50 protein-coding genes and 1 tRNA gene (1 of these 51 running past the window's edge) are annotated in these 57,671 nt (G+C 57.9%); 25 read left to right on the plus strand and 26 right to left on the minus strand.

Going from position 1 to position 57,671, the window contains the following annotated elements:
• From ACR0BT_RS14785 to ACR0BT_RS14820, 8 genes are all read left to right on the plus strand, one after another.
• A partial coding sequence (locus tag ACR0BT_RS14785) for a hypothetical protein (RefSeq protein WP_480763493.1) occupies window positions 1-203 on the plus strand: 203 nt, incomplete at its 5' end.
• 592 nt (window positions 204-795) lie between these two features.
• Complete coding sequence (gene pcaF / locus ACR0BT_RS14790; protein WP_170511547.1) at window positions 796-1,998, plus strand: 3-oxoadipyl-CoA thiolase; 1,203 nt, start codon at window positions 796-798, stop codon at window positions 1,996-1,998.
• 15 nt (window positions 1,999-2,013) lie between these two features.
• Window positions 2,014-3,006 carry a 1,2-phenylacetyl-CoA epoxidase subunit PaaA gene (gene paaA, locus ACR0BT_RS14795; protein ID WP_170404695.1) on the plus strand — a complete coding sequence of 331 codons (993 nt, stop codon included), beginning with the start codon at window positions 2,014-2,016 and terminating at the stop codon, window positions 3,004-3,006.
• Window positions 3,007-3,029: 23 nt separating this feature from the next.
• Complete coding sequence (paaB, locus tag ACR0BT_RS14800) at window positions 3,030-3,314, plus strand: 1,2-phenylacetyl-CoA epoxidase subunit PaaB (protein WP_170404692.1); 285 nt, start codon at window positions 3,030-3,032, stop codon at window positions 3,312-3,314.
• Window positions 3,314-4,081, plus strand: a complete 768-nt coding sequence (gene paaC / locus ACR0BT_RS14805) for a 1,2-phenylacetyl-CoA epoxidase subunit PaaC (RefSeq protein WP_480763494.1) — start codon at window positions 3,314-3,316, stop codon at window positions 4,079-4,081. The genes paaB and paaC overlap by 1 nt, the downstream gene beginning before the upstream one ends.
• Before the next feature lie 6 nt (window positions 4,082-4,087).
• On the plus strand, window positions 4,088-4,546 hold the full coding sequence (paaD, locus tag ACR0BT_RS14810; protein ID WP_170511230.1) for a 1,2-phenylacetyl-CoA epoxidase subunit PaaD: 459 nt from the start codon (window positions 4,088-4,090) through the stop codon (window positions 4,544-4,546).
• Between the two features lie 14 nt (window positions 4,547-4,560).
• Window positions 4,561-5,634 (plus strand): 2Fe-2S iron-sulfur cluster-binding protein, encoded by a 1,074-nt coding sequence (locus ACR0BT_RS14815; protein WP_170397725.1) that lies wholly within the window; start codon window positions 4,561-4,563, stop codon window positions 5,632-5,634.
• Window positions 5,635-5,646: 12 nt separating this feature from the next.
• Window positions 5,647-6,405: a Phenylacetic acid catabolic protein gene (locus ACR0BT_RS14820; protein WP_480763495.1), complete on the plus strand. Its 759-nt coding sequence runs from the start codon at window positions 5,647-5,649 to the stop codon at window positions 6,403-6,405.
• A gap of 3 nt (window positions 6,406-6,408) precedes the next feature.
• On the opposite strand, the gene ACR0BT_RS14825 is transcribed toward ACR0BT_RS14820, so the two are convergent.
• From ACR0BT_RS14825 to paaG, 5 genes are all read right to left on the minus strand, one after another.
• Window positions 6,409-6,624 (minus strand): hypothetical protein, encoded by a 216-nt coding sequence (locus tag ACR0BT_RS14825; RefSeq protein WP_170511540.1) that lies wholly within the window; start codon window positions 6,622-6,624, stop codon window positions 6,409-6,411.
• A 69-nt stretch (window positions 6,625-6,693) separates the two neighbouring features.
• The gene (locus ACR0BT_RS14830; RefSeq protein ID WP_170397716.1) at window positions 6,694-7,290 is read right to left on the minus strand and encodes a TetR/AcrR family transcriptional regulator; all 597 of its coding nucleotides are present in this window, start codon (window positions 7,288-7,290) and stop codon (window positions 6,694-6,696) included.
• A 22-nt stretch (window positions 7,291-7,312) separates the two neighbouring features.
• A complete protein-coding gene (paaK, locus tag ACR0BT_RS14835; RefSeq protein ID WP_170397713.1) occupies window positions 7,313-8,620 on the minus strand; it encodes a phenylacetate--CoA ligase PaaK in 1,308 nt (435 codons plus the stop codon).
• A 15-nt stretch (window positions 8,621-8,635) separates the two neighbouring features.
• Window positions 8,636-9,064: a hydroxyphenylacetyl-CoA thioesterase PaaI gene (paaI, locus tag ACR0BT_RS14840; protein ID WP_170397710.1), complete on the minus strand. Its 429-nt coding sequence runs from the start codon at window positions 9,062-9,064 to the stop codon at window positions 8,636-8,638.
• Between the two features lies 1 nt (window position 9,065).
• Window positions 9,066-9,851: a 2-(1,2-epoxy-1,2-dihydrophenyl)acetyl-CoA isomerase PaaG gene (gene paaG, locus ACR0BT_RS14845; protein ID WP_480763496.1), complete on the minus strand. Its 786-nt coding sequence runs from the start codon at window positions 9,849-9,851 to the stop codon at window positions 9,066-9,068.
• A 200-nt stretch (window positions 9,852-10,051) separates the two neighbouring features.
• On the opposite strand from paaG, the gene ACR0BT_RS14850 reads away from it, so the two are divergent.
• From ACR0BT_RS14850 to ACR0BT_RS14885, 8 genes are all read left to right on the plus strand, one after another.
• Complete coding sequence (locus ACR0BT_RS14850) at window positions 10,052-11,071, plus strand: TRAP transporter substrate-binding protein (protein ID WP_170397704.1); 1,020 nt, start codon at window positions 10,052-10,054, stop codon at window positions 11,069-11,071.
• A 54-nt stretch (window positions 11,072-11,125) separates the two neighbouring features.
• Window positions 11,126-11,629 (plus strand): TRAP transporter small permease, encoded by a 504-nt coding sequence (locus ACR0BT_RS14855; protein WP_223117615.1) that lies wholly within the window; start codon window positions 11,126-11,128, stop codon window positions 11,627-11,629.
• The gene (locus ACR0BT_RS14860; RefSeq protein ID WP_170397698.1) at window positions 11,629-12,981 is read left to right on the plus strand and encodes a TRAP transporter large permease; all 1,353 of its coding nucleotides are present in this window, start codon (window positions 11,629-11,631) and stop codon (window positions 12,979-12,981) included. The genes ACR0BT_RS14855 and ACR0BT_RS14860 overlap by 1 nt, the downstream gene beginning before the upstream one ends.
• A 27-nt stretch (window positions 12,982-13,008) precedes the next feature.
• Window positions 13,009-15,033, plus strand: coding sequence for a phenylacetic acid degradation bifunctional protein PaaZ (gene paaZ / locus ACR0BT_RS14865; RefSeq protein ID WP_480763497.1), 2,025 nt, complete (start codon window positions 13,009-13,011; stop codon window positions 15,031-15,033).
• 52 nt (window positions 15,034-15,085) lie between these two features.
• Window positions 15,086-15,889, plus strand: coding sequence for a PaaX family transcriptional regulator C-terminal domain-containing protein (locus ACR0BT_RS14870; protein ID WP_480763498.1), 804 nt, complete (start codon window positions 15,086-15,088; stop codon window positions 15,887-15,889).
• Between the two features lie 202 nt (window positions 15,890-16,091).
• On the plus strand, window positions 16,092-17,063 hold the full coding sequence (locus ACR0BT_RS14875; RefSeq protein ID WP_480763499.1) for an alpha/beta fold hydrolase: 972 nt from the start codon (window positions 16,092-16,094) through the stop codon (window positions 17,061-17,063).
• 82 nt (window positions 17,064-17,145) lie between these two features.
• Window positions 17,146-17,222: transfer RNA gene (locus ACR0BT_RS14880), tRNA-Met, on the plus strand.
• A gap of 332 nt (window positions 17,223-17,554) precedes the next feature.
• Window positions 17,555-19,648: a 3-hydroxyacyl-CoA dehydrogenase NAD-binding domain-containing protein gene (locus tag ACR0BT_RS14885; RefSeq protein WP_480763500.1), complete on the plus strand. Its 2,094-nt coding sequence runs from the start codon at window positions 17,555-17,557 to the stop codon at window positions 19,646-19,648.
• A 153-nt stretch (window positions 19,649-19,801) separates the two neighbouring features.
• Here the strand turns inward: ACR0BT_RS14885 and rpe are convergent, their stop codons facing one another.
• From rpe to ACR0BT_RS14925, 8 genes are all read right to left on the minus strand, one after another.
• The gene (gene rpe / locus ACR0BT_RS14890) at window positions 19,802-20,491 is read right to left on the minus strand and encodes a ribulose-phosphate 3-epimerase (protein ID WP_480763501.1); all 690 of its coding nucleotides are present in this window, start codon (window positions 20,489-20,491) and stop codon (window positions 19,802-19,804) included.
• A 125-nt stretch (window positions 20,492-20,616) separates the two neighbouring features.
• On the minus strand, window positions 20,617-21,093 hold the full coding sequence (locus ACR0BT_RS14895; protein ID WP_170397683.1) for a class I SAM-dependent methyltransferase: 477 nt from the start codon (window positions 21,091-21,093) through the stop codon (window positions 20,617-20,619).
• 19 nt (window positions 21,094-21,112) lie between these two features.
• A complete protein-coding gene (locus tag ACR0BT_RS14900; protein WP_480763502.1) occupies window positions 21,113-21,865 on the minus strand; it encodes a polysaccharide deacetylase family protein in 753 nt (250 codons plus the stop codon).
• Complete coding sequence (locus ACR0BT_RS14905) at window positions 21,862-23,004, minus strand: glycosyltransferase family protein (RefSeq protein WP_480763503.1); 1,143 nt, start codon at window positions 23,002-23,004, stop codon at window positions 21,862-21,864. The genes ACR0BT_RS14900 and ACR0BT_RS14905 overlap by 4 nt, the downstream gene beginning before the upstream one ends.
• 2 nt (window positions 23,005-23,006) lie before the next feature.
• Window positions 23,007-23,585, minus strand: a complete 579-nt coding sequence (locus tag ACR0BT_RS14910; protein ID WP_480763504.1) for a histidine phosphatase family protein — start codon at window positions 23,583-23,585, stop codon at window positions 23,007-23,009.
• Window positions 23,585-24,658, minus strand: coding sequence for a glycosyltransferase family 4 protein (locus ACR0BT_RS14915; protein ID WP_480763505.1), 1,074 nt, complete (start codon window positions 24,656-24,658; stop codon window positions 23,585-23,587). Before ACR0BT_RS14915 ends, ACR0BT_RS14910 begins: the two co-directional genes overlap by 1 nt.
• The gene (locus ACR0BT_RS14920) at window positions 24,658-25,905 is read right to left on the minus strand and encodes a glycosyltransferase (protein ID WP_480763506.1); all 1,248 of its coding nucleotides are present in this window, start codon (window positions 25,903-25,905) and stop codon (window positions 24,658-24,660) included. The genes ACR0BT_RS14915 and ACR0BT_RS14920 overlap by 1 nt, the downstream gene beginning before the upstream one ends.
• Window positions 25,902-27,116, minus strand: a complete 1,215-nt coding sequence (locus tag ACR0BT_RS14925) for a glycosyltransferase family protein (protein ID WP_480763507.1) — start codon at window positions 27,114-27,116, stop codon at window positions 25,902-25,904. The genes ACR0BT_RS14920 and ACR0BT_RS14925 overlap by 4 nt, the downstream gene beginning before the upstream one ends.
• A gap of 382 nt (window positions 27,117-27,498) precedes the next feature.
• Between ACR0BT_RS14925 and ACR0BT_RS14930 the strand changes: the two genes are divergently transcribed.
• Window positions 27,499-29,895: a mechanosensitive ion channel family protein gene (locus tag ACR0BT_RS14930; protein ID WP_170564493.1), complete on the plus strand. Its 2,397-nt coding sequence runs from the start codon at window positions 27,499-27,501 to the stop codon at window positions 29,893-29,895.
• An 87-nt stretch (window positions 29,896-29,982) separates the two neighbouring features.
• Here the strand turns inward: ACR0BT_RS14930 and ACR0BT_RS14935 are convergent, their stop codons facing one another.
• From ACR0BT_RS14935 to ACR0BT_RS14955, 5 genes are read right to left on the minus strand one after another with little or no spacing between them, the layout of a single operon-like run.
• Window positions 29,983-31,338, minus strand: coding sequence for a CoA transferase (locus ACR0BT_RS14935; protein ID WP_480763508.1), 1,356 nt, complete (start codon window positions 31,336-31,338; stop codon window positions 29,983-29,985).
• Window positions 31,335-32,489 carry an ABC transporter permease gene (locus ACR0BT_RS14940; protein ID WP_480763509.1) on the minus strand — a complete coding sequence of 385 codons (1,155 nt, stop codon included), beginning with the start codon at window positions 32,487-32,489 and terminating at the stop codon, window positions 31,335-31,337. Before ACR0BT_RS14940 ends, ACR0BT_RS14935 begins: the two co-directional genes overlap by 4 nt.
• Complete coding sequence (locus tag ACR0BT_RS14945) at window positions 32,486-33,514, minus strand: ABC transporter permease (RefSeq protein WP_170397654.1); 1,029 nt, start codon at window positions 33,512-33,514, stop codon at window positions 32,486-32,488. The genes ACR0BT_RS14940 and ACR0BT_RS14945 overlap by 4 nt, the downstream gene beginning before the upstream one ends.
• Before the next feature lie 15 nt (window positions 33,515-33,529).
• A complete protein-coding gene (locus tag ACR0BT_RS14950) occupies window positions 33,530-35,443 on the minus strand; it encodes an ABC transporter substrate-binding protein (protein ID WP_170647404.1) in 1,914 nt (637 codons plus the stop codon).
• Window positions 35,436-37,208 carry an ABC transporter ATP-binding protein gene (locus ACR0BT_RS14955; protein WP_170404616.1) on the minus strand — a complete coding sequence of 591 codons (1,773 nt, stop codon included), beginning with the start codon at window positions 37,206-37,208 and terminating at the stop codon, window positions 35,436-35,438. The genes ACR0BT_RS14950 and ACR0BT_RS14955 overlap by 8 nt, the downstream gene beginning before the upstream one ends.
• A gap of 228 nt (window positions 37,209-37,436) precedes the next feature.
• On the opposite strand from ACR0BT_RS14955, the gene ACR0BT_RS14960 reads away from it, so the two are divergent.
• From ACR0BT_RS14960 to ACR0BT_RS14985, 6 genes are all read left to right on the plus strand, one after another.
• Window positions 37,437-37,934, plus strand: a complete 498-nt coding sequence (locus tag ACR0BT_RS14960) for a class I SAM-dependent methyltransferase (RefSeq protein WP_170397645.1) — start codon at window positions 37,437-37,439, stop codon at window positions 37,932-37,934.
• Between the two features lie 93 nt (window positions 37,935-38,027).
• Entirely contained in the window at window positions 38,028-38,657 is a 630-nt protein-coding gene (locus ACR0BT_RS14965; protein WP_170397642.1) for a glutathione S-transferase, read from the plus strand.
• 98 nt (window positions 38,658-38,755) lie between these two features.
• Window positions 38,756-41,158 carry a GcvT family protein gene (locus tag ACR0BT_RS14970; RefSeq protein WP_480763510.1) on the plus strand — a complete coding sequence of 801 codons (2,403 nt, stop codon included), beginning with the start codon at window positions 38,756-38,758 and terminating at the stop codon, window positions 41,156-41,158.
• Window positions 41,159-41,160: 2 nt separating this feature from the next.
• A complete protein-coding gene (locus tag ACR0BT_RS14975; protein WP_480763511.1) occupies window positions 41,161-42,705 on the plus strand; it encodes a trimethylamine methyltransferase family protein in 1,545 nt (514 codons plus the stop codon).
• Entirely contained in the window at window positions 42,706-43,389 is a 684-nt protein-coding gene (locus ACR0BT_RS14980) for a TetR/AcrR family transcriptional regulator (protein WP_170397633.1), read from the plus strand.
• The gene (locus ACR0BT_RS14985; protein ID WP_480763512.1) at window positions 43,376-44,680 is read left to right on the plus strand and encodes an NAD(P)/FAD-dependent oxidoreductase; all 1,305 of its coding nucleotides are present in this window, start codon (window positions 43,376-43,378) and stop codon (window positions 44,678-44,680) included. The genes ACR0BT_RS14980 and ACR0BT_RS14985 overlap by 14 nt, the downstream gene beginning before the upstream one ends.
• Here the strand turns inward: ACR0BT_RS14985 and ACR0BT_RS14990 are convergent.
• A complete protein-coding gene (locus ACR0BT_RS14990; protein ID WP_480763513.1) occupies window positions 44,677-48,072 on the minus strand; it encodes an indolepyruvate ferredoxin oxidoreductase family protein in 3,396 nt (1,131 codons plus the stop codon). The two genes, ACR0BT_RS14985 and ACR0BT_RS14990, sit on opposite strands and share 4 nt — an antisense overlap.
• A 146-nt stretch (window positions 48,073-48,218) precedes the next feature.
• Between ACR0BT_RS14990 and ACR0BT_RS14995 the strand changes: the two genes are divergently transcribed.
• A complete protein-coding gene (locus tag ACR0BT_RS14995) occupies window positions 48,219-48,680 on the plus strand; it encodes an Lrp/AsnC family transcriptional regulator (protein ID WP_170511503.1) in 462 nt (153 codons plus the stop codon).
• Between the two features lie 3 nt (window positions 48,681-48,683).
• Here the strand turns inward: ACR0BT_RS14995 and ACR0BT_RS15000 are convergent, their stop codons facing one another.
• Entirely contained in the window at window positions 48,684-49,073 is a 390-nt protein-coding gene (locus tag ACR0BT_RS15000; RefSeq protein ID WP_170397621.1) for a DUF3307 domain-containing protein, read from the minus strand.
• Between the two features lie 169 nt (window positions 49,074-49,242).
• Between ACR0BT_RS15000 and ACR0BT_RS15005 the strand changes: the two genes are divergently transcribed.
• Window positions 49,243-52,284, plus strand: coding sequence for an ABC transporter transmembrane domain-containing protein (locus tag ACR0BT_RS15005; RefSeq protein ID WP_480763514.1), 3,042 nt, complete (start codon window positions 49,243-49,245; stop codon window positions 52,282-52,284).
• Window positions 52,285-52,307: 23 nt separating this feature from the next.
• Here ACR0BT_RS15005 and ACR0BT_RS15010 read toward each other — a convergent pair whose 3' ends face one another.
• The 6 genes from ACR0BT_RS15010 to ACR0BT_RS15035 all read right to left on the minus strand — a co-directional run.
• The gene (locus tag ACR0BT_RS15010; protein WP_480763515.1) at window positions 52,308-53,540 is read right to left on the minus strand and encodes a mandelate racemase/muconate lactonizing enzyme family protein; all 1,233 of its coding nucleotides are present in this window, start codon (window positions 53,538-53,540) and stop codon (window positions 52,308-52,310) included.
• Between the two features lie 20 nt (window positions 53,541-53,560).
• Complete coding sequence (locus ACR0BT_RS15015) at window positions 53,561-54,655, minus strand: Zn-dependent alcohol dehydrogenase (protein WP_170511497.1); 1,095 nt, start codon at window positions 54,653-54,655, stop codon at window positions 53,561-53,563.
• 214 nt (window positions 54,656-54,869) lie between these two features.
• Window positions 54,870-55,583 carry an alpha/beta fold hydrolase gene (locus tag ACR0BT_RS15020; RefSeq protein WP_170397608.1) on the minus strand — a complete coding sequence of 238 codons (714 nt, stop codon included), beginning with the start codon at window positions 55,581-55,583 and terminating at the stop codon, window positions 54,870-54,872.
• A gap of 11 nt (window positions 55,584-55,594) precedes the next feature.
• Window positions 55,595-56,383, minus strand: coding sequence for a 3-oxoadipate enol-lactonase (gene pcaD / locus ACR0BT_RS15025; RefSeq protein WP_480763516.1), 789 nt, complete (start codon window positions 56,381-56,383; stop codon window positions 55,595-55,597).
• Window positions 56,384-56,458: 75 nt separating this feature from the next.
• The gene (locus ACR0BT_RS15030) at window positions 56,459-57,433 is read right to left on the minus strand and encodes a threonine/serine dehydratase family protein (protein ID WP_170424423.1); all 975 of its coding nucleotides are present in this window, start codon (window positions 57,431-57,433) and stop codon (window positions 56,459-56,461) included.
• Window positions 57,430-57,671, minus strand: the 3' portion of a protein-coding gene (locus ACR0BT_RS15035; protein ID WP_480763517.1) for an alpha/beta fold hydrolase. 586 nt of this gene lie beyond the right edge of the window; only the last 242 of its 828 coding nucleotides appear in the window; its start codon lies off the right edge, out of view — the gene reads right to left on this strand; the stop codon is at window positions 57,430-57,432. Before ACR0BT_RS15035 ends, ACR0BT_RS15030 begins: the two co-directional genes overlap by 4 nt.

The raw sequence follows: 57,671 nt of genomic DNA on the forward strand, positions 1-57,671 counted from the left end.
CAAATCCTGCTCCCGCAACCAACTTTAGAAAATCCCAGAGCAGCCCGCGCAGACTACAATTGATCACCCCGATCAATTGCTTAACGATCAAACCTCGTCAGGCTCATAACCTGAAACTCAGAGGTTCAAATCCTACTCCCGCAAGCAATTGGGTCGAACAAAGCACCGAACAGACCGCCGCAGGGCGGCTTTGTTCGTTTTGAATCTCAACCAACGCAAATACACCGACAGTTCCTCAACAAGTTTAATCGCATACTTCCGTTCTAACGGGATCAACTTGATCTCCGATAGACAGCGGCGAATGATGGATGTCGTCTCGGCTTCTGTGCATTGAGCATTCAACGCTTCTTTTCAAAGTTAACTTGATGATTGTCGATGACTGAAGGCGGCTTTTGGGACGAAAGTTGTTAAGTGTCATTCATTAAACGCTACAGGTCAAAACCAGACAATCTGGTGCGATGTCTGCCGCAGATACAAACGTTTACCGGAACTCCAATCTCAGAATGGCAACATTTCAAACTGCCTATTCGAAGCGGTCTAAGTACGCTTTCGATTTGTCAAATTTTGTGTTGAAGGAACCCTTATCAAAGGTCTGAGACGGTATTGGCGCAGGTGGTAAGCCGGCAGAGACTACACTTCACACGACCAAGTTACTCGCAGCGAGTCAATGCGTTACGGAAAAATCAAGAAAACGTAGTTGAAGTAACATAATGCTTGCTGCGAATCGATGAGAGGCTTATTAACCGACCTATCGGTCACTTAATGATGTGAATTCAAATTCGGAGTAATCGACCTATGGACGCCTTTATCTGCGACGCCCAGCGCACCCCGATCGGACGATATGGTGGTGGACTAAGCCAGGTGCGCACAGATGATCTTGCCGCCCTGCCAATCGCTTCGCTTGTCGCGCGTAACCCACAGGTGGATTGGTCCAGTCTGGACGACGTGATTTATGGCGATGCGAACCAAGCCGGTGAAAGCAACCGCAATGTGGCGCGGATGGCGGCGTTGCTGGCAGGGCTGCCTGTGGATGTACCGGGAACGACAATCAATCGGCTCTGCGCGTCTGGCATGGATGCGGTGGGCATGGCTGCGCGCGCCATCAAGGCTGGGGATTATGACATGGCGATCGCGGGTGGGGTCGAAAGCATGTCGCGTGCGCCATTTGTGATGCCCAAGGCAACATCCGCCTTTACTCGTGCCAATGCCGTTTACGACACCACGATCGGCTGGCGCTTTGTGAACCCGAAAATGGAAAAGGAATTTGGTATCGACTCGATGCCCGAAACAGCGGATAACGTAGCGGAAGCTTATGGTATCAGTCGCTCCGATCAGGACGCGTTTGCCGAACGCAGCCAGGCCCGCTGGGCCGCGGCGCACCAGACCGGGGTGTTTCAGGAGGAGATCACCCCGGTCACAATCCCACAGCGCAAAGGTGACCCGGTGGTGGTCGATACGGACGAGCATCCACGTCCGGGGACTACAGCAGAGAAACTGTCTGGCCTAAAGGGCATCAACGGGGTGGACAAGACTGTGACCGCTGGAAACGCCTCGGGTGTTAACGACGGCGCGGCGGCGATCCTGATGGCGAATGAATCTGCTGCGGCAAAGAACGATCTGATCCCGATTGCCCGTGTGGTTGGCATGTCCGTTGCTGGGGTGGAGCCGCGCGTGATGGGCATCGGCCCGGTTCCAGCCAGCCGTAAGGTGCTTGCACGGGCTGGGCTCAGCATTGATCAGATGGATGTGATAGAATTGAACGAGGCGTTTGCCTCGCAGGGCCTAGCCACGCTGCGCGAACTCGGGGTGCCCGATGATGCGCCGCATGTGAACCCAAATGGCGGGGCGATCGCCATTGGCCACCCGCTTGGAATGAGCGGTGCGCGGCTAGTGATGACTGCTGCCTATCAACTGCGCCGCACCGGAGGCCGCTACGCGCTCTGCACCATGTGTGTCGGGGTAGGGCAGGGTGCCGCACTTATTCTTGAACGTGTGTAAGGGAGGAGACCTCACATGTACGCTCAGATGATCAAAACAGCCGGAACAGGCGTGAAATCCCGCGAGGAGATGACCGAGCAGGAACGCGCGTTTCAGGACAAGATCGACGCCGATATCAAGATCGAGCCCAAGGATTGGATGCCCGACGACTATCGCGCGACACTGATCCGTCAAATTGGCCAGCACGCACATTCTGAAATCGTAGGCCAGCTGCCCGAAGGAAACTGGATCACCCGAGCGCCAACGCTGGAGCGCAAGGCGATCCTGCTGGCCAAGGTGCAGGATGAGGCCGGGCATGGGCTGTATCTCTATTGCGCGGCAGAAACGCTGGGTGTCAGCCGGGATGAGATCACCGAGATGCTGCTGGACGGGCGCATGAAATACTCGTCGATCTTTAACTATCCGACACTGAACTGGGCTGATATCGGCGCGGTCGGATGGCTGGTCGATGGCGCTGCGATCATGAACCAGGTTCCGCTGCAGCGGACGTCCTTCGGACCATACTCGCGCGCAATGATCCGCATCTGCAAAGAAGAGAGCTTTCACCAGCGCCAGGGCTATGATGCGATCCGCAAGATGGCAGAGGGTACGCCAGAGCAGCGTAAGATGGCGCAGGATGCAATAAATCGACTGTGGTACCCGTCGCTGATGATGTTCGGGCCGTCGGACAAGGAAAGCGTGCATTCGGCGCAATCCATGGCGTGGAAGATCAAGATCAACACCAATGACGAGCTGCGCCAGAAATTCGTGGATCAGACCGTGCCTCAGGCCGAATATCTGGGTCTGAGTATCCCTGACCCGGACCTGAAATGGAACGAAGAACGGGGCCATTATGATTACACCGACCCGGACTGGTCCGAGTTTTTCGATGTGATCAAGGGCAACGGCCCCTGCAATGTCGACCGGCTGGCCGCGCGTAACAAGGCGTGGGACGACGGTAAATGGGTTCGCGACGGGCTGCTGGCTCATGCCCGCAAGAAACGCGCCGCAAATCTGGCTGCAGAATAAGACTGCCCTGAGGAGGATACCAAATGAACAACGAATGGCCCCTGTGGGAAATCTTCATCCGCGGACAACATGGCATGAGTCACCGCCATGTTGGATCGTTACACGCCCCGGACGCGGAAATGGCGATCAAGAACGCGCGCGATGTCTACACGCGCCGCAACGAAGGCGTTTCGATCTGGGTGGTTGAGGCCAACAACATCTCGGCCTCATCACCCAGCGACAAAGGTCCGCTGTACGAGCCCAGCGAAAGCAAAGTGTACCGCCATCCAACCTTCTTCGATATTCCCGAAGAAGTGGGGGCGATGTAATGAGTGTTCGGGTTTCCAATGACGCTTTGCTGCAGTTTCTGCTTCGGATGGGGGACAATACCCTGATCCTCGGCCATCGCGTCAGCGAATGGTGCGGTCATGCGCCTGTGCTGGAGGAAGACATCGCGCTGGCCAATACCGCGCTGGACCTGATCGGTCAGACTCAGATGTGGCTGGGTCTTGCGGGAGAGATCGACGGCGGCAAATCCGCCGATGATCTGGCCTTTCTGCGCGACGCCTGGGATTTCCGCAATGTGCTGCTGGTCGAAGTGCCGAACGGCGACTTCGGCCGCACGCTGATGCGTCAGTTCCTGTTCGATGCTTGGCATTCGATCATGCTGGGGCGTCTGATGACATCCTCTGACGACCGGGTCGCGGCGATCGCCGCCAAGGCCAGCAAAGAAGTTAGCTATCACCTCGAACGTTCGGGCGATACGGTTGTGGGCCTCGGCGACGGGACCGAGGAAAGTCATGCCCGCATGCAAGAGGCGCTGGACTATCTCTGGCCATATGTCGGCGAGATGTTTGCCAGTGACGATGTTGATGCAGAAATGGTTGCGGCGAGGATTGCCCCGAACCCGGCAGATCTGCGCGCAGAATATGACGCTCTGATCGAGCGTGTGCTGTCCGAGGCGACACTAACCATTCCCGAAAGCCGCTTTGCCCATAAGGGCGGGCGCGACGGTCGCATGCATACCGAGCATCTAGGACATCTTCTGACACAGATGCAGTGGCTGCAGCGCGCCTATCCCGGCGCGAAGTGGTAAGGATCAATGCGGGCTTCAACGGATCAGGTGTGGGAATGGCTGGACGCTGTACCAGACCCTGAGATTCCGGTGATCTCGGTCGTCGATCTGGGCATCGTACGCGATGTGCGATGGGATGATGACACTCTGACGGTTACCGTCACGCCGACCTATTCAGGCTGCCCGGCGACCTCGGTCATCAGCATGGATATCGAAACTGCACTGCGTGATCATGGAATCGACGATCTGCGGATCGAGACAAGTATCGCACCGGCTTGGACCACCGATTGGCTCAGCGACAAGGGCCGTGCTCGGCTCGAGGATTACGGCATCGCCCCGCCGCAGCCTGCAGGTGGACCTGAACGCTGCCCACATTGCGGTAGCAAGGCGGTTGAAAAGGTCAGCCAGTTTGGCTCGACCCCTTGCAAGGCCCATTGGCGCTGCACCGACTGCCTGGAACCTTTTGACTATTTCAAGTGCATCTGAGGGAGGATCACCGGATGGCACGCTTTCATGATCTGGAAGTTACCGATGTTCACAAAACCATCCGCGATGCGGTGGTCGTGACGTTGAAACCTGTAAACGGTTCAGCCGATGAATTCGACTTTACCCAAGGCCAGTACCTGACCTTCCGCCGCGATTTCGACGGGGAAGAACTGCGCCGGTCCTATTCGATCTGCGCGGGCAAGGATGAGGGCATTCTGCAGGTGGGGATCAAGCGCGTGGATGGCGGCGCATTCTCGACCTGGGCCAACTCCGATCTAAAGGTGGGCGATACGGTGCAGGCGATGCCGCCGATGGGCAGCTTTTACACCGCAATCGATCCCTCCGCCGAAAAGCATTATCTGGGCTTTGCGGGTGGGTCGGGCATCACGCCGGTTCTCTCGATCCTGAAGACGACGCTTGCCCGAGAACCACATTCGCGGTTCACATTGGTATATGCCAACAAGGGCGTGAACACGATCATGTTCCGAGAGGAGCTTGAGGACCTCAAGAACCTCTATATGGGGCGTCTGAACGTGATCCATATTCTGGAAACAGACGCGCAGGAAATCGAGCTTTTTACCGGTCTGGTCACGCAAGACAAATGTGCCGAACTTTTTGAACACTGGATCGATATTCAGAACGTCGACACGGCGTTTATCTGCGGCCCCGAGCCGATGATGCTGGGCATTGCCTCAGCCCTGCGGGCGCATGGGCTGAACGACGGGCAGATCAAGTTTGAACTCTTCGCCAGCGCTCAACCCGGTCGGGTCAAGCGCAAAGTAAGCGGGGCGGACACGGCATCTCAGGACAACCAGACCAAAACATCAATCACCATGGACGGGGCAACGCAAACGATCACCATGCCGAAGGATCAATCGATTCTCGATGCCGCGTTGGAGAATGCGATGGACGCGCCTTACGCCTGTAAGGCCGGGGTCTGTTCAACCTGCCGCTGCCGAGTGCTTGAGGGCGAGGTCGAGATGGTCGCCAATCACGCATTGGAAGACTACGAAGTCGAGAAAGGATACGTCCTGAGCTGTCAGGCCTATCCGATGACCGACACCGTTGTCGTGGACTACGATCAGTAGACGGAGGGAATGATGGCTGAAGACATGACAATCGAGAGCTATTTGGCAGCGGGTGGTGTCCTGAGTAATCCAACCAACGTGCCTCCGCGCTATCGTGCAGAGCTCATGAAACTGATGGCGACCTTCGTGGACAGCGAACTGGCCGGCGCAGCGGGCTTTGCCGACATCATAAATCTGGGCCCGGGCATCAAGGAACGCATCGCGGCGGCCAAGATTGTGCTGGAAAAGACCGACAACGCAGATCGTGTCCTGAAAATCATGGGCGAGTTCGGAGCCAACACTGACCGCTATGCAAATCACCATCCCTGGACCACACGTCTGGATCGTGATGCGGATATCGGGGCTACGCGGTCCGAACACGACATGCGCCTTGCTGTATTCAACTATCCGATCGAAGGATGGGAAGATGCCGTGGTTATGAACCTGCTGATGAGCCAGGCGGTTGACGTCCAACTCGCCCAGTTTTCGCAGATATCCTATCAGCCTCTGGCCGAGGCCTTCCGCGGGATTTCCCCGATCGAGGCGCGCCATGGGGAGCTTGCGCTTGAGGGTGCGGGCAAGCTGATCGAACAGGGAAAGGCTGCAGAAATGCAAGCGTCGGTCGACTATTGGTGGCCCCGGGTCGCGGCAAGTTTTGGGGCAGGCACAGCCGAGAAAACCGAAACGCTCCGCAAGCTGGGGCTGCGGCAATTAACCGGGATTGAGATGAAAGATCAGTGGACAGTAAAAGCGACCGAACAGGTCGAAAAGCTGGGACTTGAAGTACCCTAGCTTTCAAGGTTGGCGTTTACGGCTCAACAACCCATACTTCACGGCCAATCCGCGAAGCGTGCGACGCTTTCGCCGATCTTTCTTCAATGACTGCTGGGCTTTAGCACCACATTTCCGATTGAACTCAAAAACGTCAATCACCCGCTCGGCGCAGCCACAGGCTTCGCCCAGACCTACTTTGGCGAAATAGAATTTATCGAAACGATCAGGGCGTTGCATGGGTAACCTCCGCCCTTATTGAACCTCATCCTGACCGCAGAGCCAAATCAACTCTGTGCCAACAAGGGTTCAAAGGCCATCAACACCTGATAATGTCAGATTGCTTACCAACGCGGCGTAATCGCTGCGCGCGTTGGCATCCGCCCCGGCATTCCACATGTAGAACCAGTTCAACATTCCGAAAACGGACATGGTCGTGGCCCGAAGCTTGGCCGCATCATCCTTGAAAGTTGCAGGCGAGATGCTGGCGATGATGTCACTGACGAACACCACCAGATCCCTCTGATAGCCACGCAGCAGATTCTGCTGCTCTTCGGGCAATGCGGACATGCCGCTGGTTTGCACGCGATGCTCATCATCCACGCCTTGATAGGCCAGTAGGATTTCCCGCACCACCCGTTTCAAGCGATCCGCGGGTTCCATCCCATCAAGGTCCAAGCCGCAAACCTGGTCACGCAATTGCAGCAGGTAACTGTCGAGAATATCGAACAGAATGGCGTCCTTGCTGTCGTAGTAGTGATAGATATTGGCCTTGGATATCCCGCACTCCCGCGCCAGCTGAGACATTGACGCCCGATCAAATCCTTCCTGCGCGAAGACGCGGGCGGCGCATTTTAGGATGCGAGTTCGTTTATGGTCGTGGTCTTTTGCTATCGTGCGCGCCAAATCCTGACCCTCCGTCTGTCGCTTAACTGTCCCGATTGTCAATCACACGCCGGGCCTTGCCCTGTGAGCGTTCGACCTCGCCCGGCTCGCCTATATCGATCTCGGTCGAGATGCCAACCACCTCTTTAATCCGGCGAGATAGCATCCGAGCAGCGGCGGTTTTGCTCAGCTCATCGGCTGCATCTGGCGTTGCTTCGACATGCACGCGCATCGCGTCCATCCGGCCAGCTTTATAAAGTTCGATCTGGTAGTAGGGCGCCAGACCGCCGGTTGCCAGAACCTGCTCCTCGATCTGACTGGGGAAGACGTTGACACCTCGCAGAATGATCATGTCATCCGAGCGGCCCGTGATCTTTTCCATCCGACGCATCGACCGCGCCGTGCCGGGCAAAAGCCGCGTCAGGTCACGGGTGCGATAGCGGATCATCGGAAGACCTTCTTTGGTCAGCGTGGTAAAGACCAGTTCACCAATCTCACCATCAGGCATGACCTCGCCGGTCTGCGGGTCGATGATTTCGGGGTAGAAGTGGTCTTCCCAGATCACGGGCCCGTCTTTGGTTTCGACGCACTCATTGGCGACGCCCGGTCCCATGATCTCGGACAGGCCGTAGATATCGACGGCATGCATATCGAATGCTTGTTCAACCTCGGAGCGCATCGAATCCGTCCATGGTTCAGCGCCAAAGACGCCGACAGCCAAGGAACTTTCGCGCGGATCGAGTCCAATCTTGTGATACTGCTCAAGAATGTTCAGCATATATGATGGTGTTACCATAATCCCGTCTGGTTTGAAGTCAGTGATCAGGTCGACCTGCTTGCCGGTCTGCCCACCGCTCATCGGGACGACCGTGGCCCCCAGACGTTCGATTCCATAATGCGCGCCCAGACCGCCGGTGAACAGGCCATAGCCATAGGCGTTGTGCACCATGTCGCCCCGGCGCAAACCGCTGGCACGCAATGACCGCGCCACCAGATCCGCCCAGTTGTCTATGTCGCCTTGCGTATACCCCACGACGGTTGGCTTACCCGTGGTTCCCGACGAGGCATGAACACGAATGATCTGCTCACGCGGGACTGCAAACAGACCAAAGGGATAGTTTTCCCTCAGATCGTTTTTGTAGGTAAACGGAAACCGTGCCAGATCACTGAGGGACTGAAGGTCGTCAGGATGCACACCGGCCTCATCAAACCGCTGCCGGTACATAGGCACGTTGTCATAAGCATGGCGCAGCGACCATTTCAGCCGATCCAACTGTAGGTTGCGGATTTCATCAATCGAGGCGATCTCGATCGGATCAAGATCCGCCTTGTTCGGAGTAAGATCCTTCATGCCATCCCCCTCATCTCAGGTCTCGTCAAACACCGGGCCTTTGACCGCGCGGGAAAAGCCCCGAAATTCTGCGATCTTTTGTCCGGCTTGGTTGGTTATGGATACGTCATAGATGCCGCTGCGCCCTGTCAGGCTCAGTTCCGTTGCGCGGGCCGTCAGCAGATCACCGGATCGCGCGGGCGCGACGTAGCTGATCACATTGTGCTGGGCGACTGTGGACTGGTTGCGACTATTGCAGGCAAAGGCAAAGGCGCTGTCGGCCAACATGAATGTCACGCCGCCATGGCAGATCCCGTGCCCGTTGCAGTGATGGTCAGCCACCTGCAACGCCAGCGTCGCAGCGCCTTCATCCATCTCCACCAGTTCCATGCCTGCCCATTTCGAGGCATTGTCCCGCCCCCACATGGCAGCAGCGGCTTTCTGTGCGCGTTCCTTCGGCGTCATCTCATTCTCCCCGAAATACTGGCGCGCGCTTTTCCAGAAACGCAGTAACGCCCTCGGCATAGTCGACGCTTTCGCCGCAGGTTTTCATTGCGTCCGCCTCAGTCTCGAGATGATCGGTCAGGGTATTCGTGGCAGCCGCCTGTATCGTCTGTTTCGTCAGGCCAAGTCCCAGCGTCGGACCATTGGCGAACTGTTCCGTTAGTGCGCGCGCCTCGGTCAATAGTTCAGCGTCTGGAATTGCTTTCCAGATCAGCCCCCAATCCGCAGCCTGCTTTGCTGGCAGGGGTTGCCCAGTCAGGGCCAGCCCTTTGGCTCGGGCTTCACCCAGCAAACGTGGCAGATGCCAACTGCCGCCGGTATCAGGTATCAGGCCCACTTTGGAAAATGATTGGATAAACTTGGCGGAGTCAGCGGCAAGTACCACATCACAAGCCAGGGCTAGATTCGCACCAGCCCCGGCGGCAACGCCATTGACGGCGCAGACAACAGGTAATTCCAAGGACCTGATCAGGCGGACCAAAGGCGCGTAGAAGGTGCGAACCGTATAGCCCAAATCCGGCGGACCCTTCATCGTGGCAGGGTTTCGATCGCCCAAATCCTGCCCTGCGCAGAACCCGCGCCCCGCGCCGGTTAACAGCACCGCTCGTGCACCTCCGTCACGCGCGGCCTCAAGTGCAGCGCGCAGGGCATGGTGCATCTCATCCGTGAAACTGTTCAGGCGATCAGGGCGATTGAGTGTAATTTCAACCCATTGACCCATATTCTGCGAAATAATCGTGTCGGACATGCCCGGTTCGCTTTTCATAAGTTACAACAAACTTCTTGCATAAACCGAACGGTTGGTCAATAAATTCTATAGCCGTTTGTGACTCGGCGATCGGAAATGCACTTTGGCCAGCGGGCGGAACAGCATTTCTCGTCGTTGATAGTTACAAAACGTACCATTAACACATTCACGACTTGCGATTTTGAGGAGGAGACCCGGTCATGAAATTCACCAAGCTCACCACATTGTTGGCGTCTGCAACCTTGGCGGTGTCCGGCACCATTGCTTTTGCGGCTGACTACACCCTGACAATTTCCAGCTGGGCCCCACCCACCCACGGCATCAACGCAAAGATGTGGCCCAAATTCGTCGAAATGGTAGAGGAGGCGACTGACGGGCAGGTCACCGCAGAGCTTAAGCTGGGTATCGCTCCACCGCCTGCGCAGATGGACCTGATTATGGATGGCGCGGCCGATGCCTCGATTATCTTTCACGGCTATCAACCGGGACGCTTCGTCACCACCAAGCTGATCGAACTGCCTGGTTATGAAGGCTCGGCCGAGGACGCTTCGGTTGCTTACTGGCGCGCCTACGACAAGTACTTGAAAGCTGCTGACGAGCATCGTGGTGTCAAAGTCATCGCCTTGCACACGCATGGACCCGCGCAGCTGCATTCCAGCGCGCCAGTAACCACTCTGGATGAGGTTTCGGGCCTGAAAGTACGTATCCCGGGTGGCGTTGGCGGAGACGTTGGTGCGGCGCTTGGCGCGACCGGCATTCAGGTGCCCGCTCCGAAAGTCTATGAAACACTGGCATCGAAAGCCGCTGACGGCGTGGTCATGCCACTGGAATCGCGCAAGGGTTTCAAGCTGACCGAGGTTGCGCAGAACGTCTATGAGATGCCCGGTGGCCTCTATCGTGGTTCGTTTGCATTCATCATGAACGAAGACACCTTCGCAGATCTGCCACCCGAGCTGCAGACGGCGCTGGAAGAAAACGTATTCGGTGAACCGCTGAGCCGTGAGATCGGCAAAATCTGGGATGAGATCGACGCCACTGGACGTGAGGCAACCGAGGCGGCAGAAGGCAATGCCATCAACGCTGCCACAGATGCGGATATGGAGAAGTTCTCGGCCATCGCCGAAGACATCCGCGGCAAGGTCATCGCCGAGGTTGACGCAACAGGTGTCGACGCTCAGGCCGCATATGACATGATCAAATCGGAAATGTCCTCGAACTGATCCGACTGCAGGGCGGCTCTTGCGCCGCCCTGACTTACCCTGCGCGAGTTTCCCATGACCCCTATTATTCAGCTTGTGCGCCGTGCCAGCGCCCTTCCAGTGATCGTGGCCTGCATTGCACTGTTTATCCTGATGGTAATGACCTTTTGCGACGTGATCCTGCGTTCGGTCTTCAATGCGCCCATTGAGGCCGCCACCGAGCTGACGCGCATTCTGATGGCAATTCTGGTGTTTTCTGTCCTCCCGATCGTCTCCACCACCAATGGCCATATCGCGGTCGATCTGACAGACGGGTTCTTCCACCGTCTGCATCTGTCGCGTGCGCGGGACGTTGTGATCTATGTGGTCAGCGGCATCATGCTGTTCTGGCCGGTCCAACGCGTTTGGGTCCTGGCCGAGCGAGCGCGGGATTATGGGGATGTAACCGAATATCTTTCAATCCCCACCTACCTGATCGGCTGGTTCATTACCCTGTCTGTTGCCATCACTGCACTGGTGATGATCGCCACTGGGCTGCTAAGGGCCTTCGCCCCAAATACACTGTCGGAGCCTATGTAATGACCGCAGCGCTAATCGGATTTGCGATTGTATTGATCTTGGTGCTGGTGCGCCTTCCTATCGTCTTTGCCATGGGTCTGGTCGGCACATTGGGATTTGCCTATGAGCGTGGCGGCTCAATCTTTGATGAGCGCGGGATGAAGGCTGCCATGTCCATGGTGGGCCGACAGATCACCGACACTGCGCAGGACTATGGTCTGTCGGTTGTGCCGCTGTTCATCCTGATGGGCCTGTTCGTGAACAAGGGCGGCATGGCGCGCGAGCTTTATGCGGTGTCCAACGCCTTTCTTGGCCACATGCGCGGTGGCATTGCCATGGCGACGGTTGCGGCCTGTGGCGGATTTTCGGCTATCTGCGGATCGTCGCTGGCAACCGCCGCCACGATGTCAAAGGTCGCGATGCCGCAGATGCGGCGTTACGGCTATTCCGATGAACTCTCGACCGCCTCGATTGCCGCCGGTGGTACGCTTGGCATTCTGATCCCTCCATCGGTCATTCTGGTCATCTACGGGTTGCTGACCGAGACCTCGATCGGGAAACTGTTCATGGCGGGCATCATCCCCGGCATCCTCGGCATTCTGTTCTACCTCTTCGCCGTGCGCTGGACCGTCTGGCGCAACCCCGAGGCCGGTCCAGCCGGAGAGCGTGCCACATGGTCCGAACGCATCCGTGCGCTGGGCTCGGTTTGGGCGGTGCTGCTGCTGTTCTTTCTAGTCATTGGTGGGCTTTACGGAGCCTTCGATTTCGAGCCATTGAACTTGACCTTCTCCCCCACCGAGGCCGCGGGCATGGGCGCCGCCGGGGCCTTCTTGATTGCGCTCTTTCGCGGAGGGTTGACCGTAGGCTCAACTTTCGAAGTCCTGAAAGAGACCTGCTTTACCGCGTCTGCCTTGTTCGCGGTGTTGATTGGTGCGCAGATATTCTCGAATTTCATCAATCTGGCCGGTTTGCCCGAAGCCCTGATCGCGATGGTGACAGCCTATGATGTGGCTCCGTTTGTCGTGATCCTGATGATCCTTGGTATCTACATCATTCTGGGTTGCGTCTTCGAATCTCTCTCGATGCTGTTGCTGACGGTTCCGATCTTCTTCCCGTTGGTCACGTCTCTGGGCTATGACCCAATCTGGTTTGGCATCGTCGTCGTGGTTGTCACCGAAATCTCGCTGATCACTCCACCCGTAGGCCTGAACGTCTTCATCCTGAAAGGCGTGGTGGGCGACGTCTCAACCGGCACCATATTTCGCGGCGTCACTCCGTTCTGGATCGCCGATATTTTCCGCCTCGCGCTGATCGTGCTGGTGCCCATCGTGGTGCTGTATCTGCCGCAGCAAATGGGCGCTTTGGGACACTAGTCCCACCGCATCAAACAGGAGAACACCATGTCCCTGCATCAGATTTCCAGCTTCGCCGCTGGTACTTGGGTCGCGCCTGGAGAAGGCGCACGCACCATCGCATCCGCCATCACCGGCGCACCGTTTGCCAGCGCTGGCAATGCCGCGCTCGACGTGCAGGCGATGCTTGACTATGCGCGCAATACCGGTGGCCCCGCGCTGCGCAAGTTAACGTTCCACGACCGTGCTCGGATGCTCAAGGCGCTGGCGCAAGAGCTTTCGGCGCATAAACAAGCCCTTTACGGCCTGAGTTTCGAAACCGGAGCTACGCAGAAGGACCACCTGATCGATATCGATGGTGGCATCGGCACGATGTTTGTCTTTGCCTCAAAAGGCCGGCGCGAGATGCCGGATGCGCAGGTTTATCTGGACGGCGAAATCGAGCAGTTGTCACGCAATGGCACCTTTTTGGGGCAGCATATCTGCACGCCCCTGCAAGGGGTCGCGGTTCATATCAACGCCTTCAACTTCCCGGTCTGGGGGATGCTGGAAAAGCTGGCCCCGACGCTGCTGGCTGGCGTGCCTGCAATCGTCAAGCCGGCTACCAACAGTTGCTACGTCACCGAACTGGCAGTGCGGATCATGCTGGATAGCGGCATCCTGCCTGCCGGTGCGCTACAGCTGGTCTCGGGCGGGTTGGGCGACATGCTCGATCACTTGGATTGTCAGGATGTGGTCAGCTTCACAGGCTCGGCGAACACCGCGTTGAAGCTGCGGCAGACGCCTGCGATCTTGCAGAACTCGGTCCGGTTTGTGGCCGAGCAGGACAGCTTGAACGCTTCCATCCTCGGGCCCGATGCCACGCCCGGCACGCCCGAATTTGACCTGTTCGTCAAGGAAGTCTCGCGCGAGATGACCACCAAGGCGGGCCAGAAATGTACCGCTATCCGACGCATCATCGCGCCCCAGCTGCAGGTCGACGCCATAATTGCCGCGCTGTCTGACCGATTGGCAAATATCACCATCGGCGACCCCCGTTCCGACACCACTCACATGGGCGCGCTGGTGTCGAACGGGCAGAAAGCCGACGTTCTGGAAAAGGCAGCTCTGATCGGGCAAGAGGCTGAACGGGTTTATGGCAACCCCGACGCGTTCGACCTGCACGGCCCTGAAACCGGCGCATTCGTTCCCCCGATGCTGTTTTACTGTGCTGACCCCGACAAAGCGCAGCGCGTGCACGATACCGAGGCCTTCGGCCCAGTTTCGACCCTCATGGGCTACCGCGATCTGGATCATGCGGTGGCACTTGCCAATCGCGGGCAGGGATCTCTGGTCACGTCGCTGATCACTCACGACACAAACGTCGCGCACAACGTAGTGATGGGGACCGCAGCCTATAACGGGCGGATTTACATCAACGACCGCGACTCGATGGCTGAATCGACCGGCCACGGATCTCCGCTGCCCCATATGGTGCATGGTGGGCCGGGCCGTGCGGGCGGCGGTGAGGAAATGGGCGGCGTGCGCGGAGTGAAACACTATATGCAGCGCACGGCCATTCAGGGCTCCCCGCGCATGCTTAGTGGTATCAGCACCAAATGGGTGCCAGGAGCGCCCGAAATCCAAGGTCCGGCACATCCGTTCACCCGTAAATTTGGTGAGTTGCAGGTCGGAGAGACGCTGCACACAGCCTCGCGAACCATCACGCTGGAGGATATCGAACACTTCGCCAATTTCACCGGCGATACCTTTTATGCGCATATGGACGAGGACGCGGCGGCGCGGAACCCGTTCTTCCCCGGTCGTGTGGCGCATGGTTATTTGTTGCTCAGCTTTGCGGCGGGCCTGTTTGTCGAGCCGAACGAGGGGCCGGTGCTGGCCAATACCGGGCTGGACGGGCTGCGGTTCATGAAGCCCGTTGTTGCTGGCGACAGCATCAAGGTGCGCCTGACGGTAAAGCAGAAAACCCCACGCAATGACGATTATGGCGAGGTCCGCTGGCACGTGTCCCTGACCAATCAGGATGACGAACCGGTCGCAGAATACGAACTTTTAACCATGAACGCCCGCTGAGCCGCTATACTACCTGTTTTTCTTATTGGGCCTAATGGGTTAAACTGGGTCCATGACCGAAAAGAGCTCGTGGTTCGAAACGGCTGTGGCCGAACTGGCGGACCCGCAAGACCAGCGGGTCTGGTCGATTATCGTCTCGCTGTTTGGTGACATGGCACAAGAGCCCGGCGCGCAAATCTCGGGCGGTGTTCTGACCCGGATCATTGAGCCGATGGGCATCAAACCCGAAGCGATCCGCGTCGCTCTGCACCGGCTGCGCAAGGACGGCTGGATTGAAAGTGACCGGATTGGACGCGTCTCGCGCCATGTCCTCTCGGAATTCGGCCGGACGCAATCCGCCGCCGTCACGCCGCGCATATATGCGCGCGGTCCTTCGCCCATTGAAAATTGGCATCTTCTGATCGCCGAAGACGGGTCGGGCACTCAGGTGCTTGAGGACGTGATGCTCAGCGACGACTATATCCCCATTGGGCGCAACGTAGCGATGGGTGCGGGGCCTGTGCCCGATCAGTCGGACGGTTTGCTGGCCTTGGACATCTCTCCGCACGCAGCCCCCAAGTGGGTGCAGGATCGGTTGTGTCCACCCGAATTGCGTGCCTCTTGCAAGGCTCTTCTGGGCGCGGTCGAACGCGCGGCGAAGTCCCGCCCCGAAGGCTGGGCGCCTACACCCTTGCAGAGCGCAACACTGCGCACCCTGCTGGTGCATCGGTGGCGGCGCGTCGTGCTACGCCAGCCGGACTTACCTTTGGCTTTTTATCCTGTGGATTGGGCTGGCCCTGCTTGTCGCGATAGCGTGTTCGGGCTGCTTGATTTGCTGCCACGACCCTCAGCTGATGTGTTGAGCGGTACGAGTTGACCGCTGAGCGGTCCGTTCAACCATATTATCAGTGCGGCGCACATACCGGGTGCTGGGAGCTTTTCTGACCAAGTCATACCAATTTACACACCAATAATTAGGTTGCGGTTATCTGCCTGCCAATTCAGCCGTTCAGAAAACGCATGGTGCTATCGGGCCCCGGGCAATACCATCGCCTGAGCAAACCTACCGGAGATCCGTGATGTCGATTTTGCTAACGATTGTCTTGTTGCTGATGTCCCTTTTGCTGGGGATGCACATCTGGACTCGTCGCCTAACGCGGCAGGGCACCGAAATGGTGCCGCAACTGGGGCGGATCGTGCCCGTTCACGGTGGCAGCATTCACTATGTCGAAAAAGGCGACCCTTCCAACCCGACAATTGTCATGATCCATGGCCTATCAGGCCAATTGCAGCATTTTACGTATGCATTGGTGGATGATCTTGCTCAGGATTATCACGTTCTCGCGGTTGACCGTCCGGGCTGTGGCTATTCCACGCGCGATGCTGCCGAGTTGGCGGAATTGCCCGAACAAGCCCGCATGATCCACGAGTTTCTGGAAATAAAGAACGTCGATCAAGCCACACTGGTCGGTCATTCTCTAGGTGGCGCCGTGTCTCTTGCGATGGCACTGGATTATCCCGACAACACGGCGGCATTGGCGCTTCTGGCCCCCTTGACGCAACAAATGCCGGAACCGCCCGCCGTTTTCAAACCACTTGAAATCCGTACCGAGTGGCTGCGCAACCTTATTGGCAATACAATCGCTGTCCCGATGGCCCGAAAAACCGCGCCCCTCGTGCTGAAAGACGTCTTCGCACCCGAGCCCGCGCCCTCAGACTTCCTGAACCGTGCTGGGGGTGCCCTTGGTCTTCGCCCCTCGGCCTTTATCACCGCCTCACAGGATGTTGTTGGGGTGGAGGCCAGCATGGGTGCCCTGACTTCACGCTATAACGATCTGCGCGTGCCCGGAGGCATCCTGTTCGGCACAGAGGACCCGATCCTGTCCGCCGAGCTACACGGTGCGACAATGACGAAATTCGGCCTGACCTTTGAGGTCCTGGAACACCGGGGTCACATGATACTCATCACAGAACCCGAAATCTGCGCGCGTTTCATCCGCGAGATCGCCGAGAATTCCCGCACCCGGCTGGCAGAGCAGGATGCGCATTGAATAACGCAATAAAGAATCTCGGCAGGCACGCTTTTCCCTCTTGACCCTCCCCGGCCCCTCGCTTAAATCGCCTCTCACTCGTGGCGGAGTAGCTCAGTTGGTTAGAGCAGCGGAATCATAATCCGCGTGTCGGGGGTTCAAGTCCCTCCTCCGCTACCAGAACTTCCCAAACAAGTGCTAAGGCCCTGTTAGCTGCGTTTCCATTTGGATCGCGCCCTCGGGTTCCGTGCGAATTCAGACCAAGCACTGCAGTTCTTTGCGCTTCGTTGGTCTGAGGCCGCGAAGCAAGTTCTACCGCAACGTAAAAGGTTAGTTCCGGGCATGAACCGCGTGATTATGGTACTAAATCCGAGAAAATCAAATAAACCGAACGATCGGTCGAAAATGTAGTTGAATACGAACGCAGACCGGGCCAGTCTTTGATCGCGCCGTGTCCGGGGATTCCCCGATTTACTACTGGCATCGCATTTCGTCTGAGGAGGCACGATCATATGACCCAAGTCATCGGGTATGAGAAAGTGGGCGATATCGCCGTTTTGTCGGCTGAGAACCCACCCGTTAACGCGCTGGGCGTGGATGTGCGCCGGGGTTTGTTGTCGGCGATCGAACGTGCCGAAACAGAGGGCGCGCGCGCGGTTTTGATCTATGGTGAGGGTCGGACTTATTTTGCAGGCGCAGACATTCGCGAGTTTGGCAAGCCGCCACAGGACCCGTGGCTGCCCGCACTCTGTGATCGGATTGAGGCGTCGCCCTTGCTGGTGGTTTCTGCGTTGCATGGAACCGCGCTTGGTGGTGGGCTTGAGGTTGCCTTATCCTGTCATTATCGCGTTGCCGTGCCGTCTGCGAAGGTGGGGTTGCCCGAGGTTAATCTTGGTATCATTCCCGGTGCTGGCGGCACCCAGCGACTGCCGCGTGTTGCCGGAGTCGAGGCGGCATTGGACATGATCACAACGGGGCGGCACGTCCGAGCTCCAGAAGCGCTTGAGATGGGTGTGCTGGACAAAGTTCAGGATGGTGATCCGCGCGAGATCGGCCTGGCCTATGTCAGAGAGCTGCTTGCAACTGATGCAGCACGGCGCCCTGTTTGCGATATGGCCCGGCCCGCCCCAATCGATTTTGATGCGGCCTATAACGCGGTGCTGAAGAAGGGCCGGGGCCAACTGTCGCCTGCAATTGCAGTGCGGGCAATACAAGCCAGTTGCGAGGCCGAGGATTTTGCATCCGGTTTGGCACGCGAACGGGAATTGTTCATGGACCTGATGGCCTCGGATCAGCGCAAGGGGTTGATCCACGCATTCTTTGCGGAACGTGCGGTTGCAAAATTGCCCGAGTTGAATGGGGTCGAGCCGCGGGACCTGCAACAGGTCGGCGTCATCGGCGGCGGTACGATGGGCGCAGGGATTGCCACCTCAGTTCTGCTGGCGGGACTTCCTGTCGTGCTGCTTGAGATGTCACACGAGGCAGCGCGGTCCGCTAAAGATCGTATCGCGGCAAATCTGGCTGGCGCCGTGAGGCGCGGAAAGCTGAGCCAGGACAAACATGATGATATTCTGCAGAACCGGCTGACCCTGGCCACGGACTATGACGCACTGAGTGGCGTCGATCTGGTGATCGAAGCCGTGTTCGAGGACATGGCAGTGAAGAAAAAGGTTTTTGCGCAACTGGATGCGGTCTGCAAAAGCGGTGCGGTATTGGCGACCAATACCTCATACCTTGATATCAACGAAATTGCCGGATCGACCGAAAGGTCACGGGATGTCATCGGTCTGCATTTCTTCTCCCCAGCACATGTGATGAAACTGCTTGAGATCGTGGTGGCGGATCACACCGCGCCCGAAGTTGTGGCAACGGGTTTCGCGTTGGGCAAGAGGTTGGGCAAGGTGGCCGTTCGGGCAGGTGTGTGCGACGGGTTCATAGGAAATCGGATTTTGGGCACATATCGGGCCTGTGCTGATCACATGGTGCTGGATGGAGCGAGCCCGTTCCAGATCGACAAAGCGCTAACGGGGTTTGGATTTGCGATGGGACCCTATGCAGTGTCAGATTTGGCCGGATTGGACATCGGCTGGGCGGCGCGCAAGCGGAAACGGGCCGCAGGCCAGGATCCACGCGTTCGCGACAGTTTCTATGCCGACAAGCTGTGCGAGGCCGGACATTTCGGCCAGAAATCCGGCAAGGGCTATTACATATATGAAAATGGCAAGCGAGGTGGAGAGCCGAACCCCGAAGTGACAGCATTGATCGAAGCCGAGCGTGCGGCCCAGAACATAACTCCACGCGCGTTTACGGATGAGGAGATCATACGTCGCTATATGGTCGCGATGGTGAATGAGGCGGCGAAGGTGGTAGGCGACGGCATCGCGCGTAGACCGCTGGATGTGGACGTTACGCTGCTCTATGGCTACGGTTTTCCGCGCTACTGGGGTGGGCCGCTGAAATGGGCAGATTTGCAGGGTTTGCCGGGCGTATTCAACGATATTCGCAAGTGGGCTGAAGAAGATGCCTTTTTCTGGCAACCTGCACCCCTGCTTGAACAACTGGTGGCCGAGAACCGCTGCTTTGATGATCTCAACAAGGATGCCTGAAGTCTCGGGGCAAAGGCTCCCGCGCCTGCGCAACATTGGCTGCGCCAATATTGCTAGCCGCCTTGGGCCCGGCATCGCGCAAAGCGCGATGCCGGGCCCAACAGGAGGAGGCGTTTCGTAAGAAACGTCGACGACTGGCGGGAGGGTTTGTTGTTAACCCAGTGCACCTTCGGCAGCAGCCCGCACAGCGCGAATATTGTCGCCATAGACCGACGGGTTTGAAACTGACCCGCCTTTAAAAACTGCTGATCCGGCGACCAACACGTCAGCGCCTGCAGCGGCCACCAGAGGCGCTGTTTTGGGATCAACACCGCCGTCGATTTCGATATGCACCGGTCGGTCGCCGATCATCTCGCGCAAACGTTGCACTTTTGCGGTCATGTCGATGAATTTCTGCCCCCCGAAGCCAGGGTTGACGGTCATGACGCACACCAGATCAATCAGGTCCAACAGATGTTCGACGGCCTCGGCGGGCGTCCCGGGATTCAACGCGATCCCTGCTTTCATTCCCGCAGCGCGTATCGCCTGCAGCGTGCGGTGCGAATGCGGCCCCGCTTCGACGTGCGCGGTCAGCACATCAGCGCCCGCATCGGCATAGGCTTGAATATAAGGATCGACCGGAGTGATCATCAAATGCACATCCATGACGGTCTTAACATGTGGGCGAAACGCTTTGACCGCTGGGGGACCAAAAGTGAGGTTTGGGACAAAGTGGCCGTCCATCACGTCCACATGAACCCAATCCGCCCCTTGCGCTTCGATGGCCTGAATCTCCTGTCCGAAATTTGCGAAATCGGCTGACAGGATCGAGGGAGCGATCTTGATGGAACGGTCAAAGCTCATGACTGGCCTCATGTGGGTGTGCTGTTGCGGTGGCGTATACCCTCGACTCGCGTCAATGCATAGGCCTGACTGCGGTGAAGCTTATCGATAGATTCAATATACAAACCCGCCTGTTCAAAGCCTGCTCAGGCGCGATAGAAAAGATATCGATCGGGCGCGATGGTCTCGGGGCCTTCAATCTGCGCAAAACCCGTCAACGGTTGCCCTGAAATCAACAACCCACCGGGTCGCATGACCTGTTTGATCAGAGGGCTGAGGCGCGCCGCTTCGGCAACATCTTCTGACTTGATCCCGCGGCCGAAATCGTAGTGCGCCAGCGCGATTGTTTGGCCTGCGTCCGCCAGTTTACGCAACATCGGCTCGGCCTCACCCTGCAGGAAATCCTGTGCCGGTGGCGTGCTGTCGGGATGACACTGCAAGACGCGATCCATCACCCATATACGCCGAGAGGGCAGGATTTCACGCAGATGATCATAGGTACGTCCGTTACCTAGCCCCAGGTCCAGAACGTCCCCTTCCATGGTGCCGATCTGTGCGGCGGCCCAGTTTAGCCCGTCGCGTTGCGCCGTCAGGCGGCGCAGCATGGAATCCAGTCGGCTCATTCGGGCTCTCCTTGCGAGTTCAGTTACGTGGCGCGGTCCAGGGTGTGCCCGGTCCATCAAGCAGCCTGTGCAACAGATCCTGTGTAAACGTCCAGATGTCCTGATCATGGACCAGATGATGCGTCAACACCCCAAATGCTTCGGCATTGTCTGCGCGACCGGTGCGTCGGTCATGCAGCAGCTCAACTGTCTGTGCGATCAGTCTGTCAGGGTCGATTAAACCGCGCGTCCCGCGCCAGTCGATTGGATCGAGATGTGTGTTTATCTGCGCGAGGCCGGGCGCTGCGAGCGGTATCTTTCGGGGGGTCGCCGTCGACAGTATCCGATAGCCCAGCCCGTGAAGCTGCATGGCGACTTTGGAGTCGATCCGATTCCACGGGGGCACAAACATCGGACGCAAGTTGTCACCGAACAAACCTCGCAGCCGGGACAATCCAGCCTCGGCATCTGCAACTACCGCTTCAAGGGGCCGGTGCAGGCGAAATTCGGCTTTCTTCTCGTCTGCAGGCGCGTGGTTCTGATGCGCCCAGCCATGCACAACCGGGATCAAAACAGACTGATCCGACACATACTCTGCCAGCGCCGTCTGCGCCTCACGCGGGATTACCGCCAGATGGACTGGCAGGCCGAGCTGGTCTGACATGGCCGATAGCTTTTCTATCTGTGGTGTCACTGCAACCGCATCGTCATCACGCCACCACAAGGGCAGGGTCAATCCTGCATCCTGCCAGCGCCGCAACTCTGACTGCAAGGGGCGCCAATCAGGCCTCATCGGCTGGCCTCGTACAAGCTCACTGCAATATCCACTGACCGGCGCGCGCCATCAAACCCTTCGGTCATCGGGGGGCGTTCAACACTCGAAATGACATGCTCAAGCGCATTGGCCAGCGAGCCGGCGGTCAGGTCAGAACTGTTAAGCACCTCGATCCCGTTCAACTGCGAAAGAGATCGCGCGCGCAAAGATTGCTCAACCTCTTTGCCATCATCGAAGGGGATCAGAACCGCCGGGGTACCGCTTTGCAGCAGGTCCATGGCGGTGTTGTAACCGCACATGCTGACCGAGGCGGCGGCAAGCGGCAGCATTTGGCGAAAATCAGGGCGGACGGTTTCAAGAAGAACCGATGAACCCTCGGCCATTTGCGAAAGCTCGGCGATCCGCGCATTGGCATCCTGCCCGCCCACCAACAGGCGCCAGCGCCAGTTGGGCATCTTTCGGGCGGCCTCGATGGCCGCTTGAAAGATCGGCTGGCCGACCGACCCGCCACCCGCGCTGACCAATATCTCGCCCTGGCCTATGCCATCCGGATGACTTGGCGCAGCACTTGGGGCCACGAAACCGGTGTAATGCAGGCGCGATGCCAGTTGATCCGAGACAGGCCAACTGACTTCAAGTTCGGTGATCTTGGGGTCGGAATGGACCAGAACGCCGTCGTAAAACTCTGCGATAACCTCATCCGTTTGGGTTACCTTTGCGGGCTTCGATGGCGGCGCAAGAATGTCACGGATCGAACCAAGGATGACGGGTGGCCGAGGTAGGTCTCGTGCGGCTTTCAATGCAGATTTGAACTCCGCGGCCAAAGAGCGCCGCCCGAACGGATAAAGCTCGGTGATCAGAACCTGCGGCCCGAAGCTGCTTACCGCCTGCGTCAGGGCGTTTGTGCGCGCAGCGAAGTAGACCAAGTCGGCCACAGCGCCATTCTGATCAAGCAGGCGGGTGAAATCGGTGCCGTCAGACCGCAGCGGCGGTAAGTTCAGAAATGACAACCCACGTGTGTCAAGCTGTGGCGCAGGCATTCCGCCCGAGACCATAAACACTTCATGGTCCTGTTCGGCGAATGCGCGCCCCAATGTGAGGGCTCGGCTCAGATGCCCGGTGCCCAACAGATGGGTAACAACGATCATCACCTTCATGGTCAAACCTCACGCGCAATCAATCGAACGGGTTCGGGTTCAGGCCGCATTTCGTCCAATTCTACGATAAACAGTCTGTTGCGCTTGATCTTGAACGGCGCGGGGCCGGCAAAATTCCAGCCCCACGCCTTGGCCAAGATCACCCTCATGATGCCGATATGGCAGACCGCGAGATTGTCGCCGTCCAAGCCCGCCAGCCACGGCGCGATACGCGCCCATAATTCGGCTGGGCTTTCGCCGCCCGGAGGCCGATAATCCCAGCCCCAGTCTTCGATGTGGCGGTAACCGCTATCGGGTGTCTCGATCAGCTCAGCACCGCGCTGTCCCTCCCATTCGCCCCAATTCATCTCGGTCAGGGCCTGAGATGTTTTGGGCGCTTTACCCGATACCAACTGCGCTGTTTCAGACGCGCGGCTTAGCGGGCTGGACCAGACTGATGCCGCGTTCCATGGCGATGGCAGGCAATACCCCGCAAGTTCAGCCCGAGCGTCGGCATCCAACGGAATGTCGCTGCGCCCCTGAATGCGACCCGCGCGATTCCAATCCGTGTGTCCATGGCGCAGAAGGGCGAGGCGGGTCATCAACTTTTCTCCAACAAGGGGCGCACAGTTGTCCAGAACCGCTCGGTGGCGGATGGCATCAGATGGCGGTGCGCGAAATAGGCGCGGGCGCGATTGCCCTCAGACTGGCTCAGGTCGGGATGGTCCAGAAACCTCTGTATACGCGCGGCCAACCCTTTGGCACCCGATCCGGTATCGGGATGATCGGAAGGTATCAGTACATCACGAACACCGGGGCGATCTTGTGCTGCGACGGGAACGCCGCAGGCCTGGGCCTCAAGATAGACCATTCCATAGGCTTCGTTGACCCCGGGCCAAACGAACAAGGAGGCCTCGCGGTACAGGGCCTGCAACGCGTCCCGATCCAGCTGACCCAGAAACCGGACACGAGGTCCGAACCGCGCCATCAGCGCCTCGACTTCCAATCGGGCCGGGCCATCGCCTACCACGTCCAACGCCCAATCCCCTGTCAGATGTTCCAGCGTGTCGGCCAGAATGGTGTACGAGGCCAGCTTGTCCCCCGGCCGCATCATTCCCACAGTCAGCATCGGCCCATCACGGGTCGAAACAGGGGGTAATTCCGTGATGGGAAGAAACGGAGGCAGCTCAACGAGCGCCTGCGTACCGAACCTTTCTCGTTCTAACGTGATCAAATCGTTGGCAGTGTGGTAAAAAATCACCTGCGCAGAATCGCACGCGTCGTGCGCCGCTTGCGCAAAATCAGCCCATGGGCCTGCAAGCCGGCTGGTGGCGCGGGTACTTTCCAGCTGCACATACGGGATGTCTCTTGCGCGGCTCACGGCCGGGCCGAGCAGATCGGGGGCCTTGTAGTAGTTGTGATAAGTCACCCACAGGTTCGTGTCAGAGGGCAGTTCCTCAGCCAGTCGTGCAGCCTCGGTCGTTGCTTTGCGACGTAATTCGTCCTGAAGTGCCCGGTCGCCTGCCTTGTCGTAAATCCGCAATTGCGAGGCCAGCTCAACAATGTCTCCCTGAGCGCCGAGGGCCTGCATCAGGTTGCGGGCCATTTCGCGATCACCCGAGGGCTTGGGACTGTCGGGGGACTTCATCGGTGCATAGAAAGCCACCCGCGCCATCAGGGTCCGTCCGCGCACAAGGCGCTGAGCCGCTCGGACAAGCGACGTATGCCCGGGTCCATCCGGAAGTCGGCGATCAACCGGTCATACGCGGCCTTAGCCATCTCGACCGTTCTCGCCGGGTTCTGGGCGAGATCCACAATAGCCGAGGCCAGAGAGGTCGGGTCATCTGCTGACAGCTGACCGTGAACACCGGATTCAATGAACTCCGGGATGGCTGACACCGGCGTTGACAGGATCGGGAGGCGCTGGGACGCGGCTTCCATCAAAACATTGGGTAAACCATCGCGGTCGCCGTCGGCAGCAATTCTGCTGGGCAGGACAAACAGATCAGAGCGGCGCATCTCGGCAATGACTTCCGGTTGATCGCAAGCCCCCATCCACGTGATCCGATCGGAAAGCCCTGCGGCATCGGCTTGTGCGCTCAACTCATCGCCCAGATTTCCGCCGCCGATATGGGTCCAATGCCAATTCAGCGATCTGGGGAGCAGCGCGAAAGCTTGGAGAAGCCGGTCAAAGCCCTTCTTTTCGACAAGACGCCCGACCGACAGCATGTGAAAGGGTGCATCCGCTGCACGCGAACACTGCTGGGGAGGTGCAGGAAACCGCGACAGGTCCAGCCCATGATAGATCAGTTCTACCCGCGCAGGATCATCCGCCAGTTCGCGCAGATGTGCGGCACCAATGGCAGTACAGGTTGCCCCGAAGATGGCGCCGTGAGAGGCCAGTTGCAGCTTTTCCCGCTTTTCCCAGTCTGGTGAGGTCCAGATATCTTTGGCATGCGCCGAAAAACTCCAGGGCAGGCTGCGCATGATAGACGCATAGCGGGCGACCGAAGACGGAGTGTGCATGAAATGCGCATACAGCGCCCGCGTTTGATCGGGCAGCTCAGCGGCCAATACGCAGGCCTGACCAAACCGGCGAATTCGGTTGTGAGTCGGGTCTCGGTGAAGGTCTTGCCGCCAGACCTGGTAAGCTTGCGCGTATCCGGGCAGACGAGCTGCAATGTCTCGCGCAGTCGCCAGCCGCTCAGGCTCTTCATAAAGGTATTCCGGCAGGTAATGCACCTGCCCCTTGAAGCGATCGTGCAGAGGATGGCGCTTGGTATCGGTCGGGTGGCGCAACGACCAGATATCGAAGCTGTGCCCTGCCTCCTGCAAGGCCACCAATTCTTGCGCGATGAACGTCTCGGACAGGCGCGGCCAGCCTTTGACCAGCACCGCCAGCTTGGGGGGTTCGCGCGTCATCCGGTGGCGCGCTCTTGTTCCGCGCCTAGCAGCGCGTTTATGCGATGAGTGACGTAGCTTAGCCCGTCCAACAACCCTGCGCGAATGGCCTGCGAAGGCAGCGGCTGATGGGGCAAGGCGCGGATCGCGCGGATCATTGCATCCGCCGTCAGACCGTCACGGTTTTCATCCAGCATGCGTACCAGACCCAGATCCTCGGCGCGTGAGGCACGAATCCATTGCTCCAGCCGCGGCGTCGTGCGCGGAACAATGACGGCGCGTTTGTCGAAGGACAAAACCTCGCAGAAGGTATTGTACCCGCCCATGCAGACCACACCGGCAGCGCCCGCGAACAGCGTTTCGATCTGCGATTCAAAGCCAACAGCGGTCACACGGCCATTTAGGGCGGCGACACGGGTTTCAAAATCTTCGCGTAGTTCGCCTGACAGGAAGGGCCCATAGACCAGCACAGCGCGGGGTGACAGATCCGGGTCTTTTTCATATGCGGACAGCACCAGATTGACCATCGCCTTGCCATCGCCGCCACCACCGGGGGTGATCAGGATATAGGGTTGTTCTGGTGGCTCACCAACCGGCCCAAGATCGCGACGTAGATACCCTGTCCAATGAATGCGCTGTTGCGTCGCCGGGCTGAGGGGAAGGCCTTGTGTAGGATCGTAGACCGATCGCAACCCATATACCCAGATCTCATCATAGTATCGTTCAGTCGCCGAGATCGCGTCCTTACGCTCCCATTCGGCGGCCAGTACTTCGGGCTCATCCAGAACGTCGCGCAGGCCCAGAACCAATTTGGTTGAGCAGGAGTTTTCAAGATACTCAAGCGTCGGCAGCAGCTCACCGCGAAAACCGGTAGGCTCTTTGTCGACGATCAGCACATCGGGGTCGAACTGTTCGACAGATGTCTGGATCAGGCTTGCGCGCAACTCGGTCACATCATCGATGCCCATGCCGATGGTCTGCGAAGCATACGAGCCGTCGGCGCGTTTGGTGACCCCGGGTAGACGGACATGGTCAACCCGACGCGGAAAAGTAAACCGTCCGGCAATGGGTGAACCGGTCAATATGAGGGCCGAAGCGCGTTGATCGGCTTGTGTTATGGCCGCAGCCAGCGCGCGTGACCGGCGCAGGTGACCCAGGCCGAACGTGTCGTGACTATATAGCAGGATGCGCGGTGCGCGGCCGTGATTTTCGTTTTTGATCCCTAGGCTCATGCCTTCGCCTGTTTCGGTTCCGGTGCAACTCCGCGCGTCTGCACCTGATTATCGTAATTCTGCCAGACCTTCTTGCCAAAGGCACAGATTCCGCCGTCCAAATGCGCCAAACATTGCGAATTGGCAACAACATAATGCCACCGCCGGCAACAGGCGCACCTTGCGATATGCAGGCCGATGGTTCTTCATGCACAAGCCAATTCGGAGGCTGGACGCCTCAGGTGGTCATATTCAATTTTTGTTGTCTTGGAAACACTTTATCCCATCCATTGCGTCAGGAACACGGGCTCTCACGATGTTGACACCGCGTGTGCGGATGATTTGAACAGCCTTCTGAGGTTCTATAGTCTTGGACGCAGCTACGAATTGGATGCGATATACGATGAAAATGAATGTTCTGGCCGGGCTGATTTTGGTGATTTGGGTGGCGATGCTGGCCAGTGCAACCGACGCGGTTGCGCAAACTTCGCTTATTCCGGGATACCCAATAGGATCAAGCGAGGAAACCGGTTCTTCAAGCTCTGCCGCTGACAGCGATCTGGCGGCGGCCATTCGTTCCGCTTCCGAGGCGGGCGCAAGCGTAATCGTAATCGACAGCGCCGGGCAGGTTGTATCGGCTGCGGGCAATAGCGGTGACGCGACGCCAGAGGCAGATAGCATTGATCACATGGCTGAAGGTTCTCAGCTGATGAAGGCGCAAGAGCGGTTCTCAAAGTTCCGGGATTCCGTACGCTCGCGGATGGAGGCGCTGCCCTATTCGGTCTTTGAGGTCCAATACATCCTCAGACAGACCAGTCCGGACGGGCGGATTCAGACCTATGTCGAGGTGTTGGTCCTGAACGTGTTGTTCCTTTTGCTGGGGCGTTGGTTGTCGATCGAAATCTACGGCAAGCGCATCGCGAAGCGTTTGGTGGTTGCGCGCATCAAGGAAAACCCGGTTGGCTATCGTGAAAAGATGCCTTTCCTTGTGTATCGTTTCGTGATGGGCATTGGCGGAACGATCTTTGCCATGCTCATGGCGCTGATCGTTGGCTATCTGTTCTTTGGTGAAGCGGAAGACATATCAATCCAGTTTACCGTTACGGCAATCTTTACCGCATTCTTCCTCTCGCGCACCGTCTCGGACTTGTGGCGGATGGTTCTGTCGCCTTACCTCAGCCAGTATCGCTTGCCGCCTTTTTCAGACCGGGACGCCAAGCGCCTGTATGTTTGGGCGTCAGCACTGGCGACATATGACATCTCGGTTGTTCTGTTCTCGACATGGGTCGCGGATTTTGGGCTGAACTATAACGTCTATGCCATGGTCTATGGTAGCCTGACGCTGATCGGGGCGCTGGGCAACATACTGATGATCCTGTTCAATGCACGCGCGATCTCGAACGCTATTCGTGGCGGGCGTGCTCCGGATCAGGTGTCTTGGATACTGAAGTTCATCTCTTTCGCCTGGGCGCCGGTTCTGGTGCTTTATATGGTGTTCAGCTGGTTCAAACTGGCCGTTGATCTGGTGCTGGAGGTTCAGGATTCGATCCCGATCGTGGCCAGCAGCTATGCCATCTTTATGTCCGTCGTCGTGGCCTACGGCGCGATGAACTATCTGCTTGAAAGGTATTTTGATCGCAATCGCAGAATTGAGGTGATGAATGCCGACGCAGAAGCGGCTGAGCAGATCGAGGATGAGCTGGTGGCTGATACGCCGCAGGCCGAAAAGCGCAAACACGCCATTCTGACGTACGAAGACCTTGCCCGTCGTGTGGCAGGCATTCTGGCCTTTGTGGTGGGTCTCTATGCGCTGGTAGTGATCTGGAACCCGCAGGCCAATTGGTCGGATGACTTGCCTATCGAGCGGGCGCTGGATGTGATGGTGATCCTGTTTATGGGTTACATTCTGTTTCACTTCTTCCGCGTCTGGATCGATAGCAAGATCGCGGAAGAGACGGATGACGGCGGTGCTGAAGCCGAGCTGGGCGACGAAGGAGGCGAAGGCGGGCAGAGCCGTCTTGCAACTTTGTTGCCTCTGTTCCGCGGGGCCATTCTGGCTGTGGTCGTTGTGACCATCGCGCTGATTGTATTGATGGAACTGGGGATCAATGTCAGCCCGCTGTTTGCCGGTGCAGGTGTTGTGGGTCTGGCCGTTGGTTTCGGGTCGCAAACCTTGGTCCGCGACATCTTCTCGGGTGCGTTCTTCCTGATGGATGATGCTTTCCGAAAGGGTGAATACATCGACATTGGTGATGTGAAAGGGACGGTCGAAAAGATTTCGGTCCGGTCCTTCCAACTACGCCACCACCTTGGTGCGCTCAACACGATCCCATTTGGAGAGATCAAGGTTCTGACAAACTATTCCCGCGACTGGGTAATCATGAAGCTGCCGTTGCGGGTGACCTATGACACCGATGTCGAAAAGGTGCGGAAGCTGATCAAGAAGCTGGGTCAAGAGCTGCTGAGCGATCCTGTGATTGGTGATAACTTCATTCAGCCGCTGAAATCGCAGGGTGTGATCGAGATGCAGGATTCGGCGATGATTATCCGGGTCAAGTTCATGACCAAACCGGGTGATCAGTGGCTGGTGCGCAAGAAAGTCTATCAGGATATTCGTGAGCTGTTTGCCCGTGAAGGCATCCGGTTTGCGCATCGGGAAGTCACCGTGCGACTGGCGGATGACAAAGAGGCCGAGGACCTGACTCCCAAACAACGCGAGGCTGTCACAGGGGCCGTTCAGGCCGCGATTGACGAAGACTATCTGGACGATATCGGCCCCGGCGGTGGTGATGATCGCTAGGAGGGCTCCCGCCCCTTTGGTTTGCGTCTCTGGCGAGACGTCAACCAAAGCGTTGGGCCGGGCCGCGCGTCCCGCGCGGCGGCAGCTTTAAGCGGTAAGTGACGGCCAAGTGGGCTGCGAAGTTCCCAGTTTGGACGCAGGCAAAGCCCAGTGCATCTTTGCGGATCCAACGGTTAGCGCCGGCTTCAATCGATAGCCGGGCCCCCACCCGGAAGGTTCGAGCGCATCCGCATAATCGACAGGCAGCGACTCGGTAATTTCGTCACCGGGCTCGCTCTTGGCGAGGGTGGCCAGCAATTCGGCGGTGCGCGCCAGCGAGAGCCGGGCATCCATGACGGCCTGACCGGATGCGGCTTCGGCGAGCGCCGAGAGCAGGGCGGCTGCCATCAAGTAGCCAGTTGCGTGATCCAGTGCCTGAACAGGCAACGGAGTTGGCTTGTCGACCCCCGCCCAACCCATCCCTGCATGTGCGATTCCGGAACTCATCTGTACAAGGCTGTCAAAACCGCGGCGCGCTGCCCATGGTCCTTGCCAGCCATAAGCGTCGAGCGTGACTTCAACCCTGTTGGGGGCAAGCTGATCCCGCGTGTTTTTGCCCAGACCGAGTGCGTCCAAAGCGCCGGGCCGATACCCGTGGACAAATATGTCCGCTTGGGCCAGCAGCTCTTGCAGTTTTAATTTTCCATCGGGTGATTTCAGGTTCAGATAGGCGCAGTGCTTGCCGAGAGAAATGTCAGGAATGACGCCAGGTTCATCCCAGCCGGGTGGATCGATCCTCAGGACCTCGGCGCCAAAACCCGCAAGTGTTCGTGTCGAGACTGGCCCGGCCAGAATGCGGGTCAGATCGAGCACACGCAGCCCAGAAAGAGGTCGCGCGGCAGTCGCCTGAGGCCGATCACGTAGTTGAATATTGCGTGGCCCCTGCCATCCGATCAACGGCTCGCGGGCCAATATGCGTCCTTGCGGATGGTCATGCCACTCAGAGCGGCTGCGCATTGCGGCAGCGACGCCGCCCTCGGCGACAATCGCGGCTTCCAGTCCAGAGATGCTCCAATCCCGAACTGCGCGCGATACCAGCGCTCGGTCCGGCGCGACTTGCAAAACATTAAGGGCGGCGGCGCGATGACTGGGCAGGTTGGTGTGCAGCCTGATCCACCCATCAGAGGCCTGATAGTCGCCAGCAATCGCGTCCCAAAGGCTGGGCATATCCCACCCTTCGGGTTTGAAGGAAAAGCCATACCACAAGGAGGCCAGTCGATGATCTACGGCCACCTCCAGAGGTGTAGGCGCCAGGTTCAAGGCTGTCACAAGGCGCGACAGCTCCTGCCCGACTGCCGCAAAACTGGCCGTCGCCAGTTCCGAGACCGCAAAGGCGCTGGGCCGCGCACCCGCCCCATTGACCCTGTAGGTGTCAGGTGAGGGGAGGGCGGACAGCAAGCTCATTGCTGATAGGGATCAAGGCTGTCGCGCAACCCGTCGCCAAGGAAGTTGAAGGCCAGCACGACGACGATGATTGGCAGCATCGGGATCGCGGTCCATGGATAGATTTCGATTGAGGCGAGGTTCTGCGCATCGTTCAGCATCACGCCCCAACTGACCGCCGGGGCCCGCAGTCCAAGGCCAAGGAAGCTGAGGGCGGTTTCGCCCAAGATCATCGCAGGGATTGATAGCGTGGCCGAGGCAATCAGATGCGACATGAAATTGGGTAGCAGGTGCTTTCGGATCACACGACCGGAACTTGCGCCCATCATCTCGGCCGCACGTACGTATTCCTCTTCCCTGAGAGACAGAAATTTTGCGCGGACAGATCGGGCAAGGCCTGGCCAATCGAGAATACCGAGGATGATCGAGATGATGAAGAATACCGCAACCGGGCTCCAATTTGATGGCACCGCGGCGGATAAGGCCAGCCAAAGGGGAAGTTCCGGCAGCGAGCGCAGGATTTCGATCACACGGTTGATGGTCCAGTCGATGCGCCCTCCGAAATACCCGGCCATTGATCCGAACAGGATGCCGAGGAAGAAGGATACCGAAATGCCGATCAGGCCCACTGTCAGCGACAGTTGCGCGCCATATAGGATGCGGCTGAATACATCGCGGCCCAGACGGTCCGAGCCCCACAGAAACAGCGTGGCCCCTTCGGGCGCGCAAAACAGGTGCGTATCGGATTTTATCAGGCCTGCGAGTTTGTATTCTGACCCTTCGCAGAAGAACCGGATTGGGCGCGGGTCTTCCGTGTCAGCGACGAATTTCCACTGGAAAGTTTCAAGGTCCGCCTCTGCAACTATTGGATAAACGTAGGGGCCGATGAACTTCCCCTCATGAAACCAGTTGACCGACTGGGGTGGAGCGTACAGGTGTTCTCCGTTCCGGTCATTGGGGCCGTAGGGGGCAATAAAGCCCGCAAAAGGCAGCATCAAGTAGCAGAGCAGCAAGAAGAGGCCAGAAATCAGACCCAGCTTGTGGGTCCTGAACTTGCGCCAGACCAGCACCCAATTAGGGGCATCGAGATCTGCGCGCTCAAGCTGCTGAATAGAGGCCTGCGGGTCAAATGGTGCGTCGTCGACATAGCGACCATGGGGTTTGTCGGTCATGCTTCGCGCCCCTCGTAACGAATGCGCGGATCAAGCATGACCAGCAGGATATCGGAAATCATGGTGCCGATCAGCGTCAGCAGAGCCACGAACATAAGAATGAAGGCCGACAGGAACTGGTCCTGCGTTTTCAAGGCAGTCAGCAGGGTCGGGCCGATTGTTTGCAGACCCAGAACCACCGAGACCAAAACCGACCCGGAAACCATCGAGGGCAGCAGGTTTCCAATGTCGGCGACAAACGGGTTGAAGGCCACGCGCAATGGGTACTTCGTCAGCATCCGCGATGGGGACATGCCCTTGGCGATTGCTGTTTCGACATAAGGTTTCCCTAGTTCATCCAGCATATTGGCGCGCAGGCGCTGCATCATGGCCGAAGCACCCGAGGTTCCGATGACGAAGGTCGGAACGATCAGGTGGACAAGGATGGATTTCAACTTGTCCCAACTCATCGGTTGTCCCTCAAAGGAAGGGTCCATCAGTCCGCCGATGGGCAGGTTGAAATAGCGATGGCCATAGTAGAACAGGATCAGCGCCAACAGGAAGTTCGGGGTCGCAAGACCCAGATAGCCTACAAAGGCCGAGGTATAGTCGATCCACGTCCGTGATCTGGCCGCAGCGATGACCCCCAATGGCAGAGCAACGGCATAGACGAATAGAATGGCGGCCAGATTGACCACAACCGTCAACCACAGCGTATCGCCCACGATCTCGCGCACGGGGCGGTCGAATTCGAAGGACCAGCCATAATTGCCCTGTAACAGGCCCTCGAACCCATGCGGTCCGGGCCAGAAGCCCATCCAGATCAGGTACTGCTCGGGCAACGACCGGTCCAATGAGTATTCCTTGCGCAGAAACTCGGCCTTGGCGACACCGGCGGACTGTCCTGAAGCCTGCAGTTCGGCGATCTGGTTGCTGAGATAGTCGCCGGGGGGCAGGTTGATGATCACGAAAATCAGAACCGACACCACCAGCAATGTCAGCAGCATCGTGAAAAAGCGATACACCGCGTAGCGCAGCATGACCATTTAGCTGCTCCTGAATTAGTCGGCGAAGAAGAACTCGTCGGGACGGTGAATGCCGAAGTGTGCGCCGGGTTCCCATGCCCACATGGCCTGCTCAGGCACATTGCGCAGCCGGTTCGACACGACAATAGGCTGCGGTGCGCCGTTCAGGATGCCGATCGCATAAAGCTGGTCGGCGTGAATTTTCAGCATCTCAGACCAGACTGCGCCGCGTTCTTCATCCGTGGAGGCGATTTCCCAATCGTGGGCAAGCTTCATGAGAAGTTCGGCCTCGGGCATGTCTGGTGGTTCGCCCGACCCTCCATTTGTCTGATAGTATTGGCCCCATTTAGGCCATGCCAGAAAGACCTGATCGGTCGGGGCGAGATAGGCCGGCGATGTGTGGCTTTGCGGAATGCCGTCATCCCAGCCGAACCAGACCGACGCCATTGTATTGCCCGAGAAGACCCGGTTGCGCAGAATGTCTCGATCCAATGGTCGCATGACCAGTTCGACTCCGATCTCACGCCAGGTATCCGTGACGATCTGCAGGGCGTTTTCAACCTCTTGCCGCTCACCTGCGGTTTCGATGATCAGCTCCATCGGACGCCCGTCGGGCAACAGTCGGATACCATCTTTGTCACGCTCGGTCAGCCCAGCCTCATCAAGCAGAGCATTCGCCTTGTCGACGTCATACTGTGCCCAAGCCTGCGCATTCGCTTCGTCGTAGAAGGGCGATGCGGGCAGAACCGACATCGCGCCGGGTTGGGCCAGCTTGAAATAGAGCGCCTGATTGATCGTCTTGCGATCAATGGCGAGCGACAGTGCCCTGCGTACACGTACATCGCGCAGAACCTCGCGCCACGCATCGTCAGTGTAGTTCAAATTGGGATAAATCGCGATCTGCGACGCGACGCCTGTTTTCCACAGAAGCGTCTTGTATCCACCTTCAGCCTCGCCCTTTTTCAAGATCGAGGCATCGCGGAATGCCAATCCGCGACCTTGCAAGTCGGTTTCACCCGCATTTGCTTTGGCCGCGACCAAACCCGGTGCGACGATTTCCATTTCGACTACGTCGATATAGGGCAGCTGAACCCCATTTGAATCCACCCGATGGTAATAAGGGTTACGGACAAAGTTGTGCCGGATTTTCTTGCCCGAACTTGCGTTGAGCCATGGCTGCAACGTCGGCAGTTCATGATTGTCGTACTTATATAGATTGTCCAACTTGTTATGCAGCGCCGCCCAGCTTTTTACCCGCGCATCTTCGACCTTGAATGCCAGTTCTTCGGGGTCTGCAAACTTCTCGTGATACTGCTTAAGGAACTCAGACGGTCGATAGATAAAGGGCGGCCGCGCCTGAGCAAGTGATTGCAGGAAATTCGGGTTGGGGTCATCCCATTCGAATACAACCGTTGTTTCGTCGGGGAAGGTGACGGTGGGTGTTTTGCCTTCAACCAGCAGGAAATCTGGTGGGCCTGAAGGGCTGAGCAATTCGTTGTTGGCCACATCCTCCCACCAGTACCGGAAGTCTTCGGATGTGAACGCGGATCCGTTTGACCATTTGTGGCCGGGTCGCAGGTTCAAAGTAAATTTGCGATTGTCTTCGTTTTCGAAAGAAGCCAGCAAATCCGGGACGATGTTGTAATCCTGATCGAAGCCCACAAGCCTTGCGTAGCCATAGACCACCATTTGCCGAATATCTTTGGACCGGGTGACCATCGTGCGCAGTGTACCGCCGGGCACGCCGAATTCGCGACCTTTGGCGGCTAAGTCCACGATCAGCGGATCTTGCGGAATACGTTCAGCAACCGGTGGCAGGTCGCCGCTTTCAACCTCGGTTTGCCAGAACGCGTTTTCCTGAAGATTAGACGGAATTTCTGCCGCAGCGGGCAGCATTCCTGCGAAGGCCAGCGTCGCGGCCAAAATCAATCGGTGAGTGGTCTTAAACATGGCAACGTACCTTATGGCCGGGCTCCAACTCTATCAAAGAAGGTATCACGGAGTCGGAAAATCGAAAGGCGTCATCCCAACTGTCGGGTGAACCGGCACCAAGCGCAACCAGTTTCAGATCAATCGGGCGATTGATATCTGGTTCCGGCTGGGCGGCAATCAGTGCCTTGGTATAGGGATGACGTGGATTGTAGAACAGGGTTTCGGGTGGGGCTTGTTCCACCACAAGACCCCGGCGCATGACGGCGACCTCGTCGGCAATGCGCGCGACGACGGCCAGATCATGCGAGATGAACAGGTAAGACAGGTTCAGACTGTCCTGCAGTTCTTCGAGCAGGGTCAAAATTTGCTCTTGAACGGATACATCCAGTGCCGAGGTTGGCTCGTCACAAACAATCAACGCCGGGTCCAGCATCATCGCGCGGGCGATAGACAGGCGCTGTCGTTGTCCACCAGAAAACGCATGCGGATAGCGTTTGAGCATATCGGCATTCAGCCCGACCCGCTGCAACATCGCGGCCGCTTTGTCGCGCTGCTCTGCCACGGTGCCGAGGCGGTGTATCTCCAACGGCTCGGTCATGGCATCCTGAATGCGCATACGGGGGCTAAGAGAGCTATAGGGATCCTGAAACACCATTTGCGCCTTGCGCTGAAACGCGGTGCGTTCGGTCCGTGTCATACTGTGAACCGTTATCGGTTCGGAATCCCTTGTTGTTCTGAACAGAACTTCGCCGCCCGGGTCGGGCAGTTCAGCGCCCAGAGCGATTCTGGCGGCGGTTGTCTTGCCAGACCCGCTTTCGCCAACGATTGCAAGCGTCTTGCCGCGCGCCAGCTTCATATCTACGCCCCGGCAGGCATGGATCAGTTTGTCGGCTTTCCAACCTTTGCTCGATCGCATCGTGTAGGTCTTTGAGACCCCGGTCATCTGCAGAATTAGGTCCTCGTCGGGCATCGGTATGCCGACGGCATCCTGATCGGGTATCTCAGGCGCAGCGTCGAACAGCTGCTGCGTATAGGGGTGCGCCGGATCATTCAGAATTGGTGCTGCCGGGCCAGCTTCCATCACGCGGCCTTTGTGCATGACGACCACGCGCTCGGCCATGTTAGCAACTACACCCAGGTCATGGGTGACAAGGATCAGCGCCATACCGGTCTCGCGCTGCAGCTCTTTGATCAGCCCAAGAACCTGCGCTTGGGTGGTAACATCCAGCGCAGTTGTCGGCTCGTCCGCGATGAGCAATTCAGGCTTGGACACCATGGCCATGGCAATCATGGCGCGCTGGCGCATGCCGCCGGACAGCTCGAACGGATAGCTGTCGTAGGCGCGGGCAGGGTCGGGGAAACCAACCCTCTCAAACTGGGTCAGAACTTCTTTGCGGGCCTGTGCATCGGATGCGCCGCGATGCAACCAAAGAACTTCGCTGACCTGATTTCCGATTTTGTGAAGCGGTGACAGAGATCGCATCGGTTCCTGAAAAATCATAGAAACCCGATTGCCGCGAATACCACGCATCTGTCTTTCACTCAGTTCGATCAGATTAGCGGTGCCTTTGGAATCGTTCAGCGTGATCGTTCCGCTACGGATCTGGGCGGTACGCGGCAGAATACGCAGTGCAGCGCGACAGGAAATCGTTTTGCCCGAACCGGATTCTCCAACCAATGCAAGTGTCTGCCCGGGTTCGACCTCGAAGCTGACATCTTGGACAACGGATGGACCCGTGCCAAAGCCGATGCTGAGATCCCGAACGGACAACAACGCACTCATGCGGGTTTTCCACCCGTCTGGCCGCTAGAAAACATCGGCTTTGTGAACTCCCTGTCTTTTTTGAGCAGTTTCGCGCGGTTGGGGCGGCGTAGTCAAACACCTTCTTCACCCGAATTGTCGCGGAATCGTGAAACTCGGGCCGTATGGCTACACAAAGTCTTGAGTTTTTGCCATCAAAGGCGCAATCGCCCCCCGACTGGTGTCGAATGATTTTGAAAGAGGTGCCCCGTGTCCGAGCAACAAAGCCGATTGGATCTGTTCATTGACCGAATGGTCTCGCAACGTGCTTGTCTGGACTTTGCCATCGCGCAGACCACGGGGCAGCCCGGTCCGGTTTTTGAGCTGGGATTGGGAAATGGGCGCACATATCACCACATGGTTAAGCACATTCAGGACCGTCCTGTTTATGTTTTTGAACGGGCCGTTGCGTCTCATCCCGATTCGACACCGCCCGATGATCTGGTGATTCTCGGTGATGTGCGCGAAACATTGCCTGCTTCGGTTACGCGATTTGGCGCGTCAGCCAGTCTGATCCATGCCGATCTTGGGGGACACAACCGGCAAAAGAATGATGCTTTTGCCCGCCTCGTCTCACCTTTGATCGAACCGCTTCTGGCGCGGGATGGACTGATGGTTTCCAGCGATCGTATGTATTTCGAAACACTGACCGAAGTGCCGCTGCCTGCAGGCGCGGTGGAGGGACGTTGTTTCATCTACCGGCGTTGATCTGCCGTAGGGTCACTGTGTGATCCGACTCGCGCTGTAGTACCGGGCCGGTCTAACGTCTGAGGCGTGAAGCTTTGGAGGGGACCGTCAAAAATGCTGTTCTACGATTGTTCAACCGCGCCAAGCCCGCGCCGTGCCCGGATGTTTATTGCGGAAAAGGGGCTGGAGATTGAAACCCGCCATATCTCAATCGCCAAGGGTGAACAGTTTAGTGATGCCTTCCGGACCGTGAACCCCGGTGCAACGATTCCCGTGCTTGTTACGGATGAAGGTACCACGCTCACAGAAAATCTTGGCATCGCCGCCTATCTCGAGGCGCGCTTTCCGGAACCTGCCTTGATGGGGCAAACGCCGGATGAAAAAGGCGAAATTCTGATGTGGAATGCCATCGCCGAACAACAATGTGGCGCACCAATCGCGGAAACTTTGCGAAACACCCATCCTTCGTTCAAAGACCGCGCGATCACCGGGCCTGCAAACCACGCGCAAATCCCTGAACTAGCGCAGCGGGGGGCTGAGCGGGTGCGTGCCTTCTTCGATTTGCTTGAGGCCCGTCTGCAAGTGAGCGGTCTCGTTGCGGGTGACATGTTTTCACTGGCCGATATCACCACATTTGTGTTTGTCGATTTCGCACGTGTCATCAAGATGCGTATCCCAGAAGAGAACACGGCCACACGCGCCTGGTTTGATGCCGTTCAGACACGCCCGAGCGCCCGGCTTTAAGCTGATCCGGGTGCTGTCCCTCGAACTGTACAGAAATGTCTAGACAGAAGTGAACAGTGCCTCTAGCGTCCTCTGCGAGTCATGCAGGGGAGCGCAGGATGAAATCTCAGTATCGTGTCGTAGTCATCGGTGGCGGCGTTGTCGGCGCCTCGGTTCTGTACCATCTCGCCAAGTTTGGCTGGTCAGATGTGGTCATGCTGGAGAGGCGGCGTTTGGCCTCGGGGTCTTCGTGGCACGCGGCGGGAGGCATCCATGCGCTGAACGCAGATCCGAACATGGCGTCGCTGCAGGCCTATACGATTGATCTGCTCAGCGAGATCGAAAAAGAGTCGGGCCAGAATATCGGCCTGCACATGACCGGTGGACTGACGCTGGCAGGCACGCCCGAACGGTGGGAGTGGCTGCAGGCCAACTACCGCATTTTCCAGTCCATCGGCATTGACGACTGTGAGTTGTTGTCGCCAGAGGAGGCGCAGAAACGCTGCCCGATCATGTCCACCGACGGCGTGCTGGGCGCGATGTGGGCGGATCGCGAAGGTTACATCGATACAACCGGTACGGTTCAGGCTTATGCAACTGCGGCCAAGAAACGTGGCGCGGAATACTACGAAGAAACCAAGGTCGAAAGCCTGACACAGACTGCGGATGGTTGGGAAGTTGTGACCGACAAAGGCACTATCACTTGTGAACATGTGGTCAACGCTGCTGGCCTCTGGGCCAAACAGGTGGGGCGCATGGCCGGAGTGGAGCTGCCGGTTTCGCCGCTGAAACACCACTATCTGATCACCGATACGGTGCCTGAGGTGGCCGAGGCGGATTTCGAGATGCCGATGACGGTTGATCTTGAAGGCTTCACCTATATGCGACAGGACCAGAAGGGCGTTCTGGTGGGCATCTACGAGGTCGATCACGAGCACTGGGCTATGGACGGTGCGCCGTGGAACTACGGTGAAGAGTTGTTCCAGGAACAGCTCGACCGGATCGAGAACGAGCTGACGCTGGGCTTTGAACGGTACCCGTCGATCCAGAATGTTGGCATCAAAACATGGGTGAACGGCGCGTTCACCTTCTCACCTGATGGCAACCCGCTGGTCGGTCCGGTCCCAGGCAAGCGCGGTTATTGGTCAGCTTGTGCGGTGATGGCCGGATTCCTGCAGGGTGGCGGCGTTGGTAAGACGCTGGCCGAATGGATGATCCATGGCGAGCCTGAGGCCGACGCATGGCCTATGGACGTGGCGCGCTATGGCGATTTCGCTCAGAACAAACGCTACATCCGCGAAACAACCGGTCAGTTCTATTCTCGTCGTTTCGTGATGACTTACCCGAACGAGCAACTGCCCGCAGGTCGCCCGCTGAAGATGGCCCCAGCCCATGATGCAATGACCGAGGCGGGGTGCAAATGGGGCGTCAGCTGGGATCTGGAAGTACCGCTTTACTTTGCGCCCAAGGGCTTTGAAGAGACGCCGACGCTGAAACGCTCGAACGCGCACGACATCGTGTCTGAGGAGTGCAAAACCATCCGCGAAGGCGTGGGACTACTGGATATCTCGGGCTTTTCGCGCTTCGAGGTCACAGGGCCAAATGCCGAGGCTTGGCTGGATAGGATCATGGCGTCGGAACTGCCTGCACCGGGGCGTGCCAAACTGGCTCCAATGCTGGGTGAAAACGGTCGCCTCAAGGGTGATCTGACCGTGCTGAACTGGGGCGACGGGACCTGGTGGATCATGGGCAGCTATTATCTGCGCGCATGGCATATGCGCTGGTTCAATGATCACATGATGGACGCCGTGAATATCCGCGATCTGGGCGAGGAATATTGCGGTTTTGCCGTGGTTGGGCCGAAATCGCAGGCTGTGGTCGAGAAACTGGCCGAACAGGATATCTCGGGCCTGAAATTCATGGGCTGCGGTGACTTTGATATCGGTCTGGTGCGTGCCCGTGTGGCGCGTATGTCGGTGACGGGCGAAAAAGGGTATGAGATAAACTGCCGCTATGGCGACCACATAAAACTGCGCCGGATGCTGCTTGAGGCTGGGGCCGGGGACGGTATCCGCGAATGCGGATTCAACGCGATGCTGTCGACGCGGCTTGAGAAGAGCTTTGGTATCTGGTCTGCAGAATTCACTCAGCTTTACACGCCAGGCATGACCGGAATGGATCGCTGGATCGACTGGAACAAGGATTTCGTTGGCAAAGAGGCCGCACTGGCTGAACGCGATGGCAACGGTCCGGCGCAAGTTCAAGTGACGCTTGAGGTTGACGCGCTGGACGCCGATGCGAGCGGGTATGAACCGATCTGGGCCGGGGAAGAGCGGGTGGGTTTTGTGACTTCGGGTGGCTATGGCCATTACACGGGCAAGTCGCTGGCCATGGCTTTAGTCAACCGCGACAAGGCTGAACCGGGCACCGAGTTGTCGGTGCATGTGGTCGGTGTCGAACGCCCGGCCCGTGTGATTGCGCCGTCGCCTTATGACCCGCAGGGCAAAGCGATGCGAGGTTGACCATGTCGGACTTGGGCCAAAGACGCCGACGGCGTGGGCGCGGAGCAGAGGCTGCCCCGCAACCCACTCGCGATGTGAATTATCGCCAGCTGCGCAATCCGTTTCCGCAGATGGAAGTGTTCCCCGCAGATCAGATCGCAGACATGCACGAGACCGCCCTGCGCACGCTGGAAGAGTTGGGCGTGAAAGTTCTATTGCCCGAAGCGCGGCGAATCTACGCGCAGGGTGGCGCCCGCGTGGATGAAGACAGCGAAATGGTCTTCATCGGGCGGGATATGGTTGAGGCTGCGGTGGCCTCAGCTCCGAAATCTATCGGCTGCCGGGCGGGCGCGCGGCACCGGGATTTCACTTTGGAGCTGGGCTCTTTGGTGTTCCAACCCGGGGCTGGCGCTCCAAACGCGACCGATCTGGAACGCGGTCGGCGGCCAGCGAGTGGGCAGGATTATCTGGAGTTCCTAAAGCTCACTCATCACTTTGATGTCTTCCAGATGATCTCGCCGCAGGTCGAACCGCAGGACGTGCCAACCAATGTGCGGCACTATTTCACTACACAAGCGCAGATGGAGCTGACGGATAAGTTCCCGTTCTTCTTCTCGCGGGGCACGCCGCAAGTGATGGACTGCTTCGAGATGCTCTCGACGGCGCGAGGTCTATCTGACAAGGAGTTCCGCGCTAACGCCCATTGTTACACGATTATCAACACCAACAGCCCGCGGACGCTGGATATTCCAATGGCTCAGGGGCTGATCGACTTTGCGCGCCATGGTCAGATGTCGATCATCACACCCTTTACCCTGATGGGCGCAATGGCTCCGATCACGGTGGCCGGGGCCATCACGCTGTCTCATGCTGAGGCGCTTGCGGCCTTGACGCTGACCCAGCTTACCAACCCCGGTGCGCCGGTGTGCTATGGGACCTTTACCAGCAATGTCGACATGAAATCAGGGGCGCCTGCATTCGGGACACCCTCGCATTTTCAGGCGTCTTTGGCGGCGGGCCAGTTGGCCCGGCATCTGGGCCTGCCCTGGCGGTCTGCGGCGGGGTCTGCGGCAAATATCAACGACGTTCAGGCCGCCAATGAAAACCAGTTCGGCCTGTGGGGCTGCCTGATGGCCGGGGCGACGGTCATCATTCATTCGGCCGGATGGCTCGAAGGTGGCCTGACCGTATCTTTCGAGAAGATGATCTGCGATGCCGAGGTGTTGAACATGGTGGCCGAGCTTTGTGCAGGGGCACAGGCCAATGGTGTAGAGATCGGGTTTGATACTGCGCTGAGCGAGGTTGAACCCAGCGGACATTTCTTCGCCACGAGCCAGACAATGGAGCGCTATAATACCGCATTTTATGAGCCGCACCTGCATGATTATGCAAATTTTGGCACCTGGACCGAGCGTGGCGCGATCGACGCCAACCACCGCGCGACCGGTGTTTGGAAGGAAATCCTGGCAAATTTCAAAGCACCGGCATCAGATACGGATCGCCTTGGTGCGTTGAAGGATTTCATAGCGCGCCGTACAGAAGAGGGCGGCGCACCGCCGGAGAGTTGAATGAACACCAAACCCATCCTGCACAGGGACGATCCCGAAGCTGAGCCACTGATTGGTAACGTCAAGGTCACGCGCGATGATTGGCTGAACGTGGCCATGGACGTCCTGATTTCGGACGGGGTCGAGCAGGTGAAAGTCATGAACCTTGCCGAGCGGATGGCGGTCTCGCGCTCATCATTCTACTGGTATTTCAAGTCGCGGCAGGAATTGCTGGATGCTCTGCTGGCGCGGTGGCAGGCGACAAATACCGCGGCCTTGATCGCTCAATCCGAATTGCCTGCTGAAACGATCACGGCTGCGGTTTGCAATGTGCAGCGCTGCGTCGTGAATACCGAACTATTTGATACGGCGCTTGATTTTGCTGTGCGGGATTGGGCACGAAGATCGGGAAAGGTGCGGCGCATGCTGGACCAGTCCGATGCCCGTCGCCTGGCCGCGCTGCGCGCGATGTTCATCCGGTTCAACTATGATGAGACCGAGGCAGAGACGCGGGCGCGGGTGCTATATTATATGCAGATCGGATATGATCTGGCGCAGTTAAACGAACCATTGGCGATCAGGCTGTCGATGGTTCCACACTACCTTTATGTTTTTACAGGGGTCGAACCGCGACCCGAAGAAATCACCGAATTCAGCGCGTATGCGAAACGTTTCTGGGAAGGGGCAGGACATGAACCAACCTGACGCAATCATCATTGGCACCGGTGTGATCGGAGCCGCCATCGCGTTCGAGATGTCCAAGGCCGGTTGGAAAACTCTGTCGTTGGATCGCAATGCGCAGGTTGGGCATGGCTCGACCGCAGGCTCTTGCGCGATAATTCGGATGCATTATTCGACCCTCGATGGAACCGCGTTCGCCTGGGAAGGTTATCACTATTGGCGTGATTGGGCGAACTATCTGGGCTTGCCCGACACAGCCGATTTGGCGCAGTTTCGTGAGACCGGTTGTTTGGTCGTCAAGACCGAGGCCAATGGATTTCTTGAGAAACATAAGAAGTACAGCGCCGAACTGGATTGTCCGTTTGAAGAATGGACACCTGAGCGGATTACCGAACGTCTGCCGATCTATTCTCTGGACAGCTTTGCCCCGGCGCGGCGCATGGATGATCCGGAGTTCGGCCAACCGAACGGAGATCGGATTCAGGGCGCAGTGTTCTGGCCGAAAGCAGGCTATGTGACCGATCCGGCCTTGTCGGCGCAAAACCTGATGGATGCCGCCAAGCTGCATGGTGCCGAAGTGCGAACGGGCGCAGACGTGCGCGAAATCCTGTTGCAGCAGTGGCGCGTCGCAGGTGTCAGACTTGCCTCTGGTGAAGAAATCCACGCCAAAGTGGTGGTGAATGTTGCCGGTCCCGGGTCAGCGCTTGTCAACGAAATGGCCGGGGTTCTGGGTGACATGACTATTCAAACCCGCCCGCTGCGGCAGGAGGTGGTGCATGTACCCGCGCCCGAAGGATTTGATTTCGAAACGCAAGGAACAATTGTCTCGGATAGTGATATCGCGCTGTATTGCCGTCCAGAACATGGCAATCATATTCTGATCGGTTCCGAGGATCCGGCATGTGATCCGCATCAATGGTGCGAAGATGATGTAAGCTATAACCACGATTTTACGGATCAATGGACCACGCAGGCCATGCGTTATGCCCAGCGGGTCCCGAGCTTGGGGATACCCTCCAGAACCCGTGGGGTGGTGGATTTGTATGATGCCTCGACTGACTGGATTCCGATCTATGACAAGTCCAGCCTGCCGGGGTTTTACATGGCCTGCGGCACCAGCGGTAACCAATACAAGAACGCGCCGATTGCGGGCAAAATGATGGCTGCGCTGATCGACTACGTCGAAGGCGGTGCGGATCATGACGACAAGCCGATGCAGTTTGAACTGCCTTACATTGGACGCACAATCGACACCGGTTTTTATTCCCGCAAGCGACCGGTCAATACCGATAGCAGTTTCTCGGTGCTTGGTTAACGCGCCATCGCGCGCGCGTTCTCATAGCTTTCTTCCCGTACTGGACCGAAACCGCGTATCTGGTCCGCAGCTGACAGCACGTCCAGCCACTCAGCCTCGGAATGGGCGGAGGGGTTTGTCAGATACATGTCCAACAGCGATTGGTACCAGTTTAGGATATCTCGATGCAGTCGCGCTTCGGCGTGATAGCCGAAGGGGTTCAGGACCGAGCCACGCAAACCACGTAGACAGGACAGTCCCCGCAGAACCGGGCGCATCCATGGACCCAGTGCAAACTTGAGGGGGCGGCCCCGTTCGTCCTTGCGCCAGCTGAGCATTGGCGGGGCGAAGTGGTAACTGGTTTTGAAATCTCCCTCGAACTTTTGCTTCAGTTCGTTGTCGAAGTTTTGGGACGTTTGCAGCCGGGCCACTTCGAACTCGTCCTTATAGGCCATGAAGCGGAACAGGTTACGGGCTACGGATTCTAGAATATCGTCGGATATTTCCGGGTTCGACGCGCGGATTGCTTCAATCTGTTGCGCATAGCGATCCGCATATGCGGCATCCTGATAATCGGTCAAAAACGCCACCCGACGCGCAATCACCTGATCCAAGGTGCCGTTTGCCTCTTCGGGTAGTGCCAGCCCGTGAATGCGGTCGGGGTCAGCCGCCAGACAACGCCCAAGAGCAAAGGCCAGTCGGTTTTTTTCGACGGCAACACCGTTCAGCAAGATGGCCTGAGCCAATGCAAGATGCGACACCGGAACCAGCTCGTTTTGCCATGCATAACCCAGCAAAATGACGTTGGCGAAGACGGAATCCCCCAGTAGCGCCTCAGCTATTGCATTTGCGTCAAGGCTGGCGAGATTGTCCGCCCCAACCACATCTGCAATCGCCTGATCCCGCTTATCGACCCGCAATTGGGCATCGCGACGCAGGACAAGATCGCCGGTGGGCATCTCAGCCCTGTTCAGCACAACGCGTGTCCCGCGGGCATAATGAGCTGAGGCTTTGGGGGCCGAACTCACCACCACATCACAGCCAATCACCGCATCCGCAGCGCCTTGATCTATGCGTACTTGGTTAAGCGCATCCGGAGCTGCGCCAAGGCGGATGTAACTGAGTACCGTGCCGAATTTCTGCGCAAATCCGGTGAAATCCAGGACCGAGGCACCTTTGCCTTCCAGGTGCGCGGCCATAGTGATCAGGGCCCCAACCGTGACAACCCCAGTGCCACCCACGCCTGTCACAAGCAGATCAAACGGTGTGTCCAAAGACGGAAGCTTTGGGTCTGGCAGGTCTGCCTCAAGCGCGTCGAGGTCCAGATCTATGGCCCGCTTTCGCCGGGTTGCGCCTGCGACGGTCACGAAACTTGGGCAGAATCCGTTCAGGCACGAAAAATCCTTGTTGCACGAACTTAAGTTGATCTTGCGCTTGCGCCCCAGCTGGGTTTCTCGCGGCTCAACGCTCAGGCAATTCGATGCGACTGAACAATCGCCGCAGCCTTCGCAGACAAGATCATTGATCCAGACGAACGTTGAGGGGTCCTCCATTGTCCCACGCTTGCGGCGGCGGCGTTTCTCGGTGGCGCAGGTCTGTTCATAGATCAGAACAGTGACTCCGGGTATGTCGCGCAGTTCGCGTTGTAGGCTGTCCATCTTTGCCCGGTCGTGGAATGTGGTGCCAGCCGGGAAATCGGATCGGTGAAACTTGGCAATGTTGTCCGAGACCAGCGCGATCCGCGCAACGCCTTCAGCCCGGCAGGTTTGGGCAATGCCTGCAACGCTGATGGGTCCATCCACTGGTTGCCCTCCGGTCATTGCGACCGCATCATTGTAGAGGATTTTATAGGTGATATTTGTCCCTGCCGCGACGGCCTGACGGATCGCGAGTGATCCCGAATGGTACCACGTCCCTTCGCCAAGGTTCTGGAAGATATGCTTGCCGCCATTGAATTGTGAGGCCACCACATGGGGTACGCCTTCGCCTCCCATCTGTGCATAGCCGACCGTCTCGCGATCCATCCAAGATGCCATTACATGACAACCAATGCCGCTGGCAGCGGTAGAGCCTTCTGGAACTTTGGTTGATGTATTGTGCGGGCAGCCCGAGCAGAAATAGGGTGTCCGTGTTGCGCCCGGGACATTGATCACGGGCGGTTCTGTCTCAGTCAGTGCACGCGCTTTGGCAGGCAGGTTTACTTCAGGGAAGAACGTGTTAAGTCGGGCGGCAACAATAGGGGCCAGCATCAAAGGGCTGAGTTCCCCGGTCCATGGGATCAGCGGTTCGCCATGGCTGTCATATTTACCTATCATCTTATGGGGTTTGTCGCCGGGCCAGTCATAGAAGTATTCTTTGAACTGGCTTTCGATGATGCCGCGCTTTTCCTCGACGACCAGAACCTCGGCCTTGCCTTTCACAAAGCGCAACGCGTTGCGACGGGCCAGCGGCCAGACCATGCCAACCTTGTAGATGTCGATCCCCAAGCGGCGACAGGCGGCTTCATCAAGGTCCAGCAAACGCAGCGCCTCCATGAGATCGAGGTGCCCCTTGCCGGTGGTCACGAAGCCGAACTTCGCACTGTCGATGTCATAAATACGCCGGTCGATGGGGTTTTCTTCGGCAAAGGCCCTAACGGCGCGCAACTTGTGTTGGATGCGGGTCTCGATCTCGGGCGAGGGTAAATCGGCGGTGCGGACGTGCAAGCCGCGTTCGGGCAAGTCGATCTGCGGCAGGGAAAAGCTGCGATCCGGGTGCAGATCGACGGACCGTGCGCTTTCGACCGTTTCCGAGACCGCCTTGAACCCGACCCAGGTGCCTGAGAAACGGGACAGAGCGAACCCGTACTCGCCGAATTCCAAATATTCCTCGACCGAGGCTGGGTTCAATGTCGGCATGAACCACGACATGAAGGCCACATCCGACTGATGCGGCATCGAAGAACTGACGCAACCATGATCATCGCCTGCCACGACCAGCACGCCACCTTTTGGCGCAGACCCATATGCGTTTCCATGTTTCAATGCATCGCCTGATCGGTCGACACCGGGGCCTTTACCGTACCACATTGAAAAGATGCCCTCGACCTCGCAATGCGGGTCCAAAATGGCCTGTTGCGCACCAAGAACCGCCGTTGCGCCGAGGTCTTCGTTCACGGCGGGCAAGAACGTGATGCGATCCGTCTTCAGTCGGTCCTTTGCGCGCCATAGCTCAAGATCCAGCCCGCCCAGTGGCGATCCGCGATAGCCCGAGACAAACCCCGCCGTGTTCAGCCCGGCCTGACGGTCGCGTCGGGCCTGGTCCATCATAATCCGCGCCAAGGCTTGCGTGCCTGTTAGAAAAACCCGGCCCTGCGTCAGGGTATAGCGGTCTTCAAGCCGATAAGTGCGGGGGGAGGGTTCGTGGTGGCTCATTGCTGCGCGTCCATGGGTTTTTGTCTTTGGTGTTCGGTTATTTTAACCCCCCGCAGGTGAATTTCTGTTTCAGAGTTTGTGCGAGTTCTGCAAAATATGATAGGATTCACCAGATTTAGTTATATTTACGGATGAATCTTTCCAAGATGACTACTCTTGATGATCGGGACCACCGCATTCTGACGCTGCTTCAAAATGACAGCCGGGTTTCAAACGCCGAATTGGCAGATGCAGTCGGCATGTCAGCCTCCGCGCTATGGCGCCGGGTGCGCGCGCTGGAAGAGGTTGGGGTGATCGAACGGTACGGCGCTTTGGTGAACCCTGCCGAGATGGGGTTGACGTTCGAAGCAATCGTGCATGTTCACCTGACCCGGCATGACCCGGACAAGATTGTCGACTTCATCCGGGCCGTCGAGATCAGCCCCGAAGTGCAGGAATGCTACGCCACGACTGGTCAGGCCGATTATCATCTGCGTGTCTTGTGCAGGAATCTGTCTGCTTACAACACGTTTCTGGAAGATTTCTTGTTTCGATTGCCCGCCGTCGCCAGCGCGCAAACGAATGTCGTGCTGCGGACGATCAAGCGGAACCGACCGGTGGTACCCTGAAGCTTAAGCCGCGAAAGCCACCCAAGCCCAGGCCATGCCAATATAAGTAAGGTTGTGAAACAACTGATCCAGACCAGCGGCACGCCAAAAAGCGGCCTGATTGGGTTGCAACTGTTTGCGGTCAGAATAGTTGGCTTTGGCAAAGTCGATGTGAAAATGCACGATCCATTCCAACGCAGCGATGATCAGTATGAACTCAATCGGGGCGCGAAAGAGCGCGAAAATCACGACCGAACCCACAACATGCACAGCAGCATGTTGCGCGCGCCCCATGTGGAAATACGTGCCTCGCCCGGAAAGCATCTTGGGCGTCTGTAAATAATAGTCGGCGAACATGTGTTTGATCTGAAGCAGACACAGCAACAGAAACACAGCGCCAAAGCTGGCAGGCAAATGAATCCTCCCGATATCGTCCTGAATCAGGAGATTAGGGGGTAAACGCGAAACGCGCAAATGAACTTGTTCACACAACGCAAATTAGGCGCAAATCGGAAATTCATTTGCGTCCGAGGATACGATTGCGGTAAATTCGGCCCGTTGTATTCACGCCAAAATCAGTGATTTGAGCGGCGGATCGTTAGTAGGGGCGGGTTCAATAGAACGATCGATCTTTCAGTTCATCTGGAAATACTCGAAGCGCGACCAGTTGATTTTGCTGGCCGTGACGTCGACCTTGTTTCCTTTGCTTTACCTGACGTTGGAGCTGCCCAAGCGCATCATCAATGACGCAATCGGCGCGACAAGTCAGATTGTCGATGTCTGGGGTTATAGCCTGACGCAGACCACTTTTCTGATGATCCTGTGCTTTGCCTTTCTGGCTGCGGTGCTGGCGCACGGGCTGATGAAGATGCGTATCAACACCATGAAGGGTGTTCTGAGCGAGCGTATGCTGCGTCGCTTTCGCTATCAGTTGATCAACCGCGCGCTTCGCTTCCCACAACCATATTTTGAGCGGGTCAGTCAGGGCGAAATGGTCTCGATGATAACCGCTGAAAGCGAACCGATGGGTGGGCTGATGGGGGATGCGATCAGTCAGCCCGTGCTGCAGGCCGGACAAATGATCACGATCCTGTCCTTTCTGTTTCTCCAAAGCGTCTGGTTCGGACTGGCCGCGGTGGCGTTGATCCCGCTGCAGGCCTGGCTGATCCCGCGATTGCAACGCCAGATCAATCTTCTGAACAAAAAACGTATTCAAGAGGTCCGCGTCTTAGCTGCCCAGATTGGCGAGAACGCTGCCGGTGCTTCGACCCTGCGCGCCAATGGCGGTTGGCGATATCGGAGGGCGATGATCTCGGACCAACTGGGGCGGCTGTTCGCCATCCGCTTTGAGATCTATCAGAAGAAGTTCTTTATGAAGTTCATCAACAACTTCATATCGCAGCTGACGCCATTCATGTTCTACCTTGTCGGTGGCCTGCTGGTGTTGCAGGGATCTGTTTCGCTGGGTGCTCTGGTGGCTGCGCTGGCGGCTTACAAAGACTTGAGCTCACCCTGGAAGGAACTGCTGACCTATTATAATCAAACGCAGGACATGTCGCTGCGATGGGATGTTGTGATTGATCGTTTCGCACCGGATGGAATGATTGATGAGGCCCTGTTTGACGGAGAGCCAGCGGATCGTCCGCATCTGAATGGCGATATCGTACTGAATCAGGTCTCGGTTCGTGATATCGACGGCAATCAGGTTTTGGATGATCTGGACCTGACGTTCCCAGCAGGTAAAACGGTCGGCATTTCGGCCACCAGCGAGGAAGATCGCGATGCGCTGACCGAGTTGCTGACCCGCGAGATACTGCCAACCTCTGGCCGTATTGAAATCGGCGGCATCAATATGGCTGGCCTGCATCAAAGCGTAGTTGCCCAACGAATAGGTCTAGCAACCTCGCGCCCCATAATGTTTCAGGGCACGTTGGGTGAAAATGTGATGATGCCGATGCGGTCACATCCATTGTCCAAGTCCACCGAGGATCCGGATTTCCCCGAGACGCTGAGGGCAGGCAATAGTGCTGATCCATTCAACGCCGAATGGCTTGACCCCGGAATGGCGGGTTTTGACGATACGGCGCGGCTGCGCGATTGGTGGCTGAAACTGATCGATGGCATGGGCTCGGGCGCGGCGTTGTTTCAGCGCGGTGCCGAGCAGGTGTTTGATGCGAATGAGCGCCCGGAACTGGCAGCAAAGCTGGTCGAATTGCGCCCTCGGGTTCAGAAGGCGGTGCGCGAGGCCGGGCTTGATCAGCAGGCGCTGATTTTCGATCGGTGCGCTTATAACTCTGCGCTGCCCGTTGCTGAAAACCTGTTGTTTGCCACCCCCTGCGTTCCAGTGACGCGACAATTGCTGGCACAGCAGACCGTGTTTCTGGGCCAGTTGCGCGAGTTGGGGTTGGATGAAACCCTGATCAGCCTGACACGCGACGTAATTGAGATGCTGCGTCAGATCTTTGGGCTGGATGGAACCGATCATCCTTTGTTTCGCAAGCTGGGGCTTGAGGCCCAGACCTACGAGGCCGCGGTTGAATTGGTCGAGCAAACCCGGAAGGAAGGCGCAAACGGGCTGGATGACGAACAATTGGCTAGCTTGCTTTCGGTGCCATTTGTGATCTCGGCCGAGCAGATTGGCCCGGCGTTTTCGGATGAGCTGAAGAACCGCATTCTTGAGCTTCGCCACAGCCACTCGGCCAAATTGCTGGAACCGTTGCACGATGTATTCGTCCCGTTGGATGAAGATGCCTTTGCACCCGGTTTGACGGTTATGGAAAACGCACTGTTTGGCAAGGTCAGCCAGATCGGCGGTGCGCGGACCGACGAGGCGCGCAAACTGATCGTCGATGTTCTGGCCGAGAACGGGGCGCGACCGATGGTGGTGGAACTGATCTATGATGTTCCGGTCTCGATTGGCGGCCAGAACTTGCCTGCGGTATTTGCCGAACCGCTGGCCTTTACCCGCGCTGCGATCAAAAAGCCGGATATTCTGATCCTGGAAACCGCGCTTGCCAGCTATGATATGGAGACACAGGTCGCAGTTTATAAAAATCTGCGTGAATTGCTGCCCGAAACTACTGTAATCTATCTAAATGATGCGTTCGAAAATCCAGATGTTTTCGACATGTATGTTGAAATCCGTCAGGGCCGGGTCGTGACGGGTGAAGGCCCAACCGACGTCGACGGCGACGGTGCGGCGTCTGCCGATCTGGTACGCAAATTGCGTGCGCTTGAGCAGACCCCGTTGTTCTCTGGGCTCGACCGTCGCCAGCTTCGACTGCTGGCCTTTGGTGCGCGCTGGTTCGAAGCGAAACCTGGCCAGGTGGTGTTTCTGAAGGATGATCAGCCAACCGATGGCGCCTATGTCATCCTTGAGGGCGAGGCAGGATTGTACCTGCCGCGTTCGGGCGAGGCCGATCAACTGATCACAACGGTTGGTGCGGGCGCGTTGGTGGGAGAGCTGGGGTTGATCCGAAAAGAGCCTCGGGCGTTGAGCATGGTGGCTGAAACGGAACTGTCCTGCCTACGGATCGGTGAGGAGGAATTTCTGGCGGTCGTCGAGAACGATGCAGCCACAGCCTTTAAACTGTTGCAGGTCATCGCGGGGTATGTCTCGAACTGATCGGCTTGCTCGCCTGTCGATTGTTACCCTTCGGTTGCGGGTGCACCGCCTTGAAACGCATTCCCATTTGCATAGTCACATGGGGTTTCCTGCATCTGTAGGTGCAGCCCGTCACCTTTGTAGGGATGGGCTCGGGCAAGGCCTTCATCGACCTCGATACCAAGGCCGGGCTCGGTCGGAGGAGTGACGAACCCCTTCTCGACGCGGATGCTTCCCTTTATCAGTTGATCGTGGAATGGGGTCTCGATGCTTTCAAGCAGCAGCAGGTTCGGGATCGACGCCGCCAGATGAATATTCGCCGCCCACTCGATCGGTCCCGCATACAGATGGGGTGCCATCTGGGCGTTGAAAACCTCGGCCATCGCGGCGACTTTCTTCATCTCCCAGATACCACCAGCGCGTCCCAACGCAGGCTGAAGGATTTCGGCGGCCTCGGCGCGCAGGACCGCGCCAAATTCCGCTTTGGTTGTCATCCGTTCACCGGTCGCGACAGGGATACGGACAGTGCGCGCCACACGGGCCATATCCTCGATCATGTCGGGGGGGGTGGGTTCTTCGAACCACAGTGGCGAAAAGGGTTCCAGCGCTTGGCCCAGACGTATAGCTCCGGCTGTGTTGAACTGGCCATGAGTGCCGAACAGCAGATCGGCCTTGTCTCCAACTGCCTCACGGATCGCTTTGCAAAACGCTATCGACATTGAGATATCGGACATCGCGGGCATGTGTCCACCGCGGATCGTATAAGGCCCGGCGGGATCAAACTTGACGGCGGTATAGCCGCGCCGGACCATTTCAGCAGCACTTTCTCCGGCCTGCTCAGGTGAAGTCCAGAAGTCCGTCAGGTAATGCTGAGGAAGTGGGTAGAGATAGGTGTACGCCCGGATACGGTCGTTCATCCGCCCACCCAGCAGCGCATAGACCGGACGATCACGATCCTTGCCCAAAATGTCCCAGCAGGCGATTTCGAGCCCTGAGAACGCACCCATGACGGTCAGGTCTGGTCGCTGAGTGAAGCCGCTGGAATAGGCGCGGCGGAACATCAACTCGATATTCTCGGGGTTTTCGCCCTGCATGTGCCGTTCGAATACATCGCGAATGACATGGGTCATGGCCTCGGGACCAACCGAGGACGCGTAGCATTCCCCCCAACCGATCACGCCCGTATCCGTGGTGACCTTGACCAAAATCCAATAGCGCCCACCCCAACCCGGGGCCGGAGGGGCAGTAACGATGACATCGAGATCTTGCAGTTTCATCGGGCGTTCCTTTTGCGGGTTCAGTCGCGATCGAACAAGATCACGTTGCGTTTGGCCGCACCGGACTTGGTGTCTTCGATGGCCTCATTGATCTGTGACAGGGTCCAGCGACCCGAGATCAACTCGTCCAGTTTCAGCCGCCCCTGTTCATACAGATCGATCATCCACGGGATGTCGCGCTGGATCACTACATCGCCCATTTTTGAGCCCACCATGCCCTGGCCAAGCGCGGCCAGCACGACGGGTTCGTAGCTGGACATGTCACCAGAATGGGGCATCCCGATCATGATCGCCTTGCCGCCCCGACCAAGGTAACGCGGGGCCTGATCATAGGCCGGGATTGCACCAACTGTAATCAAGACGGCGTCTGCGCCACGTCCGCCCAGCGCCTTGTAGGCGGCTTTCCACGGCTCTTTCTGGTTGGCCAAAACACCATGGGTCGCGCCGAACTCCATTGCGATATCCAGCTTATCCTGTGTCATATCGACCGCAACGATACGGCGAGCTCCGGCAATACGTGCGCCTTGGATTGCGTTCAAGCCGACGCCCCCGGCGCCGATGACAACCACGTCCTGCCCGGGGCGAAGCTGGGCGGCGTTGACCGCTGCGCCAACACCGGTGATCACCCCGCAAGACAGCAGGCTGGCAAGGTCCTTGGGCAGGGTCTCAGGTATGCGGACGATCTGTCGGTGGCTGACAACTACCTTTTCGGCAAAGGCCCCGCACGCCATGGCCTGTTCCAGCGCATCACCTTCGGCAGTCTGCAGCGGGCCTTTGACCGTGTCATACGGTGTCTCACAAATGGTGGGCTTGCCACCGGCACAGGACGGACAGCTTCCGCAGGCGCGGATCAACGTGACCACGACGGGATCACCAAGTTTGAAATCCCCTGCGCCCTCGCCAACGGCAGAAACGAAGCCTGCCGCCTCGTGCCCATAAACCGCGGGCAAGTGGCCGCCCCACGCGCCGCTTGCAAAGGAAATGTCCGAATGACAAATCGCGACCGCATCCAGCGTGACCTCGACCTCGCCCATGCCGGGCGGTGCAATCAGGATGTCTTCGATGACCAGAGGTTCGCCGAAGGCTCGGCATACAGCTGCTTTGATGGTTTGCATGAGTTTTTCCCGCTCCCTAACGGGATTACGGTGACCCGTCCCGGCGGGACCTGCAAGGTGGAAACCGTCACGGAGGTGTCGTTGTTATGCTAATGCTGGCTAGACGCAAAAGAAACCGCATATCAAAACGCCTCGCGCTGATCATCTGTTCGATTTACGACAACCAATTGGGTTGGTTCACCGCGTATCGGGATGGTACATCCATAGGGGCTGCTTACATTCGTTGCGAGATCTGGTGCATCAACCCGGCAAGATGCTCAGGATGCGAAAAAAACGGCGAGTGAGAGCTGTCTATCGTGAGGTGCATATCAGGGTCCGCACAACCCGCCATCTCGGCCTGATATTCGGTTGGAACGATTCGGTCATCGGTAGTTCTGATGTACCCTTTTGGAACGCGCGCGAAGTTATCGCCGACGTCTAGGGGGGTAGTCTGCGGTGCGATCGCCTGGGGGCACAGGCGCGCGAATGCATAGGCAACCACCTCGCGCGCGCAGTCGTGATAAAGCAGGTCGTGCACCTGATCCGGTACCACCGAATACGACAACCCGTCGCCGGATACTTCGACGGCATTTCCGATCAGTTGGCGTGGGGCTCGTTTGCGCATTTCGACCATAGATAGCCCGGATTTCGGAACATAGGCACTTAGATAAATCACACCTCGCATGGCGTTCGGGTCGGTCTCGGCAGCCGCACTTACGGGATATCCACCCCACGAGTGCCCTAAGATGATGGTCTTTGGTGTCGAAGCCTTCAGCACGGCATCTCTGCACGTTCCAAGGGTGACATCGCGGATAGGCGTCGGGTCCGAGCCGTGGCTTGGCATATCGATGGCGCGGGCGGTATGTCCGAATGTGGTCAATTCCGGGATCAGATCGCGCCAGCACCAGGCACCGTGCCAAGAGCCATGTACAAGCAAGAAATCTGCCAACAATCCCTCCTTCAAATATGTCCGATCTCGGTCAGAAAATCACCAATCAATTGGGCAAAGTCCTGAGGGCGCTCGACGCAGGGCAGGTGGCCTGCCTTTCGGATCAGCGCAAAGCGTGAACCAGGGATCAGATCGACCGTTTCGCGCACCAGATCGGGCGGGGTTGAGCCGTCTTCGCTGCCCGCAATCCCCAAGGTCGGCAGGCGCAATCCGCTGGTTGGCGTATAGAAATCGGTGCCCGAGATTGCAGCGCAACAGCCCAGATAGCCATCGACCGGTTGTCGGACCATCATGTTGCGCCAAAGCGTCATCTCGGCGCTGGCGCGAAATGATTTCGAGAACCACCGATCCATGGTGGCATCCGCCAGTGCCTCGATCCCGCCGGTACGGACAGCATCCATACGATGCTGCCACATCTTGGGATTGCCGATCTTGGCGGCCGTATTCGACAGCACCAGCGCGCGGATCTGATCCATACGCTTGACCGCCAGGCCCTGCGCAATCATGCCACCGACGGACAGACCCACGAATACGCAATCCTTGACTTCTAGATAATCCAGCAATTGCTCGGCGTCGCGCACCAGATTTCCCATGGAATAGGGCGCTGAGGGTGCTGTTGACAATCCGTGCCCGCGTTTGTCGTACCTAATGATGCGCAGGCCTTTGGGCAGTAGCGGCAATATCGGGTCCCACAGCCGCATATCCGTACCCAGTGAATTAGCAAACACGATGGGGGCGCCAGCGGCGTCGCCATCAATTCGGTAGTGTATCCGAACATCTTTGAGGTCAGCGATATGCATGTTTAGCGTCCCCGTCTGCTCAGGGTGTCGGTTAAAACGACTACGACCGGATTTTGCACCGGCTGTAAGCGATTGTCAGGTAAGGAATTCCAACGCCCGTTCAAAGATCTGCGGATCCACGTTGCCGCCCGAGGCGACTACGATCACCGCATTCCCATCAATCTGATCCTTGCGAAACAGGGCAGAGGCCAGCGAAACCGCTCCGCCCGGTTCCAGCACGATCTTCAGACGCAGAAACGCAAAGGCCATGGCGCGTAGGGATTCCTGTTCAGATACCGACAAACCAGGGCCGCAAAGCCGCTGCAGGATGGGAAAGGTTATCTGCCCCGGCTGTGGCGTCAGGATTGCGTCGCAGATGTTTCCCGAAGTAGCGTCGTTGCTTTGGATCGTCCCGCTTGCCAGCGAGCGTTTCACGTCTTCGAACCCTTCAGGCTCGCATGGACGAGGGCGCAGACCGGGCGCGTGACGCTCTAACGCCAGCGCGATACCAGATGTCAGCCCGCCGCCGCCACAGCAGATCAGAACGTCACCTTCGGTCACGCCCAGCGCCCGTGCCTGACGTGCCAGCTCCAGTCCCGTTGTTCCCTGGCCAGCGATCACTTGCGGTTCGTCATAAGGCCGTATCAAGGTCAAACCGCGCTCGGCAGCCAATGCCTCGCCGATGTCTTCGCGGCTTTCGCTGGCGCGGTCATAAAGGACGACCTCACCGCCCAGCGCGCGGGTGTTTTCAATCTTCAGCTTCGGCGCATCCGAGGGCATGACGATGACGGACGAGATTCCATGTTGAGCCGCTGCATAGGCAACACCCTGTGCGTGATTGCCCGAGGAATAGGCGATGACGCCCCGGTTGCGCGCCGCCTCATCCAATGCCGAAATAGCTGACCACGCGCCGCGAAATTTGAAGCTGCCGGTGTGTTGCAGGCATTCGGGTTTGATCAGCACGCGGCGACCCGCGATTTCATCCAGGAAAGGCGATGACAGAAGTGGCGTCTCGCGCACGTGACCTTTCAGCCGCTCGGCGGCGGCTTCGATCATGTCTATGTTGCTCATTTGGCGTCCAGTATCTTGCGGATCAGGTCTAGGGATTGAGGCTCGTTCAGGAACGGGACATGTCCTCGGCCCGGCACTTCGGTCGAGATCAATTCGGGGTGGTGTGCGTGCATCTTCTGCACCGTGGCTTTGCTCAACAAGTCGGAATTTGCGCCGCGGATCACACCGGTGGGGATCGCACGCAGGGCGTCGAACAAAGGCCACGGGTCCGGTGCCGGGGTGATGGCGGCCTGCTCGA

Source organism: Ruegeria sp. CJ6 (assembly GCF_056536665.1).

Bases quoted from the DNA above. Each gene is read 5' to 3' on its own strand.
- ACR0BT_RS14990 (WP_480763513.1), bottom strand. From the start codon at position 48,072: ATGAGCCACCACGAACCCTCCCCCCGCACTTATCGGCTTGAAGACCGC.
- ACR0BT_RS14995 (WP_170511503.1), top strand. From the start codon at position 48,219: ATGACTACTCTTGATGATCGGGACCACCGCATTCTGACGCTGCTTCAA.
- ACR0BT_RS15015 (WP_170511497.1), bottom strand. From the start codon at position 54,655: ATGCAAACCATCAAAGCAGCTGTATGCCGAGCCTTCGGCGAACCTCTG.
- ACR0BT_RS14985 (WP_480763512.1), top strand. From the start codon at position 43,376: ATGAACCAACCTGACGCAATCATCATTGGCACCGGTGTGATCGGAGCC.
- ACR0BT_RS14980 (WP_170397633.1), top strand. From the start codon at position 42,706: ATGAACACCAAACCCATCCTGCACAGGGACGATCCCGAAGCTGAGCCA.
- paaB (WP_170404692.1), top strand. From the start codon at position 3,030: ATGAACAACGAATGGCCCCTGTGGGAAATCTTCATCCGCGGACAACAT.
- paaD (WP_170511230.1), top strand. From the start codon at position 4,088: ATGCGGGCTTCAACGGATCAGGTGTGGGAATGGCTGGACGCTGTACCA.
- ACR0BT_RS14935 (WP_480763508.1), bottom strand. From the start codon at position 31,338: ATGAGCTTGCTGTCCGCCCTCCCCTCACCTGACACCTACAGGGTCAAT.
- ACR0BT_RS14860 (WP_170397698.1), top strand. From the start codon at position 11,629: ATGACCGCAGCGCTAATCGGATTTGCGATTGTATTGATCTTGGTGCTG.
- ACR0BT_RS14900 (WP_480763502.1), bottom strand. From the start codon at position 21,865: ATGAGGCCTGATTGGCGCCCCTTGCAGTCAGAGTTGCGGCGCTGGCAG.
- ACR0BT_RS14920 (WP_480763506.1), bottom strand. From the start codon at position 25,905: ATGACGCGCGAACCCCCCAAGCTGGCGGTGCTGGTCAAAGGCTGGCCG.
- paaI (WP_170397710.1), bottom strand. From the start codon at position 9,064: ATGACGCCGAAGGAACGCGCACAGAAAGCCGCTGCTGCCATGTGGGGG.
- ACR0BT_RS14975 (WP_480763511.1), top strand. From the start codon at position 41,161: ATGTCGGACTTGGGCCAAAGACGCCGACGGCGTGGGCGCGGAGCAGAG.
- paaC (WP_480763494.1), top strand. From the start codon at position 3,314: ATGAGTGTTCGGGTTTCCAATGACGCTTTGCTGCAGTTTCTGCTTCGG.
- ACR0BT_RS14820 (WP_480763495.1), top strand. From the start codon at position 5,647: ATGGCTGAAGACATGACAATCGAGAGCTATTTGGCAGCGGGTGGTGTC.
- pcaD (WP_480763516.1), bottom strand. From the start codon at position 56,383: ATGCATATCGCTGACCTCAAAGATGTTCGGATACACTACCGAATTGAT.
- rpe (WP_480763501.1), bottom strand. From the start codon at position 20,491: ATGAGCTTTGACCGTTCCATCAAGATCGCTCCCTCGATCCTGTCAGCC.
- ACR0BT_RS14850 (WP_170397704.1), top strand. From the start codon at position 10,052: ATGAAATTCACCAAGCTCACCACATTGTTGGCGTCTGCAACCTTGGCG.
- pcaF (WP_170511547.1), top strand. From the start codon at position 796: ATGGACGCCTTTATCTGCGACGCCCAGCGCACCCCGATCGGACGATAT.
- ACR0BT_RS14955 (WP_170404616.1), bottom strand. From the start codon at position 37,208: ATGAGTGCGTTGTTGTCCGTTCGGGATCTCAGCATCGGCTTTGGCACG.
- ACR0BT_RS14940 (WP_480763509.1), bottom strand. From the start codon at position 32,489: ATGACCGACAAACCCCATGGTCGCTATGTCGACGACGCACCATTTGAC.
- paaA (WP_170404695.1), top strand. From the start codon at position 2,014: ATGTACGCTCAGATGATCAAAACAGCCGGAACAGGCGTGAAATCCCGC.
- ACR0BT_RS14930 (WP_170564493.1), top strand. From the start codon at position 27,499: ATGAAAATGAATGTTCTGGCCGGGCTGATTTTGGTGATTTGGGTGGCG.
- ACR0BT_RS14870 (WP_480763498.1), top strand. From the start codon at position 15,086: ATGACCGAAAAGAGCTCGTGGTTCGAAACGGCTGTGGCCGAACTGGCG.
- ACR0BT_RS14825 (WP_170511540.1), bottom strand. From the start codon at position 6,624: ATGCAACGCCCTGATCGTTTCGATAAATTCTATTTCGCCAAAGTAGGT.
- ACR0BT_RS14950 (WP_170647404.1), bottom strand. From the start codon at position 35,443: ATGTTTAAGACCACTCACCGATTGATTTTGGCCGCGACGCTGGCCTTC.
- ACR0BT_RS14910 (WP_480763504.1), bottom strand. From the start codon at position 23,585: ATGACCCGCCTCGCCCTTCTGCGCCATGGACACACGGATTGGAATCGC.
- ACR0BT_RS14815 (WP_170397725.1), top strand. From the start codon at position 4,561: ATGGCACGCTTTCATGATCTGGAAGTTACCGATGTTCACAAAACCATC.
- ACR0BT_RS15010 (WP_480763515.1), bottom strand. From the start codon at position 53,540: ATGAAACTGCAAGATCTCGATGTCATCGTTACTGCCCCTCCGGCCCCG.
- ACR0BT_RS14855 (WP_223117615.1), top strand. From the start codon at position 11,126: ATGACCCCTATTATTCAGCTTGTGCGCCGTGCCAGCGCCCTTCCAGTG.
- ACR0BT_RS14925 (WP_480763507.1), bottom strand. From the start codon at position 27,116: ATGAGCCTAGGGATCAAAAACGAAAATCACGGCCGCGCACCGCGCATC.
- ACR0BT_RS14945 (WP_170397654.1), bottom strand. From the start codon at position 33,514: ATGGTCATGCTGCGCTACGCGGTGTATCGCTTTTTCACGATGCTGCTG.
- ACR0BT_RS14965 (WP_170397642.1), top strand. From the start codon at position 38,028: ATGCTGTTCTACGATTGTTCAACCGCGCCAAGCCCGCGCCGTGCCCGG.
- ACR0BT_RS14905 (WP_480763503.1), bottom strand. From the start codon at position 23,004: ATGAAGGTGATGATCGTTGTTACCCATCTGTTGGGCACCGGGCATCTG.
- ACR0BT_RS14885 (WP_480763500.1), top strand. From the start codon at position 17,555: ATGACCCAAGTCATCGGGTATGAGAAAGTGGGCGATATCGCCGTTTTG.
- paaG (WP_480763496.1), bottom strand. From the start codon at position 9,851: ATGTCCGACACGATTATTTCGCAGAATATGGGTCAATGGGTTGAAATT.
- ACR0BT_RS14915 (WP_480763505.1), bottom strand. From the start codon at position 24,658: ATGGCGCGGGTGGCTTTCTATGCACCGATGAAGTCCCCCGACAGTCCC.
- paaK (WP_170397713.1), bottom strand. From the start codon at position 8,620: ATGAAGGATCTTACTCCGAACAAGGCGGATCTTGATCCGATCGAGATC.
- ACR0BT_RS14875 (WP_480763499.1), top strand. From the start codon at position 16,092: ATGTCGATTTTGCTAACGATTGTCTTGTTGCTGATGTCCCTTTTGCTG.
- ACR0BT_RS15030 (WP_170424423.1), bottom strand. From the start codon at position 57,433: ATGAGCAACATAGACATGATCGAAGCCGCCGCCGAGCGGCTGAAAGGT.
- paaZ (WP_480763497.1), top strand. From the start codon at position 13,009: ATGTCCCTGCATCAGATTTCCAGCTTCGCCGCTGGTACTTGGGTCGCG.
- ACR0BT_RS14970 (WP_480763510.1), top strand. From the start codon at position 38,756: ATGAAATCTCAGTATCGTGTCGTAGTCATCGGTGGCGGCGTTGTCGGC.
- ACR0BT_RS14895 (WP_170397683.1), bottom strand. From the start codon at position 21,093: ATGAGCCGACTGGATTCCATGCTGCGCCGCCTGACGGCGCAACGCGAC.